Origin of the sequence: Kitasatospora sp. NPDC051702 (assembly GCF_040681575.1) — a bacterium.
In the GTDB taxonomy this organism is placed as follows: domain Bacteria; phylum Actinomycetota; class Actinomycetes; order Streptomycetales; family Streptomycetaceae; genus Kitasatospora.
Window position 1 is genome coordinate 1 of the sequence record NZ_JBFAZB010000010.1, and the last position, 57,671, is coordinate 57,671.

At 72.0% G+C, this 57,671-nt stretch carries 47 protein-coding genes and 4 tRNA genes (1 of these 51 running past the window's edge); 43 read left to right on the plus strand and 8 right to left on the minus strand.

What is annotated here, in order from left to right; translation table 11 throughout:
• Together AB0N04_RS11325 and AB0N04_RS11330 are read left to right on the plus strand one after the other, a co-directional pair.
• Positions 1 to 1,743, plus strand: a 1,743-nt coding sequence (locus tag AB0N04_RS11325) for an ATP-binding protein (protein ID WP_363364037.1), incomplete at its 5' end; no start/stop codon positions are given.
• Complete coding sequence (locus AB0N04_RS11330) at positions 1,736 to 2,410, plus strand: response regulator (protein ID WP_360209214.1); 675 nt, start codon at positions 1,736 to 1,738, stop codon at positions 2,408 to 2,410. The genes AB0N04_RS11325 and AB0N04_RS11330, both read left to right, overlap by 8 nt.
• A gap of 376 nt (positions 2,411 to 2,786) precedes the next feature.
• Here AB0N04_RS11330 and AB0N04_RS11335 read toward each other — a convergent pair whose 3' ends face one another.
• The gene (locus AB0N04_RS11335) at positions 2,787 to 4,058 is read right to left on the minus strand and encodes a hydrolase (protein ID WP_360209211.1); all 1,272 of its coding nucleotides are present in this window, start codon (positions 4,056 to 4,058) and stop codon (positions 2,787 to 2,789) included.
• Positions 4,059 to 4,326: 268 nt separating this feature from the next.
• On the opposite strand from AB0N04_RS11335, the gene AB0N04_RS11340 reads away from it, so the two are divergent.
• The 8 genes from AB0N04_RS11340 to AB0N04_RS11375 all read left to right on the plus strand — a co-directional run bounded on the left by AB0N04_RS11340 (position 4,327) and on the right by AB0N04_RS11375 (position 9,407).
• A tRNA-Thr gene (locus tag AB0N04_RS11340) sits at positions 4,327 to 4,399 on the plus strand.
• 43 nt (positions 4,400 to 4,442) lie between these two features.
• Positions 4,443 to 4,515, plus strand: a tRNA-Met gene (locus tag AB0N04_RS11345).
• A gap of 83 nt (positions 4,516 to 4,598) precedes the next feature.
• Positions 4,599 to 4,763 carry a 50S ribosomal protein L33 gene (gene rpmG / locus AB0N04_RS11350; RefSeq protein WP_006604855.1) on the plus strand — a complete coding sequence of 55 codons (165 nt, stop codon included), beginning with the start codon at positions 4,599 to 4,601 and terminating at the stop codon, positions 4,761 to 4,763.
• Positions 4,764 to 4,882: 119 nt separating this feature from the next.
• Positions 4,883 to 5,341, plus strand: coding sequence for a MaoC family dehydratase N-terminal domain-containing protein (locus tag AB0N04_RS11355; protein WP_360209208.1), 459 nt, complete (start codon positions 4,883 to 4,885; stop codon positions 5,339 to 5,341).
• 5 nt (positions 5,342 to 5,346) lie between these two features.
• Positions 5,347 to 5,769: a MaoC family dehydratase gene (locus AB0N04_RS11360; RefSeq protein ID WP_360209206.1), complete on the plus strand. Its 423-nt coding sequence runs from the start codon at positions 5,347 to 5,349 to the stop codon at positions 5,767 to 5,769.
• Positions 5,770 to 5,886: 117 nt separating this feature from the next.
• Positions 5,887 to 6,561: a TetR/AcrR family transcriptional regulator gene (locus tag AB0N04_RS11365; RefSeq protein WP_360209203.1), complete on the plus strand. Its 675-nt coding sequence runs from the start codon at positions 5,887 to 5,889 to the stop codon at positions 6,559 to 6,561.
• 97 nt (positions 6,562 to 6,658) lie between these two features.
• Positions 6,659 to 8,299, plus strand: a complete 1,641-nt coding sequence (locus tag AB0N04_RS11370; protein WP_360209200.1) for an MFS transporter — start codon at positions 6,659 to 6,661, stop codon at positions 8,297 to 8,299.
• Between the two features lie 64 nt (positions 8,300 to 8,363).
• Complete coding sequence (locus AB0N04_RS11375; protein ID WP_360209197.1) at positions 8,364 to 9,407, plus strand: UDP-N-acetylmuramate dehydrogenase; 1,044 nt, start codon at positions 8,364 to 8,366, stop codon at positions 9,405 to 9,407.
• On the opposite strand, the gene AB0N04_RS11380 is transcribed toward AB0N04_RS11375, so the two are convergent.
• Together AB0N04_RS11380 and AB0N04_RS11385 are read right to left on the minus strand one after the other, a co-directional pair.
• Positions 9,397 to 10,452 carry an adenosine deaminase gene (locus tag AB0N04_RS11380; protein WP_360209195.1) on the minus strand — a complete coding sequence of 352 codons (1,056 nt, stop codon included), beginning with the start codon at positions 10,450 to 10,452 and terminating at the stop codon, positions 9,397 to 9,399. The two genes, AB0N04_RS11375 and AB0N04_RS11380, sit on opposite strands and share 11 nt — an antisense overlap.
• Positions 10,453 to 10,558: 106 nt before the next feature.
• Entirely contained in the window at positions 10,559 to 11,806 is a 1,248-nt protein-coding gene (locus AB0N04_RS11385; RefSeq protein WP_360209192.1) for a pyridoxal phosphate-dependent aminotransferase, read from the minus strand.
• Between the two features lie 283 nt (positions 11,807 to 12,089).
• Between AB0N04_RS11385 and AB0N04_RS11390 the strand changes: the two genes are divergently transcribed.
• The 21 genes from AB0N04_RS11390 to AB0N04_RS11490 all read left to right on the plus strand — a co-directional run bounded on the left by AB0N04_RS11390 (position 12,090) and on the right by AB0N04_RS11490 (position 36,319).
• Positions 12,090 to 12,162: transfer RNA gene (locus AB0N04_RS11390), tRNA-Trp, on the plus strand.
• A gap of 144 nt (positions 12,163 to 12,306) precedes the next feature.
• Positions 12,307 to 12,645: a preprotein translocase subunit SecE gene (secE, locus tag AB0N04_RS11395; RefSeq protein WP_360209190.1), complete on the plus strand. Its 339-nt coding sequence runs from the start codon at positions 12,307 to 12,309 to the stop codon at positions 12,643 to 12,645.
• A gap of 274 nt (positions 12,646 to 12,919) precedes the next feature.
• Complete coding sequence (nusG, locus tag AB0N04_RS11400) at positions 12,920 to 13,753, plus strand: transcription termination/antitermination protein NusG (RefSeq protein WP_360209235.1); 834 nt, start codon at positions 12,920 to 12,922, stop codon at positions 13,751 to 13,753.
• Positions 13,754 to 13,919: 166 nt separating this feature from the next.
• On the plus strand, positions 13,920 to 14,354 hold the full coding sequence (gene rplK / locus AB0N04_RS11405; protein WP_360209188.1) for a 50S ribosomal protein L11: 435 nt from the start codon (positions 13,920 to 13,922) through the stop codon (positions 14,352 to 14,354).
• 77 nt (positions 14,355 to 14,431) lie between these two features.
• Positions 14,432 to 15,154 carry a 50S ribosomal protein L1 gene (gene rplA / locus AB0N04_RS11410; RefSeq protein WP_360209186.1) on the plus strand — a complete coding sequence of 241 codons (723 nt, stop codon included), beginning with the start codon at positions 14,432 to 14,434 and terminating at the stop codon, positions 15,152 to 15,154.
• Between the two features lie 170 nt (positions 15,155 to 15,324).
• On the plus strand, positions 15,325 to 16,113 hold the full coding sequence (locus tag AB0N04_RS11415) for a hypothetical protein (RefSeq protein WP_360209184.1): 789 nt from the start codon (positions 15,325 to 15,327) through the stop codon (positions 16,111 to 16,113).
• 113 nt (positions 16,114 to 16,226) lie between these two features.
• Complete coding sequence (locus tag AB0N04_RS11420; protein ID WP_360209182.1) at positions 16,227 to 17,177, plus strand: hypothetical protein; 951 nt, start codon at positions 16,227 to 16,229, stop codon at positions 17,175 to 17,177.
• A gap of 73 nt (positions 17,178 to 17,250) precedes the next feature.
• Positions 17,251 to 18,117, plus strand: a complete 867-nt coding sequence (locus AB0N04_RS11425) for a hypothetical protein (protein WP_360209179.1) — start codon at positions 17,251 to 17,253, stop codon at positions 18,115 to 18,117.
• A gap of 370 nt (positions 18,118 to 18,487) precedes the next feature.
• The gene (gene rplJ, locus AB0N04_RS11430) at positions 18,488 to 19,051 is read left to right on the plus strand and encodes a 50S ribosomal protein L10 (protein WP_188308276.1); all 564 of its coding nucleotides are present in this window, start codon (positions 18,488 to 18,490) and stop codon (positions 19,049 to 19,051) included.
• An 88-nt stretch (positions 19,052 to 19,139) separates the two neighbouring features.
• Positions 19,140 to 19,523, plus strand: a complete 384-nt coding sequence (gene rplL, locus AB0N04_RS11435; RefSeq protein ID WP_360209176.1) for a 50S ribosomal protein L7/L12 — start codon at positions 19,140 to 19,142, stop codon at positions 19,521 to 19,523.
• Between the two features lie 739 nt (positions 19,524 to 20,262).
• The gene (rpoB, locus tag AB0N04_RS11440; protein WP_360209173.1) at positions 20,263 to 23,739 is read left to right on the plus strand and encodes a DNA-directed RNA polymerase subunit beta; all 3,477 of its coding nucleotides are present in this window, start codon (positions 20,263 to 20,265) and stop codon (positions 23,737 to 23,739) included.
• A gap of 98 nt (positions 23,740 to 23,837) precedes the next feature.
• On the plus strand, positions 23,838 to 27,731 hold the full coding sequence (locus AB0N04_RS11445) for a DNA-directed RNA polymerase subunit beta' (protein ID WP_360209170.1): 3,894 nt from the start codon (positions 23,838 to 23,840) through the stop codon (positions 27,729 to 27,731).
• A 247-nt stretch (positions 27,732 to 27,978) separates the two neighbouring features.
• A tRNA-Met gene (locus tag AB0N04_RS11450) sits at positions 27,979 to 28,052 on the plus strand.
• A gap of 181 nt (positions 28,053 to 28,233) precedes the next feature.
• Positions 28,234 to 28,905 carry a hypothetical protein gene (locus tag AB0N04_RS11455; protein WP_360209167.1) on the plus strand — a complete coding sequence of 224 codons (672 nt, stop codon included), beginning with the start codon at positions 28,234 to 28,236 and terminating at the stop codon, positions 28,903 to 28,905.
• Between the two features lie 127 nt (positions 28,906 to 29,032).
• Positions 29,033 to 30,223, plus strand: a complete 1,191-nt coding sequence (locus AB0N04_RS11460) for a sensor histidine kinase (protein WP_360209165.1) — start codon at positions 29,033 to 29,035, stop codon at positions 30,221 to 30,223.
• Positions 30,220 to 30,900 carry a response regulator transcription factor gene (locus tag AB0N04_RS11465; RefSeq protein ID WP_360209162.1) on the plus strand — a complete coding sequence of 227 codons (681 nt, stop codon included), beginning with the start codon at positions 30,220 to 30,222 and terminating at the stop codon, positions 30,898 to 30,900. The genes AB0N04_RS11460 and AB0N04_RS11465 overlap by 4 nt, the downstream gene beginning before the upstream one ends.
• Before the next feature lie 144 nt (positions 30,901 to 31,044).
• A complete protein-coding gene (locus tag AB0N04_RS11470) occupies positions 31,045 to 31,653 on the plus strand; it encodes a hypothetical protein (RefSeq protein ID WP_360209159.1) in 609 nt (202 codons plus the stop codon).
• 149 nt (positions 31,654 to 31,802) lie between these two features.
• Positions 31,803 to 32,546 (plus strand): Sir2 family NAD-dependent protein deacetylase, encoded by a 744-nt coding sequence (locus AB0N04_RS11475; protein WP_360209157.1) that lies wholly within the window; start codon positions 31,803 to 31,805, stop codon positions 32,544 to 32,546.
• A gap of 171 nt (positions 32,547 to 32,717) precedes the next feature.
• Positions 32,718 to 33,932: a cytochrome P450 gene (locus tag AB0N04_RS11480; RefSeq protein ID WP_360209154.1), complete on the plus strand. Its 1,215-nt coding sequence runs from the start codon at positions 32,718 to 32,720 to the stop codon at positions 33,930 to 33,932.
• 18 nt (positions 33,933 to 33,950) lie between these two features.
• Positions 33,951 to 34,949 carry an ADP-ribosylglycohydrolase family protein gene (locus AB0N04_RS11485; protein WP_363364049.1) on the plus strand — a complete coding sequence of 333 codons (999 nt, stop codon included), beginning with the start codon at positions 33,951 to 33,953 and terminating at the stop codon, positions 34,947 to 34,949.
• 50 nt (positions 34,950 to 34,999) lie between these two features.
• Positions 35,000 to 36,319 carry a serpin family protein gene (locus tag AB0N04_RS11490; RefSeq protein WP_360209138.1) on the plus strand — a complete coding sequence of 440 codons (1,320 nt, stop codon included), beginning with the start codon at positions 35,000 to 35,002 and terminating at the stop codon, positions 36,317 to 36,319.
• A 95-nt stretch (positions 36,320 to 36,414) separates the two neighbouring features.
• On the opposite strand, the gene AB0N04_RS11495 is transcribed toward AB0N04_RS11490, so the two are convergent.
• From AB0N04_RS11495 to AB0N04_RS11510, 4 genes are all read right to left on the minus strand, one after another.
• Complete coding sequence (locus tag AB0N04_RS11495; RefSeq protein ID WP_360209135.1) at positions 36,415 to 37,527, minus strand: ADP-ribosylglycohydrolase family protein; 1,113 nt, start codon at positions 37,525 to 37,527, stop codon at positions 36,415 to 36,417.
• A gap of 77 nt (positions 37,528 to 37,604) precedes the next feature.
• Positions 37,605 to 38,891: a DUF2786 domain-containing protein gene (locus tag AB0N04_RS11500; protein WP_360209132.1), complete on the minus strand. Its 1,287-nt coding sequence runs from the start codon at positions 38,889 to 38,891 to the stop codon at positions 37,605 to 37,607.
• Between the two features lie 106 nt (positions 38,892 to 38,997).
• Positions 38,998 to 40,635 carry a transporter gene (locus AB0N04_RS11505; protein ID WP_360209129.1) on the minus strand — a complete coding sequence of 546 codons (1,638 nt, stop codon included), beginning with the start codon at positions 40,633 to 40,635 and terminating at the stop codon, positions 38,998 to 39,000.
• Entirely contained in the window at positions 40,632 to 41,495 is an 864-nt protein-coding gene (locus AB0N04_RS11510; RefSeq protein ID WP_360209126.1) for an ABC transporter ATP-binding protein, read from the minus strand. Before AB0N04_RS11510 ends, AB0N04_RS11505 begins: the two co-directional genes overlap by 4 nt.
• A 597-nt stretch (positions 41,496 to 42,092) precedes the next feature.
• Between AB0N04_RS11510 and rpsL the strand changes: the two genes are divergently transcribed.
• The 10 genes from rpsL (at position 42,093) to AB0N04_RS11560 (ending at position 52,954) form a co-directional block, all read left to right on the plus strand.
• Positions 42,093 to 42,464, plus strand: a complete 372-nt coding sequence (gene rpsL / locus AB0N04_RS11515; protein ID WP_360209123.1) for a 30S ribosomal protein S12 — start codon at positions 42,093 to 42,095, stop codon at positions 42,462 to 42,464.
• Between the two features lie 2 nt (positions 42,465 to 42,466).
• Positions 42,467 to 42,937, plus strand: coding sequence for a 30S ribosomal protein S7 (gene rpsG, locus AB0N04_RS11520; protein ID WP_030055803.1), 471 nt, complete (start codon positions 42,467 to 42,469; stop codon positions 42,935 to 42,937).
• A gap of 39 nt (positions 42,938 to 42,976) precedes the next feature.
• Entirely contained in the window at positions 42,977 to 45,082 is a 2,106-nt protein-coding gene (gene fusA, locus AB0N04_RS11525) for an elongation factor G (RefSeq protein WP_360209121.1), read from the plus strand.
• Positions 45,083 to 45,316: 234 nt separating this feature from the next.
• Entirely contained in the window at positions 45,317 to 46,510 is a 1,194-nt protein-coding gene (gene tuf / locus AB0N04_RS11530; RefSeq protein WP_326846505.1) for an elongation factor Tu, read from the plus strand.
• A 186-nt stretch (positions 46,511 to 46,696) separates the two neighbouring features.
• Positions 46,697 to 47,656 carry a glycosyltransferase family 2 protein gene (locus tag AB0N04_RS11535; protein ID WP_360209118.1) on the plus strand — a complete coding sequence of 320 codons (960 nt, stop codon included), beginning with the start codon at positions 46,697 to 46,699 and terminating at the stop codon, positions 47,654 to 47,656.
• Positions 47,653 to 48,078: a GtrA family protein gene (locus tag AB0N04_RS11540; protein ID WP_360209115.1), complete on the plus strand. Its 426-nt coding sequence runs from the start codon at positions 47,653 to 47,655 to the stop codon at positions 48,076 to 48,078. The genes AB0N04_RS11535 and AB0N04_RS11540 overlap by 4 nt, the downstream gene beginning before the upstream one ends.
• Before the next feature lie 173 nt (positions 48,079 to 48,251).
• Entirely contained in the window at positions 48,252 to 50,327 is a 2,076-nt protein-coding gene (locus AB0N04_RS11545; RefSeq protein WP_360209113.1) for a hypothetical protein, read from the plus strand.
• A gap of 124 nt (positions 50,328 to 50,451) precedes the next feature.
• A complete protein-coding gene (locus AB0N04_RS11550) occupies positions 50,452 to 51,783 on the plus strand; it encodes a hypothetical protein (protein WP_360209111.1) in 1,332 nt (443 codons plus the stop codon).
• 107 nt (positions 51,784 to 51,890) lie between these two features.
• Positions 51,891 to 52,580 (plus strand): glycosyltransferase family 2 protein, encoded by a 690-nt coding sequence (locus AB0N04_RS11555; RefSeq protein ID WP_360209108.1) that lies wholly within the window; start codon positions 51,891 to 51,893, stop codon positions 52,578 to 52,580.
• The gene (locus AB0N04_RS11560) at positions 52,577 to 52,954 is read left to right on the plus strand and encodes a DUF2304 domain-containing protein (RefSeq protein ID WP_360209106.1); all 378 of its coding nucleotides are present in this window, start codon (positions 52,577 to 52,579) and stop codon (positions 52,952 to 52,954) included. The genes AB0N04_RS11555 and AB0N04_RS11560 overlap by 4 nt, the downstream gene beginning before the upstream one ends.
• A 102-nt stretch (positions 52,955 to 53,056) precedes the next feature.
• On the opposite strand, the gene AB0N04_RS11565 is transcribed toward AB0N04_RS11560, so the two are convergent.
• Positions 53,057 to 54,811, minus strand: coding sequence for a hypothetical protein (locus AB0N04_RS11565; protein WP_360209104.1), 1,755 nt, complete (start codon positions 54,809 to 54,811; stop codon positions 53,057 to 53,059).
• Positions 54,812 to 55,233: 422 nt separating this feature from the next.
• Here AB0N04_RS11565 and AB0N04_RS11570 point away from each other — a divergent pair, with 422 nt between their 5' ends.
• Both AB0N04_RS11570 and AB0N04_RS11575 read left to right on the plus strand, forming a co-directional pair.
• On the plus strand, positions 55,234 to 56,127 hold the full coding sequence (locus AB0N04_RS11570) for a glycosyltransferase (RefSeq protein WP_360209101.1): 894 nt from the start codon (positions 55,234 to 55,236) through the stop codon (positions 56,125 to 56,127).
• Between the two features lie 146 nt (positions 56,128 to 56,273).
• Positions 56,274 to 57,671: the 5' portion of a hypothetical protein gene (locus AB0N04_RS11575; protein ID WP_360209098.1), read on the plus strand. The gene runs 423 nt beyond the window's last position; only the first 1,398 of its 1,821 coding nucleotides appear in the window; the start codon lies at positions 56,274 to 56,276; the stop codon falls past the right edge of the window.

Below are 57,671 nucleotides of genomic sequence, written 5' to 3' on the forward strand. Positions count from 1 at the left end.
ACCGCCGGCGGCGAGCTGCTCGCCGTCCACGTGACCAGGAGCGACGGCCTGGCCGGCGCCTCCTCCGGTGCGCTCGCCCAGCAGCGGCAACTGGTGGAGACCCTCGGCGGCAGCTATCACATGGTCGTCGGCGACGACATCCCCACCGCGCTGCTGGCCTTCGCCCGCGCCCACGACGCCACCCAGCTGGTGCTCGGCACCAGCCGCCGCGGCCGGGTCAACCGCTTCCTGACCGGCCCCGGTATCGGGGAGACCACCGTGGACGCCTCCGAGGACATCGACGTCCACATGGTCACCCACGCGTTCACCGGCCGCGGCCGGCTGCCCTCGCTCGGCCGCCGCCACTCCCGCCGCCGCACCGTCGCCGGCTACGCCGCCGGGTTCGCGCTGCCCTGGCTGCTGACCGCCGTGCTCTCCCAGGCGCACGAGAGCATCAACCTCACCACCGACGCGCTGATCTTCCAGCTCGGCGTGGTCATCGTCGCGCTGCTGGGCGGTGCCACCTCCGCCCTGCTGGCCGCGGTCACCGCCTCGCTGCTGCTCAACTACTACTTCATCCCGCCCATCCACACCCTGACCATCGGCGAGACCAACAACATCGTCGCCCTGGTGGTCTTCGCGGCCGTCGCACTCGCCGTCTCCACCGTCGTCGACCACGCCGGCCGGCTCACCAGCAGGGCCGCCCGCGCCACCGCCGAGGCCGAGACCCTCTCCACCCTGGCCGGCAGCGTGCTGCGCGGCGCCGACGCGCTGCCCGCCCTGCTGGAGAAGTCCCGGACGGCCTTCGGCATGCGGACGGTCGCCCTGCTCTCCCGGGCCGACGGCGAGGTGATCGCGCACTCCGGGGCCGGGCAGCCGGACGAGGACGGCGCCCCCGTCGAGACCACCGAGGTCCCGGTGGCCACGGACGCCCTGCTGGTCCTCACCGGCCGCCGGCTGCCCGCCGCCGACCAGCGGGTGCTGACCGCCTTCGCCGCCCACGCCGCCGCCGCCCTGGAACGCGAGCGGCTCGCCGTGGTCGCCGCCGAGGTCGAGCCGATCAAGGCCGCCGACCGGATGCGCACCGCCCTGCTCGCCGCCGTCAGCCACGACCTGCGCACCCCGCTCGCCGCCGCCCTCGCCTCGGTCGGCTCGCTGCGCAGCCCCGACGTCGAGTTCTCGCCCGAGGACCAGGCCGAACTCCTCGCCACCGCCGACGAATCACTGGTCAAACTCACCCGTCTGGTGGACAACCTGCTCGACATGAGCCGCCTCCAGGCCGGCGCCCTCACCCTGCACCTCACCGGGACCCACGTCGACGAGGTCCTGCCCCGGGCGCTCGACAGCCTCGCCGACCCGTACGCGCCGGTCCAGCCGCTCGACCTGGAGACCGCCCCGCCGGTGCTCGCCGACCCACCCCTGCTGGAGCGCGTCCTCGCCAACGTCATCACCAACGCGCTGCGCCACAACGCCCCCGGCGCACCCGTCCTGGTGACCGCCAGCCACCACGCCGACCAGGTGGAGATCCGGGTGATCGACCGCGGCCCCGGCATCGCGCCCGAGGACCGCGACCGGGTCTTCCTGCCCTTCCAACGCCTCGGCGACACCGACAACACCACCGGCGTCGGCCTCGGCCTGGCCCTCTCCCGCGGCCTCGCCGAGGCCATGGGCGGCAGCCTGGAGGTCGAGGACACCCCCGGCGGCGGCACCACCATGCTGCTCACCCTGCCCGTCGCGACCGCGGAGGAGCCCGTCCATGAGTGAGATCCTGGTCGTCGACGATGAGCCGGCGCTGCTGCGCACCCTGCGGATCAACCTCAGCGCCCGGCGGTACGCCGTCCGCACCGCGGCCAGCGGGGGCGAGGCGCTGGACCGCGCCGCGCACCGCGCCCCGGACGCCGTGCTGCTCGACCTCGGCCTGCCGGACCTCGACGGCATGGACGTGCTGCGCGGCCTGCGCACCCGCAGTGCGGCGCCGATCATCGTGCTCTCCGGCCGGTCCGGCGCCGCCGACAAGGTGGGCGCCCTGGACGCGGGCGCCGACGACTACCTGACCAAGCCGTTCCTGATGGACGAGCTGCTGGCCCGGCTGCGGGCGGTGCTGCGCCGGCCGCCGGTCGGCGCCCCGCCGGGCCGGCCGGTGATCGGAGACCACACCGTCGACCTCACCGCCACCACGGTGACCGGCCCGCGCGGCCCGGTGCGGCTCACCCCGACCGAGTGGCGGATCCTCGCCCTGCTGGTGACCAACCCCGGCCGGCTGGTGCCCGGGCGGCAGATCCTGCGCGAGGTGTGGGGGCCGGCCCAGGAGGGGCGCGGCAACTACCTGCGGGTCTACCTGGCCGGGCTGCGCCGCAAGCTGGAGCGCGATCCGGCCCGGCCGCGGCACCTGATCACCGAGCCGGGGATCGGCTACCGGTACGAGCCCTGAGCCGGGAGCCCTGAGCCGGGAGCTCTGAGCCCTGAGCCGGGCCGGGGCTGAGCCGGGAGCCCCGGGCCGGTCCGGTCCCGTCGCGTCAACGGCCCGTCAAGAGCGGTCCCGCGGGCGACAGGGGGGCGTCAAGGCCGGTCGGGGGCGGTGCTCCGTGGGCGTAGTGTCGGTGTCGACCGAGCGGGACCGGCTCCTATGTGGGGGAGGCCCGGGACCGCTCCAGCCGCCCGTCGAACGGCGGCCAGTAGTGGGGGAGGGGCGCGCAGCCAAGGCTGCGCGCCCCTTGGGCTTCCCCGGCTTCGCAGGCTTCCCCGGCTGCCCGGCCCCGGGGCCGCCGCCGGGCGGGATCCGCCCGACGGGATCCGCGGGACGGGCGCTAACCCCCTCCGGTGCTCCCCGACTGCCGGGGCAGCGCCAGCGCCACGGTGTCCGCGAACTCCCGTACCGCGCTGGTCCGGCTGACCACCCGTCCGCTGTGCACCACCAGCCGGCTGTGGCCGCCCGCGAGCGCCCCCGTCAGACTGTCCCCGCGCACCGCCAGCAGCTCCGCCGGGAACCCGGCGTCCACCCGGACCAGCGGCAGCCCGAGCGCGCTGCGGGCCTGGTTGGCCACCGCGTCGTACGCCGCGTCGGCGTCCAGCTCCCCGCTCGCCGCCAGCAGGTAGGCCGCCTCCAGCGGATCCGCCCGGCCGACCGGGTTGGACGGGTCCCGCAGCGCGCCGCTGCCCGCCGCCAGCGGCACCCGGGCCTCCACCAACTCCCGCAGCAGTCCTGGGCGCAGACCCGACGAGCGGCCCTCCAGTCCGGTGCAGCCGCCGTTCTGCGGCAGGCACACCACCCGCACCCCGCTGGTGGCCAGTGCCGCGGCGGCGCCCCGGGCCAGCGCCCCGCACGGGCCGAGCGTCACCCGGGGCCGCAGCGGGGCCAGCGCACCCGCCAGCCTGGCGAGTCGTGCGTGGTCCGCGGCCGTGGTGTGCAGGTCCACCGGGCAGTCCGCCTCCCGGGCGGCGTCCAGCAGCACCTGGACGTACCCGGCCGGGTCCGGATCCAGTTCGGGGCAGCCGCCGGCCGCGGTGGCGCCGAGTTTGAGCGCGTCGCGCAGCTGCGCCCGGCCGTCCGCGCCGGCCCGCCCGGTGAGCAGCCGGGGCATCGCCACCGCCTGGAGCTCGGCCAGGCCGCGCAGGGCCTGCCGCGCGGTGAGCACCGCCTCCAGCCGGCGCAGCCCGTGCACGTCGCCGATCCGGACGTGGGTGCGCTGGGCGGTGGCGCCGTAGCCGAGCGAGGTGAGCGCGGCCTCGGTGACCCGGCGGGTGAGGTCGGCGGGGGTGTCCGGAGGCGGGGCGGGCAGGGCGGCGGAGAAGGCGGTGTCGTAGTGGGCGTGCGCCTCGGCGGGGGCCGGCAGCAGCAGGTAGCCGGTGAGGTCGATCCGGGCGCCGGTGGTCACGGTGGGGGCGCCTGGCAGCGCGGGCAGCGGGCCGAGGCTACCGACCGTGCCGACGGCCTGGATCCGGTCCCCGCTGATCCGGACGTCCACCACCCGGCCGTCCGCGAGCCGGGCGCCCGTGAGCAGGAGGACGGGGCCGTGCCCGAGCGGGTTGGCCGCCGGGCCGGGGCCGGAGTGCGGCCCGTCGGCGGCTGAGCTGTCCATCGCCGGCTCCTTCCCGCCCTGGCCCGTCCGGTCGGCCGGACCGTGCTGGTCCCGGGCCGTCCCGGTCAATGAGGGTCGAGCCTATGGCGCGAGGGCGCGGGGTGCCGGGAGGCGGGCAATAGTCGTATCGGGTCGGGCCGTGCGGCTCCGGGGCCGATCGAACGCGGGGCCTTGGATCGTTCGTCCGTGCACCTCGCCGACCTGCGGACTTCGCGTCGGGATACGGATTTCACCTCTGGGCGCGAAACGTGTAATCTCTTCCTCGTTCGCCCCTATAGCTCAGTCGGTAGAGCGTCTCCATGGTAAGGAGAAGGTCTGCGGTTCGATTCCGCATGGGGGCTCTGGTGAGAAGCAGTCAGCCTCGGCTGTGCTGCGGATCACCGTGGCGGTGTAGCTCAGTTGGTAGAGCAAGCGGCTCATAATCGCTGTGTCACCGGTTCAAGTCCGGTCACCGCTACCCCGCGTAGTCGGTCGGGAGATCGCACTCCCGGTCGGCTACTCTTGTTGTGTTCTTATTCGTTGTCCAAGGAAGGCACTCCCGTGGCTGCCACCGACGTCCGCCCGAAGATCACGCTGGCCTGCGTGGAGTGCAAGGAGCGGAACTACATCACCAAGAAGAACCGGCGTAACGACCCGGACCGTCTTGAGATGAAGAAGCACTGCCCCCGCTGCAACTCGCACACCGCGCACCGCGAGACCCGCTGACCCTCACGCAGGGCATCATCGGGCCTGTGTGAATTCAGGTCTTGAACTCCGGGCCGCATCCCTCCAGGGGGGTGCGGCCCGGAGCTTTTTCGTATCCACCCGCTTTTCGAGGAGCTGCCATGGCGCTCGACCCCTCCTTCATCGGGCGGACCTACCCGCCCACCGAGCCGTACGAGGTGGGCCGGGAGAAGATCCGCGAGTTCGCGATCGCGATCGGTGACGCCAACCCGGCGTTCACCGATCCGGCGGCGGCGAAGGCGCTGGGCCACTCGGACGTGATCGCCCCGCCGACCTTCCCGTTCGTGATCACCTACCGGGCGGCCTCCCAGGTGGTCGAGGACCCGGAGCTGGGCCTGGACTACAGCCGGGTGGTGCACGGGGACCAGAAGTTCGCCTACACCCGCCCGATCCTGGCGGGCGACCGGCTGACGGTCGCGGTGACCATCGACAACATCAAGTCGCTGGCGGGCAACGACGTGCTCACCGTGCGTGGCGAGGTGTCGGACGCGATCGGCGAGCACGTGGTGACGTCGGTCATGACGCTGGTGGCCCGGGCCGCCGACGAGGCGGGGGAGTGAGCACGATGGCGATCAGCTACGACGAGGTCGAGGTCGGCACCCAGCTGCCGGCGCAGTCCTTCCCGGTGACCCGCGACACCCTGGTGCGCTACGCGGGCGCCTCCGGGGACTTCAACCCGATCCACTGGAACGAGAGGTTCGCGCTGGAGGTCGGCCTGCCGGACGTCATCGCGCACGGCATGTTCACCATGGCCGAGGCGATCCGGGTGGTCACCGACTGGGTCGGCGACCCGGCCGCGGTGGTCGAGTACGGCGTCCGCTTCGTCCGTCCGGTCCCGGTGCCGAACGACGGGGTCGGCGCGGTGGTCGAGGTGTCGGCCAAGGTCGCCAAGCTGCTGGAGGGCCGCCGGGTGCAGGTCGACCTGCTGGCCACCACGGGCGGGCAGAAGGTCCTCGGGATGTCGAAGGCCGTCGTCCAGCTCGGCTGAGGCCGGGGCGCGGCACGGCCGCCCCCGTCCCGTCCGCCGCGACGGGGCCCGCCCGACGGGTTCCCGCCGCGGCCGCGGCCCTTGCCTGGATAGTGATTGGCCACTAACTTGGATCCCATGGCGAGGGCGAGCATGCGGATGAGTGCGGAGGAGCGGCGCGAGAGCGTCGTCCGTGCCGCGATGATCGAGTTCGCCAGGAGCGGCTACCGGGGGACGTCCACCGAGACGATCGCCCGCCGGGTGGGCGTCTCGCAGCCGTACCTGTTCCGGCTGTTCCCGGGCAAGCAGGCGATCTTCAAGGCCGCCGCCGACCGCTGCATCGAGGAGACCTGGCAGGTCTTCGACGAGGCGTCGGCCGGGTTGACCGGCGAGGCGGCCGGCGAGGCGATGTCCCGCGCGTACCTGGGGCTGGTCGAGGACCGCGAGCAGCTCATGATGCAGATGCAGCTCTACGTCTCGGTGTTCGCCGGTGACACCGCGGACGAGGACGAGATCGGCGAGGCCGCCCGGAAGGGCTGGCTGGACCTGTTCGACCGGATCAGGATCCGGCTGGGCGGCGACACCGACGAGGCGACCGCCTTCATGGCCTACGGCATGCTGATCAACACCCTGGTGGCGCTGGGGTTCCCGCGGGAGCACCGGATCTGGGACGGCTTCGGGCGGGGTGACGAGGGACACGCCGAAGGGTCGGGCGAGGAACACGCCGAGGGGTCGGGCGAGGAACACGCCGAGGGGTCGGACGAGGGGCCCGAGGGGCTGGTCGAGGGACCGGCCGGGGAGCAGACCGAGTAGGACGCCGGGTGTCGGCCGTGCGGCGGAGTCCGTACGGCCCTCTTTCGGCCCGCAGAAGTTATTGATCAATAACTATCCAGAGTGAACTGGGGGAGTCATGTCGGAGAAAACGGAGGCGCCGGGCCTGGGCAGGCTCGGTGTCTGGACCCTGGTGATCACCAGCGTGGCGGGCTTCATGGCCAGCCTGGACAACCTGGTCGTCACCACCGCACTGCCCTCCATCCGGGAGGACCTCGGCGGCGGCCTGTCCGACCTGGAGTGGACGGTCAGCGCCTACACCCTGGCCTTCGCGGTCCTGCTGATGTTCGGCGCCGCGCTCGGCGACCGGTTCGGCCGGCGCCGGATCTTCCTGATCGGGCTCACGCTCTTCACGGTCGGCTCCGCCGCGGCGGCGCTGTCGCCGGGCATCGGCGCGCTCATCGCCGCCCGCGCCGTCCAGGGTGCCGGGGCCGCCGTCTCGATGCCGCTCACCCTCACGCTGCTCACCAACGCGGTGCCCGCGGCCAAGCGGGGCCTGGCCTTCGGCATCTGGGCGGGCGTCAACGGCCTCGCCATCGCCACCGGGCCGCTGGTCGGCGGCATGCTCACCGAGCACTTCTCCTGGCAGTGGATCTTCTGGGTGAACGTCCCGGTCGGCCTCGTCCTGGTGCCGCTCTCCGCCGTCAAGCTCCGGGAGAGCCGCGGCGCCAGCCCGGCGCTGGACGTGGCCGGCACCGTCCTGGTCAGCCTCGGCCTGTTCGGCGTCGTCCTCGGCCTGATCCGCGGCAACCCGGACGGCTGGACCAGCCCGCTGGTGCTGCTCTCGCTGGTCGCCGGCGTCCTGTCGCTGGCCGCCTTCGTGCTGTACGAGCAGCGCTGGGCGAAGCACCCGATGCTGCCGATGCGGCTGTTCCGCAGCCGGGCCTTCTCCGCGGTCAACGCCTCGGGCCTGCTGATGTTCCTCGGGATGTTCGGCTCGATCTTCCTGATCAGCCAGCACCTGCAGACCGTGGGCGGCTACAGCCCGCAGGAGGCCGGCATCCGGATGCTCCCGTGGACCGGCATGCCGCTGATCGTCGCCCCGATCGCGGGCATCCTCGCCGACCGCTTCGGCGGCCGCCCGATCGTGGTGACCGGGCTGCTCCTGCAGGGCCTCGGCCTGGCGCTGTACGCGGCGATCAACGGCGCGGCCACCGGCTACGACTACGCCTCCGAGGTCCCCGCCGTGGTGATCTGCGGCATCGGCATGTCGCTGTACTTCGCACCGACCGCCGCCCTGGTGATGGACAGCGTCGCCCCGGAGGAGCAGGGCATCGCCTCCGGCGCCAACAACGCGCTGCGCGAGGTCGGCGGCGCGCTCGGGGTGGCCGTCCTCTCGGCGGTGTTCTCGGCGCAGGGCGGCTACACCTCGGAGCAGTCCTTCGTCGACGGCCTGGTGCCCGCGCTGTACGTCGGCGCGGGGGTGGTCGTGGTGGCGGCGCTGTGCGCGATGCTCCTCCCGCGCCGGGTGAAGCCCGTCGCCTCCGCGGCGCCCGCCGGGGAGAACACCGCGGACACGAAGGCCGAGGCGGACGCGAAGCCCGAGCAGGCCGAGCGGGCCGAGCAGGCCGGGCAGACCGAGCAGGCCGAGGCGGACGCGAAGCCCGAGCGGGCCGAGCAGACCGAGACCGCGAAGACCGCGAAGACCGCGAAGGCCGGCGAGCCCGCGGACGCCGGGGCCGCCGACCGGCCCGTCCCGGCCGAGGCCGCCCGCGGCTGAGCACCGGGTCCACCGGGGGGAAGGGGTGCCGGACGGCGCCCTCTCCCCCCGTACGCTGGTGGGCGTGCTGGTAGAAAACGACGCCCCCCTCGCCCCGCTGACCACGCTCCGGCTCGGCGGCCCGGCCCGCCGCCTGGTGACCGCCCACACCGACGACGAGGTGATCGCCGCCGTCCGTGCGGCCGACGCGGCCGGCGAGCCGCTGCTCGTCCTCGGTGGCGGGTCCAACCTGGTGATCGGCGACGCGGGCTTCCCCGGCACCGTGCTGCGGATCGCGACCACCGGCTTCGCCCTGGACGGCACGGTGCTGGAGCTGGCCGCCGGCGAGGTGTGGTCGGAGGCGGTCACCCGCGCGGTGCGCGAGCACGGTCTGGCGGGCATCGAGTTCCTGGCCGGCATCCCCGGCTCGGCCGGCGCGACCCCGGTGCAGAACGTCGGCGCGTACGGCCAGGAGGTCGCCCAGTCGATCACCGAGGTGGTCGCCTACGACCGGGCCGCCGACCGGGTGGTCACGCTCACCGGCGCCGAGTGCGGCTTCTCCTACCGGCACAGCCGCTTCAAGGCCGAGCCGGACCGCTACGTGGTGCTGCGGGTGCGCTTCGCCCTCGCCGACCACGGCGGCCTCTCCACCCCGGTCAAGTACGCCGAGGTGGCCGGGCACTTCGGCGTCGAGCAGGGCGAGCGGGTGCCGCTGGAGAAGGCCTACGAGGCGGTGCTGGGCCTGCGCGCCGGAAAGGGCATGGTGCTGGACCCGGCGGACCACGACACCTGGTCGGCCGGCTCCTTCTTCACCAACCCGGTGCTCACCGCGGCGCAGTACGAGTCGTTCCGGACCCGCCCGGGCACTGAGAACGCCCCCGCCTACCCGGCGCCGGAGGGCCGCACCAAGACCTCGGCCGCGTGGCTGATCGACCGGGCCGGCTTCGGCAAGGGCTACGGCGGCGGCCCCGCCACGCTCTCCACCAAGCACACCCTGGCCCTCACCAACCGGGGCTCGGCCACCGCCGAGGACCTCCTGGCGCTGGCCCGGGAGATCCGGGACGGGGTGCGGGAGGCCTTCGGGGTCGAGCTGGTGAACGAGCCGGTGATGGTCGGGGTCAGCCTGTAGCGCCGTGCGGGCCGGAGCCGTCCGCCAGCCAGGCGTCCACGTCCGCCAGCAGCTCCTTGCGGACGGCCTCCGGTGCGCACGAACCGCGCACCGACTGGCGGGCCAGCTCGGCCAGTTCGGCGTCGTCGAAGCCCAGGACCTCGCGGGCCAGGAGGTACTGGTCGGCCAGCCGGCTGCCGAACAGCAGCGGGTCGTCGGCGCCCAGGGCCAGTGGCACGCCGGCGTCGAAGAGCCTGCGCAGCGGGACGTCCTCGGGGCGCTCGTAGACGCCGAGCGAGACGTTCGAGGACGGGCAGACCTCGCAGGTGATCTGGCGGTCGGCGAGCCGGGCCATCAGCCGCGGGTCCTCGGCGGCGCGGACGCCGTGGCCGATCCGGCCGGCGCCCAGGTCGTCCAGGCAGTCCCGGACGGACTCCGGCCCGGCCAGCTCGCCGCCGTGCGGCGCGGCCAGCAGCCCGCCCTTGCGGGCGATCTCGAAGGCCCGGTCGAAGTCCCGGGCGAGTCCGCGGCGCTCGTCGTTGGAGAGGCCGAAGCCGACCACGCCGCGGTCGGCGTAGCGGACGGCGAGCCGGGCCAGGGTCCGGGCGTCCATCGGGGACTTCATCCGGTTCGCCGCGACCAGGACGCGGATGCCGGTGCCGGTGGCCGCGGCGGCCTGCTCCACGGCGTCCAGGATCAGTTCCAGTGCGGGGATCAGCCCGCCCAGCCGGGGCGCGTAGGAGGTCGGGTCGACCTGGATCTCCAGCCAGCGGGAGCCGTCGCGGCGCTCGTCCTCCGCGGTCTCCAGGACCAGCCGGCGGATGTCCTCCTCGTCCCGCAGCACCGAGCGGGCGGTGTCGTAGAGGCGCTGGAAGCGGAACCAGCCGCGTTCGTCGGTGGCCCGCAGTTTGGGCGGCTCGCCGGAGCTGAGCGCCTCCGGCAGCCGGACGCCGTGCTTGTCGGCCAGCTCCAGCAGGGTGGCGGGCCGCATCGAGCCGGTGAAGTGCAGGTGCAGGTGGGCCTTCGGGAGGCCCCTGACGTCTCGCGGGTTCAACAGGCGTTCCATTCGCCGATACTGCCGCATCGGGCCCCCCGACGGGAACCGCCCTCCTTCCGTCCCCCGAAGGGGTGAAGGAGGGCGGTCGCGGGTTGATCCCGTACCCGGGGCGACGTCAGTCGCGGGCCTCGCCGAGCAGCTTCTGCAGCCGGCCGATGCCCTCGGCCAGGTCGGCGTCGCCGAGCGCGTAGGAGAACCGCAGGTAGCCGGGGGTGCCGAAGGCCTCGCCCGGGACGGCCGCGACCTCGGCCTCGTCCAGGATCAGCGAGGCCAGCTCGCTGGAGCTCGCCGGGCGCCTGCCGCGGATCTCCTTGCCGAGCAGGCCCTTGACGGACGGGTAGACGTAGAACGCGCCCTCGGGCTCGGGGCAGTAGACGCCCTCGATCTCGTTGAGCATCCGCACGATGGTGCGGCGGCGGCGGTCGAAGGCGGTGCGCATCTCGTGCACGGCGGACAGGTCGCCGCTGACGGCGGCGATCGCGGCGCGCTGGGCGACGTTGGAGACGTTGGAGGTGGCGTGCGACTGCAGGTTGGTCGCGGCCTTGATGACGTCCTTGGGGCCGATCACCCAGCCCACCCGCCAGCCGGTCATCGCGTAGGTCTTGGCGACGCCGTTGACCACGATGCACTTGTCGGCCAGCTCGGGCAGCAGGGCCGGCAGCGAGGTGAAGGTCGCGTCGCCGTAGACCAGGTGCTCGTAGATCTCGTCGGTGAGCACCCAGAGGCCGTGCTCCAGCGCCCAGCGGCCGATCGCCTCGGCCTCGTCGCGGGTGTACACCGCGCCGGTCGGGTTGGACGGCGAGACGAAGAGCACGACCTTGGTGTTCTCGGTGCGGGCGGCCTCCAGCTGCTCGACCGAGACCTTGTAACCGGTGGTCTCGTCCGTCACGACCTCCACCGGGACACCGCCGGCCAGCTGGACCGACTCCGGGTAGGTGGTCCAGTACGGGGCCGGGACGATGACCTCGTCGCCCGGGTCCAGGATCGCCGCGAACGCCTCGTAGATCGCCTGCTTGCCGCCGTTGGTGACCAGGATCTGGGCGGCGTCCACCTCGTAGCCGGAGTCGCGCAGGGTCTTGGCGGCGATCGCGGACTTCAGCTCGGGCAGGCCGCCCGCCGGGGTGTAGCGGTGGTTCTTCGGGTCGCGGCAGGCCTCGACGGCCGCCTCGACGATGTAGTCCGGGGTCGGGAAGTCGGGCTCGCCGGCGCCGAAGCCGATCACCGGACGGCCGGCCGCCTTGAGGGCCTTGGCCTTGGCGTCCACGGCGAGGGTCGCGGACTCGGCGATCGCGCCGATCCGGGCGGAGACCCGGCGGTCGGCGGGGCGGATGGAACGGTCGGGCTGCGGGGTGGAAGCGCTCATGCCTGCATGGTCGCAGAACCGGCACGGGCCGGGGGGCGCGGTTTCACCATCCGTACCCGTCCGTCCACATGGCGGCGGACGCCGATCCGCCGGTGATCATGCGGGCATGCCGGACATATGCCGGGCAACCAGCGCACCCGGAAGAAGAGGTTCGACCAAACACCCCTCGACCACGTACACTCACTGCTCGACGGCCCGCCGAAAAGACCGGAGCTTCCACCACCTGTGCAGACAGTGGGGGGAGATGCGGTAGGTTGGTCGCTACGGAGCCACGAGGCACCGTAGGGCAATAGCTCAATTGGTAGAGCACCGGTCTCCAAAACCGGCGGTTGGGGGTTCAAGTCCCTCTTGCCCTGCTGCTTGATCCGCTTTCAGCCCGTTCGCTCCACAGAGCGAGCGGGCTTGATGCGGAGAGGGCACCGATCAGCACCGCTTAGCCGGACGCTCGTGCCCCATCGGGTACGTCTCGCTCGGCAGGACCCGGATTCAGGTGAGGACGAGTGACGGAGACCACGGGCTCCACCGCAACGCCTGAGAGCGGCAACCCCGAGGGTGCCGACGGCGCTGCCGAGACCACCTCTGGCGAGGGCGGCGACTCGCGTCGCGACCGCAAGCGCGCCGACAAGAAGTCGGGCAAGCGCGGCAAGAAGGGCCTGTTCGCCCGGATCGGGCTGTTCTACCGCCAGATCATCGCCGAACTGCGCAAGGTCGTCTGGCCGACGCGCAACGAGCTCACCAGCTACACGGCCGTCGTGGTCACGTTCGTCGTGGTCATGATGGCGATCGTGGCCGGACTGGACTACGGCTTCTCCAAGCTGAGCCTCTGGATCTTCGGCTGACCTGGCCGCCGCACCTTCGAAACAGCTTCCCGACCCGGGCCGATCCTCGGCCCGGGTCGTGCTGTCTGCGCCGGACGTACGCGGCCGCTACCGTTGACTCGGTACTGTTGAAGTCTCCGAGTCCTCGCCTGGCGCCCGTGTGAGCGGCAGCACGCCGGCGGCGGCCCCGGAGCGCGCCACCTTCACCATCTCCAGGAAAGAAGCAGCCACCGTGTCTGAGTCCCCCCTGTACGACGCCGACGAGACCGTCCGCGAGGCGGATGTCGCCGCCGAGCTGGACGCGGCCGAGCTGGCTGTCGACGCCGAGGCCGCCGAGCAGATCGTGGACGCCGCGGACGGCGACGAGGACGAGGTCGAGGCGTACGACGAGGCCGAGGCCGGCGAGCCCGCCGAGGAGGTCGCGCTGCACGTGGAGGGCGACGAGGAGCCCGCCGCCGACGAGGCCGACGAGGCCGTCGAGGTCGTCGAGGAGGAGGCCGAGGAGGCCGAGGAGGCCGAGGAGGTCGACCCGGTCGCCAAGTTCCGCGAGGACCTGCGCTTCATGCCGGGCGAGTGGTACGTGATCCACACCTACGCCGGCTACGAGAACCGGGTGAAGCAGAACCTGGAGCAGCGCGCCGTCTCGCTGAACGTCGAGGAGTACATCTTCCAGGCCGAGGTGCCGCAGGAGGAGGTCGTCCAGATCAAGAACGGCGACCGCAAGACCATCCGCCAGAACAAGCTCCCCGGCTACGTCCTGGTGCGCATGGACCTCACCCCGGAGTCCTGGGGCGTCGTGCGCAACACCCCCGGTGTCACCGGCTTCGTCGGCAACGCCTACGACCCGTACCCGCTGACCCTGGACGAGGTCGTCAAGATGCTCGCCCCGGACGTCGAGCGCCAGGCGGCCAAGGAGGCCGGCAAGCCCTCGCCGGTCAAGCCGAGCGAGATCCAGGTGCTGGACTTCGAGGTCGGCGACTCGGTCACCGTCACCGACGGGCCGTTCGCGACCCTGCAGGCGACCATCAACGAGATCAACCCCGACTCGAAGAAGGTCAAGGGCCTCGTCGAGATCTTCGGCCGGGAGACCCCGGTCGAGCTCTCCTTCGACCAGATCCAGAAGAACTAGTCCCCACGCTCTTCGGATCCGGGGCGGGGCCGAGCGCCCCGCCCCGGATCCGTTTTGGTCCAGCGGCGCATCCGCGTTAGCCTGGTCCGATGTGTGTGCTGGCGGCCGGGTGTCGCCCCGGTTCCGCACGCACCAGCAATCACCTCTCGGAAGGACCCGGAGAGACATGCCTCCCAAGAAGAAGAAGGTCACGGGGCTTATCAAGCTCCAGATCAACGCCGGTGCGGCCAACCCGGCGCCGCCGGTCGGCCCCGCGTTGGGCCAGCACGGCGTCAACATCATGGAGTTCTGCAAGGCCTACAACGCTGCGACCGAGTCGCAGCGCGGCATGATCGTGCCGGTGGAGATCACGGTCTACGACGACCGTTCCTTCACCTTCATCACGAAGACGCCGCCGGCCGCGCGCCTCATCCTGAAGGCCGCCGGTATCGACAAGGGCTCGGCCGAGCCGCACAAGACCAAGGTCGCGAAGCTCACCAGCGCCCAGGTCCGCGAGATCGCCACGACCAAGATGCCCGACCTGAACGCCAACGACCTGGACGCGGCGGAGAAGATCATCGCCGGCACCGCCCGGTCGATGGGCATCACCGTCGAGGGCTGATCAGCCCTTCTCGTCCCTGTGGTAGGGCCTGCGCAGGCCCGTGACACCACGACTCCCATCACCATTCAGGAGCAGCAGTGAAGCGCAGCAAGGCTCTGAAGGCCGCGGACGCCCAGGTGGACCGCGAGCGCCTTTACGCCCCCCTCGAGGCCATCCGCCTCGCCAAGGCGACCAGCACCACCAAGTTCGACGGCACCGTCGAGGTCGCCATGCGTCTGGGCGTCGACCCGCGCAAGGCCGACCAGATGGTCCGCAGCACCGTGATCCTCCCGCACGGCACCGGTAAGACCGCCCGGGTCCTGGTCTTCGCGACCGGCGACCGTGCCGAGGCCGCGCGTGCTGCCGGCGCCGACATCGTCGGCTCCGACGAGCTCATCGACGAGGTCGCCAAGGGCCGCCTCGACTTCGACGCCGTCGTCGCCACCCCGGACCTCATGGGCAAGGTCGGCCGCCTGGGTCGCGTGCTCGGTCCCCGTGGTCTGATGCCGAACCCGAAGACCGGCACCGTGACCCCGGACGTCGCCAAGGCTGTCAACGACATCAAGGGCGGCAAGATCGAGTTCCGCGTCGACAAGCACTCGAACCTGCACTTCATCATCGGTAAGGTCTCCTTCACCGACGAGCAGCTGGTCGAGAACTACGCCGCCGCGCTGGACGAGGTGCTCCGCGCCAAGCCGTCCGCCGCCAAGGGCCGCTACATCAAGAAGACCGCGGTCAGCACCACCATCGGCCCGGGTGTCCCGGTCGACCCGAACCGCACCCGCAACCTCCTCGTCGAGGAGGACCCGGCCGCGGTCTGAGCCTCCCGGCTCTGAAGCAGTCCGTCACGGCGGGCCCGCACCCCTTCACGGGGGTGCGGGCCCGCCGTCGTTTCCGGATGGTGACCTCACAGGATGGGAACGTGTGACCGAGTCGTCGTACGCTCTGCCGGTCAGCTCATGTGCAGAACGTGTGACCGTCGGAGCGTGCCGTGCCGCCCACCCCCCGCCCCGCCCTCCTGGCGGCGGCCCTCCTGCTGCTCGGCGCCACCACGGGCTGCAGCCTGCTCGCCGTCCAGGACACCCGGACCCCCGGCGGCGCGGCCGCGCCCGTGCCGCCCCGGCAGGTGGTGCTCACCGCGGCCCAGGCGCTGGACGACGTCGGCGGCGCCCGGATCGACGTGGTCGAGGAGGGCCCCGACGGCCGGCGCACCGCCACCGGCACGCTCTCCTGGGGCGCCAGGGACGAGGCCGCGCTGACCGTCACCGACGAGCGGGGCGCCGGGCAGCTGACCGTCCGCGACGGTGCGCTCGACCTCGCCTACCAGGGCGCCCCGCCCCGGCACGCCGACCGGGACACCGCGGAGTCGCTGGACCCGCGGGCGGCGGACGCGGCGCCGGGCGGCTACGCGGGCGGCTGGATGACCGGGCTGATCACCAACCCGGGCAGCCGCGCCTACACGATGGCGCAGACCGGCAAGCTCGGCTCGCTCGGCGGCGAGCAGCTGGCCGGGGTCACCGTCGCGCACTACCGGGGCTCCGCGACGGTGGCCGAGTACTTCACCGCGGACGGGGAGCTGGCCCCCGGCCGGCTGGCCGCGGTGGTCGACTGGTACCACCGGCGGGGTGTCCAGGCGATCGGCTACGACGTCTGGGTCGGCCCCGGCGAGCAGTTGCTGAAGCTCCGTGAGACGGTCCGCGGCAGCGCGGGAACCACGGTGACCACGACGGATGTCTCAGCTCTCGCGGCGGGGGACGCGACCCCTCCCGCGGGTACCTAGGGGAGGGGGACAAACCGGTGCATGGGGGCTCTGGCGATCCGTTAGAGTCCCGGATGAGAAGAAGCTGAAAATCTGCTCTTCTCTGGATCGTTGGGATCCTCAAGGGGGGAACCATGCCTGGAACCCGCAAGGCCGCAGTCGCCGTCGTCCTCGCCGCTCTGGCGCTGACCGCGACCGCCTGCAACAACAACGACGACAAGACCGCCGCGCCCGCGCCGACCACCGCGGCCGCGCAGCCGACCACCGCCGCCGCGGCGACGCCGTCGGCCGCCGCGCCGAGCACCCCGAGCGCACCGCCCGCGAAGGTCACCCCGGTGGTCTTCCTGGAGCAGGTGACCCAGAAGACCAGCGCCGCCAAGTCGGCCAAGATCGACGAGTCGATCGTGTTCGGCGAGGTCACCATGAAGGGCAAGGGCGCCGTCTCCTGGGCCGACGGCCTCCGGGGCGACATCACGATGGACATGTCCGGCTCACCGCTGGGCAAGGCCATCACGCCGCTGACCGGCAGCCAGTCCGCGCCGTACCGCTTCACCAAGGACGCGATGTACCTGCGCCTCGGCGGCAACGTGGTCGACGCCCTCGGCGGCCGGCACTGGCTGCGGTACAGCATGGCCGACCAGGCCAAGACCACCGGCGGCGCGAGCGACCAGCTCAAGAGCGCCGACCCGGTCCAGGGCGTCCGCACGCTGATCGCCTCCGGCAAGGTGACCGAGGTCGGCCAGGAGTCGGTGAACGGCAAGCCCGCCACCCACTACACCGGCGAGCTCAGCGCCACCGACATCGCCGCCGCCACCGGCAAGGGGCTGACCCAGGAGCAGGCGGACCAGATCAAGCAGAACCTGGACACCGCCGGCATCACCAGCGAGCAGGTCGACGTCTGGGTCGACGCCGACCAGCTGGTGGTCAAGCGCACCGAGCAGGCCGACACCAAGGCCGGCCCGTTCAAGGCCACCGTCACCTACTCGGACTACGGCACCCCGGTCACCACGACCGCACCGGACCCGTCCGACACGGTGGACCAGGCCGAACTCGCCAAGCTCGGCAAGGGGGGCGCCACCAGCTGACCCCGGCCCGGGTGGCAAGGTGGCCGGAGACGAAGGTCGCCGACACGGCGCCCGGGCGAGGAGGGATCGGACGATGGCGGGACGACAGCGGCTGGCGGCACTCGCCGCCGTCGTCCTGTTGGCGACCGGGCTGACCGGATGCGGCGGCGGTGAGGACGCACCGCCCACGCCCTCCGGCAGCCCGAGTCCGACCACCACCGCCTCGCCGACCGGGCCGGCCAAGCCCACCGACCGGTCGCCGCACGGGGTGCTGCTCTCCGCACAACTGGCCGTGCAGACCGCCCGCCGGGCCAAGGTCAGCTACCGGCTGGGCGCGGACGCCGGGGCCGGGCCGCTCTTCTGGCAGCCCAAGACGGCGCTCCAGATCAAGCGCTCCACCCCCTCGGGGGCCGAGCAGCTGATCGTCGTGGACACCGTCGCGTACCAGGGCGGCGACGCCGCCACCGCGGCCCGCCAGGGCGGCCGGCACTGGGAGCGGTTCGCCGTCCCGGCGGACCAGAACGGCCACAAGGAGGTCCCCTACGCGGGCCTGATCGACCTGCTGAACCCGGTCGAGGCGCTGGCCGCCGCCACCGCCGACGGCGCGGACGCCCAGTTCGTCGCGGAGGAGAAGTACGAGGACTCGACGGTCGAGCACTACCGGGTCGTCACCACCGCCGAGCGCTACGCGGCCGCCCAGACCCAGCTGACCCAGGCCCGCCGCGACGGCCTGCGGGCCGCGCTGGCCCCCGGCGGCTCGCTCTCGCTCACCCTGGACCTCTGGCTCAACGACAAGGACCAGCTGGTCAAGCTCCAGCGCACCGGCAGCGGGGACAGCGGCCGGGCGGACGACTCGGTGGTCTACTCCGACTTCGCCGGCCCGCTGCTCTCGGTGCAGGCCCCGGCCGAGACGGACACCGTGGACACCGGGACCCGGACGGTCTCCCCGCTGGCCCGCTGAGCCCGGAGGGCCCTGCGGGCACCGCCCCGGGCCGGTCGGTCGGGGGCGATTTGCCCCGGACGGGCGCGTCCGGTTAATGTTGCCGAAGCCAAAGACCGCTGGTTGTCACCATGCGCCCCCAGGGGAGCGGGTGGCCGAAGGATCTGCGCCTCGTGCGCAGGCAGCCCGCGCAGGTGTGTCTGGAGCTTCGACTTCCGGGTCCGCGTTCGCGCGATCGCCCGTCGAGGTCGTCACGAGCCCCGTGCGCCTGCGCACCGGGGCTCATCTGCTTTTCCGCAGGAGCTTTCCTTCCGTCCGGCCGGTTCGAGGTGTGAATGGTCGACTTTCGCGGTCGGCCGGACTTCGACATCACGGAAGGAGGCGTAAGCCTATGGCAAGGCCCGACAAGGCTGCTGCCGTCGCCGAGATCACGGACAAGTTCCGTGGCTCCTCCGCGGCGCTGCTGACCGAGTACCGCGGTCTCTCGGTGAAGCAGGTCAAGACCCTGCGTCGCTCGCTCGGCGAGAACGCCGAGTACGCCGTGGTGAAGAACACGCTGACCAAGATCGCGGCCAATGAGGCCGGGATCTCCGAGCTCGACGACCTGTTCAACGGTCCGACGGCTGTCGCCTTCGTCACCGGTGACCCGGTGGAGTCGGCGAAGGCTCTGCGTGACTTCGCCAAGGAGAACCCCGCTCTCATCATCAAGGGCGGTGTCCTTGACGGTAAGGCGCTGTCCGCCGATGAGATCAAGAAGCTCGCGGACCTCGAGTCCCGCGAGGTGCTGCTCGCCAAGCTGGCGGGTGCCCTGAAGGCCAAGCAGTCCCAGGCTGCCGCGCTCTTCCAGGCCCTGCCGTCGAAGCTCGTCCGCACTGTGGACGCGCTGCGCGACAAGGTCGAGCAGGGCGGTGCCGGTACGCCGGCTCCCGCCGCCGAGGACGAGGCCGCCGAGTAGTTCGGCAGGCTCACGCCTCGCTGCGGGCCCGTGCCCGCCCAACCCGTACATACGGCACCACCTGCCGATTTAGTGGAAGGACGCCATCATGGCGAAGCTGACCCAGGACGAGCTGCTCGCGCAGTTCGAGGAGCTCACCCTCATCGAGCTCGCCGCCTTCGTGAAGGCCTTCGAGGACAAGTTCGACGTCACCGCCGCTGCCCCGGTCGCCGTGGCCGGCGTTGCCGCCGCCGGTGCCCCGGCCGAGGCCGTCGAGGAGCAGGACGAGTTCGACGTCATCCTCGAGGGCGCTGGCGACAAGAAGATCCAGGTCATCAAGGAGGTGCGCACCCTGACCTCCCTCGGCCTGAAGGAGGCCAAGGACCTCGTTGACACCGCTGGTGCCAAGGTCCTGGAGAAGGTTGCCAAGGACGTTGCCGAGAAGGCCAAGGCCGCCCTCGAGGGTGCCGGCGCCAAGGTCACCGTCAAGTGACTCCTCGCCAGCCGTAGTCGGCTGGTGGGTACCCCCTGAGCCCCTTGTGGGCTGAGGGCGCCCGAGGCCGGGCCGATCACCCTTGCGGGTGGTCGGCCCGGCCTTTTCGCGTTCCCGGCCCCACCGGGCCCCGCGGCGCCGGGCCACCGGTCCGGCCGAGAGTCCACTCGGCACCGTCGGTGCCGGGGGGTATGGTGATCACCGTCATCGGCGGTGGCCCCCACCACGGCTTCTGTAACGCCGGGGGGCGTCCGACCGATGAAGGGGTCGAGGCCCGCCCCGCCGGCGGGCCCTTGACGAACCCGGCGCGGCGCGCGATTCTCAAGGCGCGAGTCCGCCCGGTTGGTTCGCCGCTGGATGCATAACCAGTGGCTCCGGCGGGAAATGACTCCACGTGAGTTATGGGGCCCGGGCAGTGCCCGGGCCGGTGCAGTACCCGGTGGTCGTTCGCGGCCGCCGGCTACCGGGAGGAGTCTCCGATTCGGTTTCCGAATCAGAGCTGGACAGCAGTGTGCCCTTTGGCTACACTGTCCCTTTGCGCTGCCTGTTAGCTGCTCCGTGACTCGTCGCCCGGAGTTTGCGTTGCCCTGAAGGGGTCTGGCATCGCCTCCGCAAAGCGGCTCTGACCTGGGGTTTCGATCCCCGGCGGAGGCCAGTGGCGAGGGAGGCGGGACCAAGCCCAAGCAGGCCCGGCTGGTACGCGCGTAGTGAGCTCCGAGCCCTCGGAAGGACCCCCCTCTTGGCCGCGCCGCGCAACGCCTCGAACAATTCCGCCGCATCCACCGCCCCGCTCCGCGTCTCGTTCGCGAAGATCAAGGAGCCCCTCGAGGTCCCCAACCTCCTCGCCCTGCAGACCGAGAGCTTTGACTGGCTGCTCGGCAACGCGGCCTGGAAGTCCCGGGTCGAGGAGGCGCTGGAGAACGGTCTGGACGTCCCCACCAAGTCCGGTCTGGAGGAGATCTTCGAGGAGATCTCCCCGATCGAGGACTTCAGTGGGTCGATGTCGCTGACCTTCCGCGACCACCGTTTCGAGCCGCCGAAGAACTCCATTGACGAGTGCAAGGACCGCGACTTCACGTTCGCGGCCCCGCTCTTCGTCACGGCCGAGTTCACCAACAACGAGACCGGTGAGATCAAGTCTCAGACGGTCTTCATGGGCGACTTCCCGCTCATGACCCACAAGGGCACGTTCGTGATCAACGGCACCGAGCGTGTCGTCGTGTCGCAGCTGGTCCGCTCCCCGGGTGTGTACTTCGACTCCACCCTGGACAAGGTGTCCGACAAGGACATCTACTCCTGCAAGGTCATCCCCTCGCGTGGTGCCTGGCTGGAGATGGAGATCGACAAGCGCGACATGGTCGGCGTCCGCATCGACCGCAAGCGCAAGCAGTCCGTCACCGTGCTGCTCAAGGCGCTCGGCTGGACCAACGAGATGATTCTCGAGGAGTTCGGCGAGTACGAGTCCATGCGCAACACCCTGGAGAAGGACCACACCCAGGGCCAGGACGACGCGCTGCTGGACATCTACCGCAAGCTGCGCCCCGGCGAGCCGCCGACGCGCGAGGCCGCGCAGACGCTTCTGGAGAACCTGTACTTCAACCCGAAGCGCTACGACCTCGCGAAGGTCGGCCGCTACAAGGTGAACCGGAAGCTGGGCAACGCCGAGTCGCTGGACTCCGGCGTGCTCACCGAGCCCGACATCATCGGTGCGATCAAGTACCTGGTGAAGCTGCACGCCGGTGAGACCGAGTGGAACGACGAGACCGGCCGCGACATCGTGGTCGAGGTCGACGACATCGACCACTTCGGCAACCGCCGCCTGCGCAACGTCGGCGAGCTCATCCAGAACCAGGTCCGTACGGGTCTCGCCCGCATGGAGCGCGTCGTGCGCGAGCGCATGACCACCCAGGACGTCGAGGCGATCACGCCGCAGACCCTGATCAACATCCGGCCGGTCGTCGCCTCCATCAAGGAGTTCTTCGGCACCAGCCAGCTGTCGCAGTTCATGGACCAGACGAACCCGCTGTCGGGCCTGACCCACAAGCGCCGTCTGTCCGCCCTCGGTCCCGGTGGTCTCTCCCGTGAGCGCGCCGGCTTCGAGGTCCGTGACGTGCACCCCTCGCACTACGGCCGCATGTGTCCGATCGAGACCCCGGAAGGCCCGAACATCGGTCTGATCGGGTCGCTGGCCTCGTACGGCCGGGTCAACGCCTTCGGCTTCATCGAGACCCCGTACCGCAAGGTCGTCGACGGTGTCGTCACCGAGAAGGTGGACTACCTCACCGCCGACGAGGAGGACCGCTACGTCATCGCCCAGGCGAACGCGCCGCTGACCGCGGACCTGCACTTCGCCGAGCCGCGCGTCCTGGTCCGCCGCCGTGGCGGCGAGATCGACTACATCCCCGGCACCGAGATCGACTACATGGACGTCTCGCCGCGCCAGATGGTGTCGGTCGCGACCGCCATGATCCCGTTCCTCGAGCACGACGACGCCAACCGCGCGCTCATGGGCTCGAACATGATGCGCCAGGCGGTGCCGCTGCTGAAGAGCGAGGCTCCGCTGGTCGGCACCGGCATGGAGTACCGCTGCGCCGTCGACGCCGCGGACGTCATCACCGCCGAGAAGGCCGGTGTCGTCCAGGAGGTCTCGGCCGACTACGTCACCGTGGCCAACGACGACGGCACGTACACCACGTACCGCGCCGCCAAGTTCACCCGCTCGAACCAGGGCACCGCCTTCAACCAGAAGGTGCTCGTGGACGAGGGCGCCCGGGTCGAGTCCGGCCAGGTCCTGGCCGACGGCCCGTGCACCGACGAGGGCGAGATGGCCCTCGGCAAGAACCTGCTCGTGGCGTTCATGTCGTGGGAGGGTCACAACTACGAGGACGCGATCATCCTGTCGCAGCGCCTCGTGCAGGACGACGTCCTCTCCTCGATCCACATCGAGGAGCACGAGGTCGACGCCCGTGACACCAAGCTCGGCCCCGAGGAGATCACCCGGGACATCCCGAACGTCTCCGAGGAGGTCCTCGCCGACCTCGACGAGCGCGGCATCATCCGCATCGGCGCCGACGTCGTCACCGGCGACATCCTGGTCGGCAAGGTCACCCCGAAGGGTGAGACCGAGCTGACCCCGGAGGAGCGCCTGCTCCGCGCGATCTTCGGTGAGAAGGCCCGTGAGGTCCGCGACACCTCGCTGAAGGTGCCGCACGGTGAGTCCGGCAAGGTCATCGGCGTCCGCGTCTTCGACCGCGAGGAGGGCGACGAGCTGCCCCCCGGCGTGAACCAGCTGGTCCGCGTCTACGTGGCCCAGAAGCGCAAGATCACCAACGGTGACAAGCTCGCCGGCCGCCACGGCAACAAGGGTGTCATCTCCAAGATCCTCCCGGTCGAGGACATGCCGTTCCTCGAGGACGGCACCCCGGTCGACATCATCCTCAACCCGCTGGGTGTCCCGTCCCGAATGAACCCGGGACAGGTCCTGGAGATCCACCTCGGGTGGCTCGCCAAGCAGGGTTGGGACGTCTCCGGCCTCGCCGACGAGTGGGCCCAGCGCCTGCAGGCGATCGGCGCCGACACCGTCCAGGGCGGCACCAACCTCGCCACCCCGGTCTTCGACGGCGCCCGCGAGGACGAGATCACCGGTCTGCTGGACAACACCACCCTCACCCGTGACGGTGAGCGCCTGGTGAACTCCACCGGCAAGGCCCGCCTGTTCGACGGCCGCTCCGGCGAGCCGTTCCCGATGCCGGTCTCGGTCGGCTACATGTACATCCTCAAGCTGCACCACCTGGTCGACGACAAGCTGCACGCCCGCTCGACCGGCCCGTACTCGATGATCACCCAGCAGCCGCTCGGTGGTAAGGCGCAGTTCGGTGGTCAGCGCTTCGGTGAGATGGAGGTGTGGGCCCTCGAGGCGTACGGCGCGGCCTACGCGCTGCAGGAGCTGCTCACCATCAAGTCCGACGACGTGCTCGGCCGCGTGAAGGTCTACGAGGCCATCGTCAAGGGCGAGAACATCCCCGAGCCCGGCATTCCCGAGTCCTTCAAGGTCCTCATCAAGGAAATGCAGTCGCTCTGCCTCAACGTGGAGGTGCTGTCCTCGGACGGCCAGTCCATCGAGATGCGGGACTCCGACGAGGACGTGTTCCGCGCCGCCGAGGAGCTCGGCATCGACCTGTCCCGGCGCGAGCCGAGCAGCGTCGAAGAGGTCTGACGGAGGTGGGGCCGGCTGCCCGCGCAGCCGGCCCACCCCCAGGCCCCCCTCAGACCACATGAACGACTCTCGACTTACGAAAGAGGGCTTGACGACCAGTGCTTGACGTCAACTTCTTCGACGAGCTCCGCATCGGCCTGGCCACCGCCGACGACATCCGCCAGTGGTCGCACGGCGAGGTCAAGAAGCCGGAGACCATCAACTACCGCACCCTGAAGCCCGAAAAGGACGGACTCTTCTGCGAGAAGATCTTCGGCCCCACCCGGGACTGGGAGTGCTACTGCGGTAAGTACAAGCGCGTCCGCTTCAAGGGCATCATCTGCGAGCGCTGCGGCGTCGAGGTGACCCGCGCCAAGGTGCGCCGCGAGCGGATGGGCCACATCGAGCTGGCCGCCCCGGTCACCCACATCTGGTACTTCAAGGGTGTCCCGTCCCGCCTGGGCTACCTGCTGGACCTGGCGCCGAAGGACCTCGAGAAGGTCATCTACTTCGCCGCCTACATGATCACCTGGGTCGACGACGAGCGCCGCCAGCGCGACCTGCCGTCCCTGGAGGCGCACGTCTCGGTCGAGCGCCAGCAGATCGAGAACCGCCGCGACTCCGACCTCGAGGCCCGCGCCAAGAAGGCCGAGACCGACCTCGCCGAGCTGGAGGCCGAGGGCGCCAAGGCCGACGTGCGCCGCAAGGTGCGCGAGGGCGCCGAGCGCGAGATGAAGCAGCTGCGCGACCGCGCGCAGCGCGAGCTGGACCGCCTCGACGAGGTGTGGGCCCGCTTCAAGAACCTCAAGGTCCAGGACCTCGAGGGCGACGAGCTGCTCTACCGCGAGCTGCGCGACCGCTTCGGCACCTACTTCTCCGGCTCGATGGGCGCGGCGGCCCTCAAGGACCGCCTCGAGACCTTCGACCTGGCCGAGGAGTCCGAGCGCCTGCGCGAGATCATCCGCACCGGCAAGGGCCAGAAGAAGACCCGTGCGCTCAAGCGCCTCAAGGTCGTCTCGGCGTTCCTGCAGACCACCAACAAGCCCAACGGCATGGTGCTGGACTGCGTCCCGGTCATCCCGCCGGACCTGCGTCCGATGGTGCAGCTGGACGGTGGCCGCTTCGCGACCTCCGACCTGAACGACCTGTACCGCCGCGTCATCAACCGCAACAACCGCCTGAAGCGGCTTCTCGACCTCGGCGCGCCCGAGATCATCGTGAACAACGAGAAGCGCATGCTCCAGGAGGCCGTCGACGCGCTGTTCGACAACGGCCGCCGCGGCCGTCCGGTCACCGGCCCGGGCAACCGCCCGCTGAAGTCCCTCAGCGACATGCTGAAGGGCAAGCAGGGTCGTTTCCGCCAGAACCTGCTCGGCAAGCGAGTCGACTACTCGGCCCGTTCGGTCATCGTCGTCGGCCCGCAGCTCAAGCTGCACCAGTGCGGTCTGCCCAAGGCCATGGCGCTGGAGCTCTTCAAGCCGTTCGTGATGAAGCGCCTGGTCGACCTGAACCACGCGCAGAACATCAAGTCGGCGAAGCGCATGGTCGAGCGCGCCCGTCCGGTCGTGTGGGACGTCCTCGAAGAGGTCATCGCCGAACACCCGGTCCTGCTGAACCGTGCGCCCACCCTGCACCGCCTCGGCATCCAGGCCTTCGAGCCGCAGCTGGTCGAGGGCAAGGCCATCCAGATCCACCCGCTCGTCTGCACCGCGTTCAACGCGGACTTCGACGGTGACCAGATGGCCGTCCACCTGCCGCTCTCCGCGGAGGCGCAGGCCGAGGCCCGCATCCTGATGCTGTCCTCGAACAACATCCTGAAGCCGGCCGACGGTCGCCCCGTCACCATGCCGACCCAGGACATGGTGCTCGGTCTGTTCTTCCTCACCTCGGACCGCGACAACGTGAAGGGCGCCGGCCGCACCTTCTCGTCGACCGCCGAGGCGATCATGGCCTTCGACGCCCGCGACCTGGACGTCCAGGCCCCGATCGAGCTGCGCCTGCAGGCCGGCACCGTCCCGCCGCGCGGCTGGACCCCGCCGGTGGACGAGGAGGGCCAGTCCACCTGGTTCGACGGCGAGCCGTTCCGCCTGACCACCACCCTGGGCCGCGCGCTCTTCAACGAGCTGCTGCCCGAGGACTACCCGTTCGTCGACTACGAGGTGGGCAAGAAGCAGCTCTCCGCGATCGTCAACGACCTGGCGGAGCGCTACCCCAAGGTCGTCGTCGCGGCGACCCTGGACAACCTGAAGGCGGCCGGCTTCCACTGGTCGACCCGTTCGGGTGTCACCGTCTCCATCTCGGACGTCATCGTCCCGCCGAGCAAGCCCGCCATCCTGGAGGGCTACGAGGCCAAGGCCGAGAAGGTCCAGAAGCAGTACGAGCGCGGTCTGATCACCGACAACGAGCGCAAGCAGGAGCTCGTCGGCATCTGGACCCAGGCGACCAACGAGGTCGCGGACGCCATGGCCGCGAACTTCCCGAAGACGAACCCCATCTTCATGATGGTCGACTCGGGCGCCCGTGGAAACATGATGCAGATGCGCCAGATCGCCGGTATGCGTGGTCTGGTGTCGAACGCCAAGAACGAGACCATCGCGCGACCCATCAAGGCGTCGTTCCGTGAGGGTCTGTCCGTGCTGGAGTACTTCATCTCCACCCACGGTGCCCGTAAGGGTCTGGCCGACACCGCCCTCCGTACCGCCGACTCCGGTTACCTCACCCGTCGTCTGGTCGACGTCTCCCAGGACGTCATCATCCGCGAGGAGGACTGCGGCACCGAGCGCGGCCTGAAGCTGGCGATCGGCTCCGTGGGTGCGGACGGCGTGCTGCGCAAGGCCGACGACGTCGAGACCAGCGTGTACGCCCGCATGCTCGCCGAAGACATCACCATCGACGGCAAGCTGCTGGCCACCGCCAACACCGACCTCGGTGACGTGCTGATCGACGAGCTGATCCGGCACAACATCGCCGAGGTCAAGACCCGCTCGATCCTGACCTGCGAGTCGGCCGTCGGCACCTGTGCCATGTGCTACGGGCGCTCGCTGGCCACCGGCAAGCTGGTCGACATCGGTGAGGCGGTCGGCATCATCGCCGCCCAGTCCATCGGTGAGCCCGGCACCCAGCTGACGATGCGTACCTTCCACACCGGTGGTGTGGCCGGTGACGACATCACCCAGGGTCTGCCGCGTGTCGTCGAGCTCTTCGAGGCCCGTACCCCCAAGGGTGTGGCCCCGATCTCGGAGGCGCAGGGCCGGGTCCGCATCGAGGACACCGAGAAGACCCGCAAGCTGGTCGTCACGCCGGACGACGGCACCGACGAGATCGCCTACCCGGTCTCGAAGCGCGTCAAGCTGCTGGTCAGCGAGGGCGAGGCGGTCGAGGTCGGCCAGAAGCTGACCATGGGTGCCACCAACCCGCACGACGTCCTGCGCATCATGGGCCAGCGCGCCGTCCAGATCCACCTGGTCGCCGAGGTCCAGAAGGTCTACAACTCGCAGGGTGTGTCGATCCACGACAAGCACATCGAGATCATCATCCGGCAGATGCTCCGCCGCGTGACGATCATCGAGTCGGGCGACGCCGAGCTGCTCCCGGGCGAGCTCGTCGAGCGCGGCCGCTTCGAGCAGGAGAACCGTCGCGTGGTCTCCGAGGGCGGTCACCCCGCCTCCGGCCGTCCGCAGCTGATGGGTATCACCAAGGCCTCGCTGGCCACCGAGTCCTGGCTGTCGGCCGCCTCCTTCCAGGAGACGACCCGGGTCCTCACCGACGCGGCGATCCACGCCAAGTCGGACCCGCTGCTGGGCCTCAAGGAGAACGTCATCCTCGGTAAGCTCATCCCGGCCGGTACGGGTCTGCCCCGCTACCGCAACATCCGGGTCGAGCCGACCGAGGAGGCCAAGGCCGCCATGTACTCGGCCGTCGGCTACGACGACTACGACCTGTCGCCCTTCGGCGCCGGCTCCGGCCAGGCTGTCCCGCTGGACGACTACGACTACGGCCCGTACACCGGCTGAGTCCCCCTCTCCGCCCGGTGACGGGCGGGAGGCCGGTCCAGGTGTCACCGACCGCAGGGCGGTCACCCCTCAGGGGGTGGCCGCCCTGCGGCGTTCCCCGGCTCCGCGGGGCGCCTCCGCAGGGTCGTGAGGGGCCGGCGCGAGGCCGGGGAGGGGCCGGGGCGGGGCCGGTGAGGGGCCGGTGAGGGGGCCCGGGAACAACCGGTTAGGTGATTCGGCCGCAGTGGCGTAAGGTCGTGTTCACCGACGCGGGGTGGAGCAGCTCGGTAGCTCGCTGGGCTCATAACCCAGAGGTCGCAGGTTCAAATCCTGTCCCCGCTACTCGTTCGAAGGGCCCGGAGGCATCACGCCTCCGGGCCCTTCGGCGTTCCCGGGGGAGGGACGGGGGCGCTCCCCCGTGCGGGGGAGGCGCGGGAACCGCTCCGCCGGGGGAGGTGGCGGAGCGGGCCGCCGCGGGAGGCTTCCGGAGCCGGGACGACGGGGCTTTCGAAGGGGGCCGGAGATGAAGCGGATGCTGGGCGCGGTGGCGATCACGGGGGCGGTGCTGGCGGGGATGTCGGCCTGCCTGCCGGGGGACGACCAGGAGCACCGGACGGTGCGCTACCGGGTCTCCGAGCCGGTGCGGGAGCTGGTGGTCGACGCGCACACCGGGGGGATCGTGGTGACCGGCGGTGGCGACGCGGTGCAGGTGGTCGAGGAGCAGAACTACCGGGGCGACGCGCCCGCCACCACCCACGAGGTCAGGGACGGCGTGCTGCGGCTGACCTACGACTGCAGCGGCTGCGGCGTCGGGTACACGGTGCGGGTGCCGGCCGGGACGAAGGTGCGGATCGAGCAGGAGACCGGCGGGGTGCGGCTGGTCGGGCTGGCCGGCGAGGTGCAGGCGCAGGTGCGCACCGGCGGGGTCGAGGCCACCGGGCTGACCTCGAAGAACGTCCGGCTGAGCACCGGGACGGGCGGCGTGCGGGCCGACTTCGCGGCCGCGCCGGACACGGTGGAGGCGACGGCCTCGACCGGTGGGGTGCGGGTCCGGGTGCCGAACGGGGCGGAGTACGCGGTGGACGCCCGGGCGGGCGCCGGCGGGGTGGAGGTCGGGATCCCGTCCCGGCCGGGGGCCGCGCACAGCATCACCGCGCGGACCGGGGCCGGCGGTGTGACGGTCGACGGTGCCTGAGCCGGCGCGGGCCCGGCCGGTGCGGTCCGCTGCGGCCCGGCCCGTCCGGGCCGTTCCGGAGGTGCTGCCGGTAGGGCATGATCTTCTCCGCGGGGGCGGCGCCCCCGGCTACGGGGGAGGGCCGAGGGTGGTGGGAGCGGCGCGCTGGCGGAAGTGGTCCGCGGGGCTGAGTCCGTACGTGCTGGACTCCGCGCTGGCGGCGGCCTCGGCCGCGATCTCGGTCTGGGCGGTCTACAACGACGACACGGCCTGGCCGGGGTGGGTCTACCTGGTGGCCGTGTCGACCGCGCTGCCACTGCCCTGGCGGCGCCGGGCGCCGCTCGGGGCGCTCGCGGCGAGCAGCGTGGCCTTCGTGACGCTGTCCGTGGTGGCGCACTCGGCGAACCCGCAGGTGCCGCTGGCCGGCGTGATCGGCCTCTACACCGTCGCCGAGCGCTGCTCGGAGCGGGCCCGCTGGGCGGTGCTGGCGGCGGTGGTGGTCGGCAACGTGGTCGGCACCCACTCGCCGAACGGCATGCTGTTCAGCCTGCTCACCTCGGTCGGCTCGTTCGTCTTCGGCTCGCTGGTGCGGGCCCAGCGGCGGCTGGCCCGGCTGGAGGCCGAGCGGGCCCGGGAGGCGGGGGAGCGGGTGGCCAGCGAGGCCGGGCGCGCGGTGGCGGAGGAGCGTGCCAGGATCGCCCGCGAGATGCACGACATCCTGGCGCACGCCGTCTCGCTGATGGTGATCCAGGCCGAGGCGGGGCCGCTGGTGGTGCACGGGGATCCGGAGCGGGCGATCCGCGCCTTCGACACCATCGCCGACGCGGGCCGGGACGCGATGGTCCAGCTGCGGCGCGTGCTCGGGGTGCTGAAGGAGCAGGGGGCCGGCCCGGAGCTGGCCCCGCAGCCCCGGCTGGCCGAGCTCGCCGCGGTGGCCGAGCGGGTGCGCCGGGCCGGGCTGACGGTGGAGCTCGAACTGGCCGAAGGGCTGGCCGCGGTGCCCGCCGACGTCCAGGCCGCGGCGTACCGGATCGTGCAGGAGGCGCTCACCAACACGGTCAAGCACTCCGGTGCGGACCGGGTGGCCGTGCGGGTGCGGCGGGCCGGCGAGGTGATGGAGCTGGTGGTGTCCGACAACGGCCGGGGGCTGCCGGTGGCCGCCGCCGGCACCGTGGCGGGCTGGTCCGGCGGCCGGGGCCTGGTCGGCATCCGGGAACGGGCGGCGGCCTGCGGCGGGCGGGCCGAGGCCGGGCCCGGGCCGGGTGGCGGCGGTTTCCTGGTGAGTGCCCGGCTGCCGTTGGGGGCGGCGGGCCTGGTGGTGGAGGAGGCGGGCGGATGAAGCCGATCAGGGTGGTCGTCGCGGACGACCAGGAGCTGGTGCGGGCCGGGTTCGGGATGATCCTGGACGCGCAGCCCGACATCGAGGTGGTGGCCGAGGCCCGGGACGGCGCCGAGGCCGTCGAGGCGGTCCGCACCCACGGCCCGGACGTCCTGCTGCTGGACGTCCGGATGCCGGTGATGGACGGCCTGGAGGCGGCCCGCCGGGTCTGCGCCGAGTTCCCGGCCACCAAGGTGATCATGCTGACCACCTTCGACGCGGACGACTACGTCTTCGACGCGCTGTACGCCGGCGCGAGCGGCTTCCTGCTCAAGGACGTCCGGCGGGACGACCTGGCCCACGGGGTGCGGATGGTGGCCTCCGGCGAGGCGCTGCTCGCCCCCTCGGTGACGCGGCGGCTGATCGGCGAGTTCGCCGCCCGCCGCCCGGGCGCGCCCGAACGGGCGGTGCGGCCGCCGTCCCGGCTGCTGGAGCAGCTGACCCTGCGCGAGCAGGAGACCCTGCGGCTGCTGGCGCGCGGACTGTCCAACGCGGAGATCGCGGCCGAGCTGGTGGTCAGCGAGCACACCGTGAAGACCCACGTCAGCAACGTGCTCGGCAAGCTGGGGCTGCGGGACCGGGTGCACGCGGTGGTGTTCGCGTACGAGGCCGGCGCGGTGGTGGCCGGGGAGTCCTGAGGCGCCGGCCGGGCGGGCCGCGGCCGGTGCTCCCCCGTGCGGGGGAGGCGGCGGGTTCACCGGTGCGGGCGATCCGTGACGAGGGGGTCGGCGGACAGCATCGGTGGGGTCGGAACGGACCACGGATCACCGCAGGAGCCCAGGATGAACCGCCTTCGCACGCACCGCCTCACCCCGTACGCAGCCGTCGCCGCCCCGGCGCTGATGGCGCTGTACGGCGGCATCCGGCTGGTCCCCGGCTCCCGGGCCCCCGGGCTCGGCTGGACGGCCGGCCACACCGCGATGTTCGCCGGCCTGCTGCTGTTCGCCCCGGTGCTGGTGGCCCTGCGCGGGCTGCTCGCCCCGCGCTCCGCCGCCGGGCGGGCCGCGGCCGGGGCGGCGCTGGGGACGGCGTTCGCGGGCCTGGCGTGCTCGCTGGTGCAGATCGGGATCGACCTGTACGTGGGTGTGGTGGCGGCCGACAAGGCCGATCAGTCGCGGCTGTTCGACCGGGTGCAGGGCGTGCCGGGGGTGCTGCCGCTCGTCTACCAGGTCGGTCCGCTGCTGTTCTACGTCGGCCTGCTGGCGCTGCTGGTCGCCGCGGCGGCCGGCCCGGCCCGGGCGCTGCGCTGGTGGAGCCCGGTGCTGATGCTGGTGGGCACCGCCGCCTCGGGGGTCGACCTGGCGCTGATCCCGGTGGCGGCCGTCTGCTACCTGGCGGCCCTGGCCCCGCTGGTCCGGCCCGGCACGGTGCGCCGCGCGGCCCTGGCCTGACCGCGGTGGGCCGGTCCGGACGGGTGCCCGCTCCCGCAGGGGAGGAGCGGGCACCCGTCCGTCCGTTCCCCGGCCGGTCCGCGGTGGAGCCGGCGCCGCGTGCGGATACTCGGTGGCGGTGCCGGCGGCCCCGGCCGTACCGTCCGGGCATGACCACGAAGCGCCCCCTGATCGCCGTCCTCACCGGCGCGGGCATCTCGACCGACTCCGGCATCCCCGACTACCGCGGCCCGCAGGGGCTCTGGCAGCGTGACCCGTCGGCCCAACGGATGGTCACCATCGGCCCCTACCTGGGGGACCCGGAGGTGCGCCGCCGGGCGTGGGTGATGCGAGCCGAGGCGGGCGCGCTCGGGGCCGAGCCGAACGCCGGGCACCGGGCGCTGGTCGAGCTGGAGCGTTCCGGCCTGCCGCTGCGGGTGCTCACCCAGAACGTGGACGGGCTGCACCAGCGCTCCGGACTGCCGGCCCGCAAGGTGCTCGAACTGCACGGCACCGCGCGGGAGGTGCAGTGCGTGGGCTGCCGGGCGGTCGGCGCGATGGAACAGGCGCTGGAGCGGGTCGCGGCGGGGGAGCCGGACCCGGCCTGCCGGGAGTGCGGGGGAGTGCTCCGGCCGCGGACGGTGATGTTCGGGGAGTCGCTGGACCCGGTGGTGCTGCAGCAGGCCGACGCCGTCGCCAGGGCCTGCGACCTGTTCATCGCGGTGGGCACCAGTCTGCAGGTCTACCCGGTGGCGGCACTGCCGCAGATCGCGCGGGAGTCCGGTGCCCGGCTGGTGGTGGTGAACGGCGAACCGACGCCGTTCGACGAGGTCGCCGACGAGGTGGTCCGGGAGCCGATCTCCACGGCGCTCCCCGCGCTGGTGGCGAAGCTGCTGGCGGAACGCCCCCGGTGACGTCCTGACGCCGGGGGCCTGACGTCTGACGTGCTGGCATGCCGGCGTCCTGACGCCCCGGCGTCCTCGGCGGTGCCCCCGGTGACGCCCTCCGGATCACCCCTGGACGCGACGGACCGCGTGCGTACGATGATCCTTCCGGTTCCCCTCACGGCCTGGAGCGACCGAGCGATGACGACGACGGCGAAGTTCGACCCCTGGTCGGCGGCGTTCGTGGCCCACCCCTACGACGCGTACGCCGAACTGCGCGAGCACGCACCGGTGACGTTCTTCGAACCCACCGGGCAGTGGCTCGTCTCCCGCCACGCGGACGTCAGCGCGCTGCTGCGGGACCGCAGGCTCGGCCGCACCTACACGCACCGCTTCAGCCACCAGGAGTTCGGCCGCCCCGAGCCCGACCCGGCGCACGAGCCCTTCCACACGCTCAACGACCACGGGCTGCTCGACCTGGAGGCCCCCGACCACACCCGGATCCGCCGGCTGGTCTCCAAGGCCTTCACCCCGCGCATGGTCGAGGGCCTGCGGCCGACCGTCCGGCGGCTCGCCGGAGAACTCGTCGACGACCTGCTCGCGGCCGGCGGCGGCGACCTGATCTCCGCCGTCGCCGAGCCGCTGCCGGTCGCCGTGATCGCCGAGATGCTCGGCGTGCCGGAGGCCGACCGGCACCTGCTGCGGCCCTGGTCCGCCGACATCACCGGCATGTTCGAGCTCAACCCGACCGAGGAGGCGGCCCGCCGGGCCGTCACCGCGAGCACCGAGTTCTCCGACTACCTGCGCGCCCTCATCCGCGAGCGCCGCACCGCCCCCGGCACCGACCTGATCAGCGCGCTCATCCAGGCCCAGGAGGGCTCGGACGCGCTCAGCGAGCAGGAGATGGTCTCCACCTGCGTGCTGCTGCTCAACGCCGGCCACGAGGCGACCGTCAACACCACCGGCAACGGCTGGTGGGCGCTGTTCCGCAACCCCGGCGAACTCGCCCGGCTGCGCGGAGCCGTGGACGAGCTGCTGCCCACCGCCGTCGAGGAGCTGATGCGCTGGGACACCCCGCTGCAGATGTTCGAGCGATGGGTCCTGGAGGACGTCGAGCTGCACGGCGTCACCGTCCCGCGCGGCTCCGAGATCGCCCTCCTCTTCGGCTCCGCCAACCGCGACCCGGCCCGCTTCACCGACCCCGACCGCCTCGACCTCGCCCGCGCCGACAACCCCCACGTCACCTTCGGCGCCGGAATCCACTTCTGTCTCGGCGCCCCGCTCGCCAGACTGGAGCTCACCGAGTCCTACGGCACGCTGCTGCGCCGGGCCCCGGGCCTGCGGCTGAGCCGCGAGCCCGAGTGGAACCCGGGCTACGTGATCCGGGGGCTCGGCGAACTGCTGGTCGAGCTGTAGGGAAGCGGGGAGAGGGCCGTGGGCAAGGCGACGGGGGCGCTGCTGGGGCTGGCGATCGGGGACGCGATCGGCCGGGTGACGGAGTTCCGGACGGTCGAGATGATCGCGAACGACTGGCCCGACTGGCGCCGGCTCCCGCTGCCCGCCAGGGCGCTGGTCACCGACGACACCCAGATGACGCTGGCCCTCGGCCGCGGCCTGCGCACCGCCCTGGCCCGCGGGCCGCTGACGCCCTTGCGGCTGGCCCGGCCGGTGCGCGAGGAGTTCGTCGACTGGTGGCGGTCGCCGGAGAACAACCGCGCCCCCGGGATGACCTGCCTGCGCTCCTGCGAGCGGCTCAGCCGCGAGGAGTACCGCTGGCAGCAGGCGAGCGACGTCGGCTCCAAGGGCTGCGGCGCCAACATGCGGGTCGCTCCGGTCGGGCTGGTCCCCGGACTCGACGCCCGCACGCTCTCGGGCGCCGCACAGCTGCAGTCCGCCCTCACCCACGGTCACCCGACCGCGCTCGCCGCCAGCGACCTCACCGCCCTCGCCGTCCGCCGGCTCGCCGAAGGGGTCCGGCCCGCCGACCTGCCGGCGGTGCTGCGGGCGCACGCGCTCGCGAGCCGCGAGCGGTACGACGGCTTCTGGCTCGGCGACCTCGCCGAGCGCTGGCACGGCGGTTCGCCGCAGGACGTGATCGCCCGCGGCTGGGACGACTGCCTCCGCGTGCTCGACCGGCTGGACGCCGCGCTCGCCGCACCCGACGTCGAGGCGGACCCGTGCCTGGCCACCGGCGAGGGCTGGATCGCCGAGGAGGCCCTGGCGACCGGGCTGCTCTGCTTCCTGCTGCTGCCGGACGACCCGGTCGCCGCCGTCCGGCGGGCCGCCTACTCCAGTGGGGACTCCGACTCCCTCGCCTGCCTCACCGGCGCCTTCGCCGGCGCCCACCACGGCGGGTCGGTCTGGCCGGCCGACTGGGTGGGGCGGATCGAGCACCGGGACGAGCTGCTCGCCCTCGGGGCGCTCTGGGACTGAGGCCCCCGGAGCGGGCGGAACCGGCTGCCGGGGCGGTGCGTCGAAGGGCCATGACGAACCGCAGCAGCGCAGGGCACCACCGCTCCCGCCGTCCGGCCGGGCTGCTCCTCGCCGCCGTGCTGGCCGCCGGGCCGGCGCTGGCCGGGTGCGGCAGCACGGCGGCGGACACCCCCACCGTCCGGGTCACGGCGTCGTCCGTCCGGCCGACCGCGGACCCGGCCCGGTCGGCCGAGGTGACGGCCGGGACCAGCGCCTTCGGGGTGGACCTCCTGCACGCGCTCACGGCGCCACCGGACGGCGCGGGGCGCAACCTGGTGCTCTCCCCGTCGGGGCTGGCGACCGTGCTCGCCATGCTGCTCCCGGGCGCCCGCGGCGCGACCGCCGACGAACTCGGCAAGGCCCTGCACAGCGGGCTCGACGCGCGCCAGTACGCACTGGTGACCGGGGCGCTGGCCCGCCCGGTCCCGGCCACCGACAAGCTCACCCTGCGGCAGACGGACGACCTGTGGACGCAGCAGGGCCTGACCGTCGACCCGGCGTACCTGGACACCCTCGCCACCGCCTTCGACGCCGGAGTGCACCCCGTCGACTTCGCCAAGGACCCGGCGGGCAGCCGCCGGCTCGTCAACACGGCGGTGGAGAAGGCCACCGAAGGGCGGATCAAGGACCTGTTCGGCGAACGGCAGATCACCTCCGACACCCGGCTGGTCCTCACCGACGCGCTCTACCTGAAGGCGAAGTGGGCCACCGCCTTCACCCCCGCGAAGACCTCCGACCGGCCCTTCCGCAAGCTCGACGGCTCCGCGCCGGCGGTCGCCACGATGGCCCGAACCGGCACCCTGCGGTACGCCGAGGGCTCCGGAGGCATCGTCGGCGAACCCTGGCAGGCCGTCGAACTCACCTACGCGGAGGGCGGGTTGGCGATGGATCTGATCGTCCCGGCGCAGGGCGGCTTCACGGCCTTCACCAAGGGCCTGGACCAGCCCCAGCTCGACCGGATCCTCGGCGCGCTGGAGGAGCGGTCCGTCGACCTGACCCTGCCGCGCTTCCACTTCGACACGAGCTCGGACCTCACCTCCGCGCTGCGCGCGCTCGGCGTCCGGGCGGCCTTCGACGCCCCGGACTTCAGCGGGCTGGCCAAGGAACAGCTCGGCCTGAGCACGGTGGTGCAGAAGGCCACCGTCGAGGTCACCGAGGACGGCACGGTCGCGGCCGCCGGCAGCGGCGCCGGGGCGGGCGTGATGGCCGCGCCGGCCGCGCCGGAGGCCGTCGAGCTGCACGTCGACCGGCCGTTCCTGTTCCTGGTCCGGGACACCGCCGACGGGCGGCCGCTCTTCCTCGGCCAGGTCACCGACCCGCAGGCGGGGTAGCGCTCATCCGCGGCCGCGGCGGGGCTCACCGGGCAGTGCCCTCCCGCCAGTGCCGTCCCGCCAGTGCCCTCCCGGCAGGGCTCACCCGGCAGGGCTCACCCGGCGGGGTAGCGGCCGCCGAGCGCCGGGTGGGCCGGGTCCCGGCTGCCGAACAGCACCAGCAGGTCGTCGGCCACCCGCAGCAGTTCCGCCCGGCCCTCGATCGTCCCGGTCCACTCGGCGGGCAGCGCCGACGCGCCGTACGCGGCGCCGACCAGGTTGCCGCAGACCGCGCCCACGGAGTCGCTGTCCCCGGAGTGGTTCACCGACAGCCGCAGCGCGGTGCGCACCGGGTCGGCGTCCAGGGTGGCCGCGAGCAGCGCGTACACGGCCATCCCCAGGCACTCCTCGGCGATCCAGCCGAGCCCCACCCGCTCCACCGCCTCCGCCGAGGGCTGCGACTCCTGGGCCACCCGGACGGCCCGGGCCAGCGCCTGCACCGTCTCCTTCGAGGCCGGCAGCTCCCGGATCTGCTCCACGGTCTCGCCGACCGCGGCCCACGGCTCCGTCCCGGTCGCCAGCCGCTCCACGAGCGCCGCGAAGGCGCCCGCCGCGAGGTAGCCGGTCGGGTGCCCGTGGGTGAGCTGGGCGCACTGCACGGCCAGTCCGAAGGCTTGCTCGACTCCCAGCCGGGCCAGCCCGAACGGCGCCGAGCGCATCACCGTGCCGCAGCCCTTGGAGTGCGGGTTGATCGGACCCGGCCGCCCGATCATCGACGGCGCCTCGAACACCGGGTGCTCGGACACCCCGCTCAGGCAGGCGTTGCCCGGTGCCCGCCGCGCGTACAGGAAGGGCTGCCGCAGCAGCCAGCCGTCGTACGGGTGGGGCTGCGGTGCGGCGTCCGGCGCCCCCTGGTACTGCGTCAGCAGCCAGCGCCGGTAGGCGCCGTGGACGGCCTGCGGCACCGATCCGCCGCCGCCGGACCAGCCGCGGACGAAGCCGCGGATCAGCCCCTCGGCGGTGAAGAGGGTCATCTGGGTGTCGTCGGTGACCTCGGCCGGGTGGGGCCCGCCCGGCAGCCCGGTCACCCCGTCCGGGCCGTACCGCTCCTGGATCTGGTGGAGCTGCTGGAACTCCACCGGCCAGCCCAGTGCGTCACCGACGGCCCCGCCGAGCAGCGCCCCGCGCACCCGGTCCCGGTACCCCGACTCGGCCGCCGACTCCGTCACGTCGATCCCCCTTGGTTCGTGGCGGCCTCCGTTCTATCAGTTCCGGCGATCTCCCCGGCCCGGCGCCCGCCGGGCGCTCAGGCCCGGCCGCGGATCTCCCCGGAACGCCCGTGCAGGGCGGCGCGGTCGGCGGCGGCGCGCCCGGCCGCCCAGCCCTCGCCGTCGCTCACCCGGACCCGCTGGGAGACGAGCTTCGGGAACAGCCGGCCGACCTCGTCGTCCACCGCCTCGGAACGGGCGGCGAGCGCGGGCAGCAGCCGGGCGTCCGGCAGCAGCTGCTCCTCGGTGCCGTCCTCGCGCAGGTGCCGACCGGCCGCGGCGGCACTGGTGGTCCGCTCGGTGGCGGCGGTCAGCCGCTCGCGGATCCGCGCCGCGTACGCGACCAGGAAGGACTGCCGGAACGCCTTGCTGCGGGAGTCCCGGCCGGAGCCGGCCTTGTTGAGCGCGTGGGTGGCCTGCACCAGCAGCGAGGTGTAGAGCAGCTCGACGCCGTCCAGGTCGCCGTCGAAGCCGACGACGGTGCAGAAGCCGAACTCCTTGGCCCACACCACCCGGCAGCGGTTGGCCGCTGCGACGGCGTCCAGCAGCATCGTCTTGGGGCCCTCGTACGGGTTGTCCACGCCGATCCGCAGCGCCGCCGGGGTGTCCCGGTCGGAGCCGGCGGCGGCCAGCAGCGCGTCGTCGATGCTGTGCTGGGCCATCAGCTGCTGGGCCTTGGCGGTGAGCGCCTCGGCCTCCTCCGGGTACTCGGTGGACTCGGCCTTCGCCAGCAGCGCCCGGATCCGGGCCAGCATCCGCGGCTCCCCGGGCACCGGCCCGTCGCCGCGCTCGGCCCGCGGCCGCCGGCCGGGCGCCGGGCCGACCGGGGCGATCGGCGGCAGCCGGCCCCAGGTCCGCAGCAGCTCCAGGGCCGCCGTGGCGAGCGCGAAGCGGTCCAGCCGGTGCCGGTGGGCGAAGGCGCCGAGGTACTGCTCGTCGCCCGGCCACCACACCTCGGCCTCCAGCTCGCGCAGCTGCTCCTGCCAGCGCCGGTCGAGGGCCGCCGCGGGGTGCCGGCGGCCCTCCGCGGCGATCAGGTCGACGGCGAGGGCGAGGTGGACGGGCTTCAGCCCGCGCCGGACCACCCGGACCAGGTCGGCCGGGCGCCACCCGGCGGACCAGCAGCGGCCGACGGCGGCGTCCGCGTGGCCGAGCAGGGCCCGGCTGACCTCCGGCCACTGCGCGGCCGAGGCGGCGAGCAGCGAGGCCCCGGTGTCCAGTGCGAGGTCCAGCGCCTCGTCGGGGACGGTCAGGACCGACCGCACGGCCTGCTCCAGCAGCGGCCCGGCGCCCCCGTTCCCGCCCTGCTGCGCGCGCTTGCCCACGGTGTGCCCCTGCTTCCCTCGACGGTCCGGCCCTCCCGCCCATGATGCCGGAGCGCCCGGCCTCCCCGAGGGGGCCGGGCGCTCCGCACGGGCCTGAAGGCGGGTCCTAGCGTTCGACGGCCTTGGCGAGGATCTCCGGCGCACGCTCCAGCAGCCGTCGGGCCGCGAAGCGGACGCCGAGCACGGCGACCAGGGCCCCGTAGAGCGGGCCGAGCGGCAGCAGCGGCCAGGTCGGGCCGTCGGAGAGCAGCGCCCAGGCCAGGTAGCCGCCCACCGGCAGGGCGAGCACCGCCACCCCGACCATCGAGCCGAACTGGTTGACCAGCAGCAGCCCGCCCTGCCCGGGGGCGGCGTTGCGCATCGGGTTGCCGTCGGCCGGCATCGTGTACGGCGCGAGCACGCTGAGCGTCGCGCCGAGTGCGACGCCGCAGCCGAGCAGCGCCAGTGCCAGGCCGACCGCGGACGGCAGGCCGGCCCAGTCGCCGGTGACGGAGGCCAGCAGGAGCCCGAGCACCAGCGTCACCGGGACGGCGTAGGAGAGCACCGCGTAGGCCCGGCCGCGCAGCTCGTCCCGGGCGTCGGCCGGGGTGAGCAGGGTCGCCGCGACCATCCAGAACGCCGAGCCGTCCATGCCGAACAGGTTGAGCATCTGCAGCCCGAGGAACATCCCGGTCATCGCCAGCAGGTAGACGCTCGGCCAGCCCTGGACGACCGACAGCAGGCAGATCACCACCGTCATGCCGATGCTGGTGAACACCGCGGCCTTGGCGCGCGGCTCGCGCCAGGCGTACCGGAGGTGGCGCTGCATCACCGCGCCGACGCGGCCGTCGGGCAGCAGGCGCCAGCCGCCCGTGCCGCGCACCCCGCGGGCCACCTCCAGGGTCGAGGAGTCGGCGGTGACCATCAGCTCCTGGAGGCTGGCGCGCCACCAGCGCAGCAGCAGGGCGAGCAGCGCCCCGGCCGAGGCGAGCTGGAGCAGCGCCAGCCCGTACCGGCCCTCGCCGGCGGTGCGGGCCGCGTCGGCCGCGCCGATCGGCGGGATCCACCGCAGCACCGAGGCGATCGGGGCCAGCGGGCTGAGGTCGAGGTGCTGGCCGGGGCGCCCGAAGACGCTCTGCGAGCCGACGTTGGCGGCCTGGGCGAGCAGGGCGAAGAGCAGGCCGCCGAAGATCGCGAAGTCCTTGCCGCGCCGGCTGGAGAGCATCCGGGCGTTGCCCGCGGCCACCGCGCGGGAGAGCGTGACCAGGCAGAGCACGGCGAGCGGCACGCCGACCACGGCGGCCGCCGCCGAGGCGGCGCCGTCGGCGCCGGACAGCGCCGCGCCGGTCACCAGCACCAGGCTGACCACCGGGCCGGGCCCGATCAGTGCGGCCAGCAGCGACCCGCGCAGCAGCGGGCCGGGCCGCAGCGGCAGCATGGTGAGCCGGGTCGGGTCGGCGCTCTCGTCGCTGGAGAACAGGAACAGCGGCAGTGCGGCCCAGCCGAGGGTGAGGACGCCGAGCAGCATCACCCCGGCGTCCCCGGAGCCGGCGAACCGCCCGTTCAGCAGGGCGAGGGCGAGGGCGATGCCGGCCGCGAAGGCCAGGCCGACGACGCCGCCGATGACGTACACGGCCGTCCGGCCGGGGCTGCGGCGCAGGCCGTTGCGCAGCAGCCGCAGCTTGAGCGCGACCAGGGCGCGGACGACGGTGCCGCCGTCGGGCACGCCGGCGGTGCGGGCGGATGTGGTGGCGGTGGTGGTCACCGGTCTCCCCCGGTCTGGTCGCCGCCGGTCCGGCCGCCGCCGTGGTGGTCGCCGCCGGTCCGGCCGCCGCCGAGCCAGCCGAGCGCCTGGCCGTCGTCCTCGCGCACGCCGATCAGGTCGAGGAAGGCCTCGTGCAGGCTGCGCCCGTCGCGGACGGCGTCCAGCGGGCCCTGGGCGATCACCCGGCCGGCGTTGACCACGGCGACCCAGTCGCAGAGCTGCTCGACGAGCTCCATCACGTGGCTGGAGAAGACCACCGTGGAGCCGGCCGCGGCGTACCGCTTGAGCACGCCTCGGATGGTCTGCGCGGAGACCGGGTCGACGCCCTCGAAGGGCTCGTCGAGGAAGAGCACGTCGGGGTTGTGCAGCAGGGCGGCGGCCAGGCCGATCTTCTTGCGCATGCCGGTGGAGTAGTCGGCGACCAGCTTGTCGGCGTCCCGGGCGAGGTCCAGGACGGCCAGCAGCTCCTCGGCCCGGCGGTCCACCTCGGGGCCGGGCAGGCCGCGCAGCCGCCCGTTGTACTGGAGCAGTTCGCGGCCGCTGAGCCGCTCGAACATCCGCAGGCCCTCGGGGAGGATGCCGATCCGGGCCTTCACCGCGACGGGGTCGGCCCAGACGTCGCCGCCGTGGACGAGGACGGTGCCCTGGTCGGGCCGGAGCAGGCCGGTGACCATGGACAGGGTGGTGGTCTTGCCGGCGCCGTTCGGGCCGACCAGGCCGATGAACGCACCGGCGGGCAGCTCCAGGCTGAGTCCGGCGACGGCGGCCTGCCCGCCGAAGTGCTTCCACAACCCCTGGATGCTGACGGCGGGCGGAGGGACGGATCCGGGTCGGTCGGACGGCGGCGCTGACGCCTGCATGGCGGCCTTCTCTGTTCGTGGTCGGTCGTCTTCTGGCCCAGCCTGGCACCGGCCGAACGGGCTGTCGCCCGCTTTGAGCATCCCCTGAGCGACTGGGCCGAACGAGGGGGCGCGCCGTGTCCGCGGCGGGTTCCGGCGGGTGCGCCGCGGCGCCCCGGCACCCGGCGCGCCGCCGCCCGGGAGGGGCCGCGGGCGGAGCGGCCCGGGTGGCGGCGGCCGTCCGGCTGTGGTAGAGCGGTTGGAGGGCGGCCGGACACCGGGTGGTCGTGCGCGGGACACTCCCGCGACATCCGGCCGATGGCCGCGACCTGCGGCGTTGCATTTGTTTTGACCGCGCCCGATGCGCTAGGTACGCTCTGACCTTGTGCCTGGGGTGTCCCCGGGTCCTTGTGCGTGCATGCACACCGGTCGCCGCGCCGAGCCGGAGCGCCTTCCAGCGCCCCGCGCGTTGAGCGCCGTCGCTGTACATCAGCCATGGGATTCCGTGTCGGAATAAGCCCAACACACCCGACCGCGTGGGTCGACCACGGGGCCGTGTGTGAGGGATCACCGCAGGTTAGTTCCACCAAGCCTTGGCACACAGAAAACGGAGAAACGGTGCCTACGATCCAGCAGCTGGTCCGAAAGGGCCGGCAGGACAAGGTCGAGAAGAACAAGACTCCCGCGCTGAACGGCTCCCCGCAGCGCCGTGGGGTCTGCACGCGTGTGTACACGACCACCCCGAAGAAGCCGAACTCGGCTCTCCGCAAGGTCGCCCGTGTGCGCCTCACCAGCGGGATCGAGGTCACCGCTTACATCCCGGGCGAGGGCCACAACCTGCAGGAGCACTCCATCGTGCTGGTGCGCGGTGGTCGTGTGAAGGACCTTCCTGGTGTCCGCTACAAGATCATCCGCGGTTCGCTTGACACCCAGGGTGTCAAGAACCGCAAGCAGGCTCGCAGCCGCTACGGCGCCAAGAAGGAGAAGTAAGAATGCCTCGTAAGGGCCCCGCCCCGAAGCGCCCGGTCATCATCGACCCGGTTTACGGCTCCCCGGTCGTCACCCAGCTGGTCAACAAGATCCTGCTGCACGGCAAGCGCTCCACCGCCGAGCGGATCGTCTACGGCGCCCTCGAGGGCGTCCGTGAGAAGACCGGCTCGGACCCGGTCGTGACGCTGAAGCGCGCGCTGGAGAACGTCAAGCCGGCCCTCGAGGTCAAGTCCCGCCGTGTCGGTGGCGCGACCTACCAGGTTCCGGTCGAGGTCCGTCCGGGCCGCGCCAGCACCCTGGCGCTGCGCTGGATGGTCGGTTACTCCCGCGCCCGTCGCGAGAAGACCATGACCGAGCGCCTGATGAACGAGATCCTCGACGCCAGCAACGGCCTGGGCGCTTCCGTGAAGCGTCGCGAGGACACCCACAAGATGGCCGAGTCCAACAAGGCCTTCGCGCACTACCGCTGGTAGTCCGTACCCCGTCACTAGACAGAGAGAGAACGAGCCACCATGGCTGCAACCTCCCTTGACCTCGCCAGGGTCCGCAACATCGGGATCATGGCGCACATCGACGCGGGCAAGACCACCACCACCGAGCGGATCCTGTTCTACACCGGTGTCTCGTACAAGATCGGTGAGGTCCACGATGGCGCTGCCACCATGGACTGGATGGAGCAGGAGCAGGAGCGCGGCATCACGATCACGTCGGCCGCGACGACCTGTCACTGGACGGTCGACGGCGTCGACAACACCATCAACATCATCGACACCCCGGGTCACGTCGACTTCACCGTCGAGGTGGAGCGTTCGCTGCGCGTCCTCGACGGTGCCGTGACGGTGTTCGACGGTGTCGCCGGTGTCGAGCCCCAGTCCGAGACCGTGTGGCGGCAGGCTGACCGCTACAGCGTCCCGCGCATCTGCTTCATCAACAAGCTGGACCGCACGGGCGCGAACTTCTTCTTCTGCGTCGACACCATCGTGGAGCGCCTCGGCGCGACCCCGCTGGTGATGCAGCTCCCGATCGGTGCCGAGGCGGACTTCAAGGGCGTCGTCGACCTGGTCCGCATGAAGGCCCTGGTCTGGTCCGCCGAGGCCGCCAAGGGCGAGATGTACGACATCGTCGACATCCCGGCCGAGCTGCAGGAGCAGGCGAACGAGTACCGCGAGCGTCTCCTGGACGAGGTGTCGAACGTCAGCGATGACGTGATGATGCTCGCCATGGAGGGCGAAGAGGTCCCCGAGGAGCTGCTCTACACGGCGATCCGCAAGGGCACCCTGGAGTCGGCCTTCACGCCGATCTTCTGCGGCACCGCGTTCAAGAACAAGGGCGTGCAGCCCCTGCTCGACGCGGTCGTCAAGTACCTGCCGTCGCCGCTGGACATCGAGTCGATCGAGGGCACCAAGCCCAACGACCCGGAGACCACGATCTCCCGCAAGGCCTCGGACGACGAGCCGCTGGCCGCGCTGGCGTTCAAGATCATGTCCGACCCGCACCTGGGCAAGCTCACCTTCGTCCGGATCTACTCCGGCCGCCTGGAGTCCGGCACCTCGGTGCTGAACGCCGTGAAGGGCAAGAAGGAGCGCATCGGCAAGATCTACCGCATGCACGCGAACAAGCGTGAGGAGATCGAGTCGGTGGGCGCCGGCGACATCGTCGCCGTCATGGGCCTGAAGCAGACCACCACCGGTGAGACGCTGGCCGACGAGAAGAACCCGGTCATCCTGGAGTCCATGGACTTCCCGGCCCCGGTCATCCGCGTCGCCATCGAGCCCAAGTCCAAGGGTGACCAGGAGCGTCTGGGTATCGCCATCCAGCGCCTCGCCGAGGAGGACCCGTCCTTCCAGGTCAACACGGACGAGGAGACCGGCCAGACCATCATCGCGGGTATGGGCGAGCTGCACCTCGAGGTGCTGGTCGACCGTATGAAGCGTGAGTTCAAGGTCGAGGCCAACGTCGGCAAGCCGCAGGTCGCGTACCGCGAGACGATCCGTCAGGCCGTCGAGCGCATCGACTACACCCACAAGAAGCAGACCGGTGGTTCCGGTCAGTTCGCCAAGGTGCAGATCGCGATCGAGCCGATCGAGTCCGGCGAGGGCTACGAGTTCCAGAACCTGGTCACCGGTGGCCGCGTTCCGCGCGAGTACATCCCGTCGGTCGACGCCGGTGCGCAGGAGGCCATGGAGTTCGGTGTGCTCGCCGGCTACCCGCTCCAGGGTGTCCGCGTGAAGCTGCTCGACGGCCAGGCCCACGACGTGGACTCCTCCGAGCTCGCGTTCAAGATCGCCGGTTCCATGGCGTTCAAGGAAGGCGCGCGGAAGGCCAAGCCGGTCCTCCTCGAGCCGATGATGGCCGTCGAGGTCACCACGCCCGAGGACTACATGGGCGACGTGATCGGCGACATCAACTCTCGCCGTGGCCAGATCCGGTCCATGGACGAGCGTCACGGTGCCCGCGTCGTCACGGCGCTGGTGCCGCTCTCCGAGATGTTCGGCTACGTCGGTGATCTGCGCAGCAAGACCTCTGGTCGCGCGAGCTACTCGATGCAGTTCGACTCGTACGCCGAGGTGCCGAAGGCCGTGGCGGAGGAGATCATCGCCAAGGCCAAGGGCGAGTAAGGACCGGCACCAGCCGGTTCCCTACCCGAGGCCGCGAACGTCCCGACATTCGGGACGATTGCGAACCCTTAGGCTATTAGGAGGCGTCCCGGGAGGATCCGGTCGGATTCTCCCGGGTGCCTCCGGCCCCCACCCGCGGGACGGTGCGGAGTGCTCAGGCACCCCGGGCCCAATCCCGATCAAAGACCAACTGACGTCAGCACGGCGTACAGAACTGTCCTCAGGAGGACTGCAGTGGCGAAGGCGAAGTTCGAGCGGACGAAGCCCCACGTCAACATCGGCACCATCGGTCACATTGACCACGGTAAGACGACCCTTACCGCGGCCATCACCAAGGTGCTGCACGACGCGTACCCGGAGATCAACCCCTTCACGCCGTTCGACCAGATCGACAAGGCGCCGGAGGAGCGGCAGCGCGGTATCACCATCTCGATCGCGCACGTCGAGTACCAGACCGAGGCGCGTCACTACGCCCACGTCGACTGCCCGGGTCACGCGGACTACATCAAGAACATGATCACCGGTGCGGCCCAGATGGACGGTGCGATCCTCGTCGTCGCCGCCACCGACGGCCCGATGCCGCAGACCAAGGAGCACGTCCTCCTGGCCCGCCAGGTCGGCGTCCCCTACATCGTCGTCGCCCTGAACAAGGCCGACATGGTGGACGACGAGGAGATCCTGGAGCTCGTCGAGCTCGAGGTCCGTGAGCTCCTCTCCGAGTACGAGTTCCCGGGCGACGACCTGCCGGTCGTCCGCGTCTCCGCGCTGAAGGCGCTGGAGGGCGACAAGGAGTGGGGCGAGAAGCTCCTCGGCCTGATGCACGCCGTCGACGAGGCCATCCCGACCCCGGCCCGCGCCGTGGACCAGCCGTTCCTGATGCCGATCGAGGACGTCTTCACGATCACCGGTCGTGGCACCGTCGTCACCGGCCGCATCGAGCGTGGCATCCTCAAGGTCAACGAGACTGTCGACATCATCGGCATCAAGGAGACCAAGACCACCACCACGGTCACCGGCATCGAGATGTTCCGCAAGCTGCTCGACGAGGGCCAGGCCGGTGAGAACGTCGGTCTGCTGCTCCGTGGCATCAAGCGCGAGGACGTCGAGCGCGGCCAGGTCATCATCAAGCCGGGTTCGGTTACCCCGCACACCGACTTCGAGGCCCAGGCCTACATCCTGTCGAAGGACGAGGGTGGCCGCCACACCCCGTTCTTCAACAACTACCGCCCGCAGTTCTACTTCCGTACCACGGACGTGACCGGCGTCGTGACCCTCCCCGAGGGCACCGAGATGGTCATGCCGGGCGACAACACCGGCATGACGGTCGCGCTGATCCAGCCGATCGCCATGGAGGAGGGCCTGAAGTTCGCCATCCGTGAGGGTGGCCGCACCGTCGGCGCCGGCCAGGTCACCAAGATCATCAAGTAATCGGTGTTCTGACCTGCCTGCACCGCTCAGGCGAACCGAAGGGCTCCGCACACGCGAGTGTGCGGAGCCCTTCGGCCTTCATCCGGCCCTCACCCGCCCCCGGTCGCTCTCACGGGTCGCTCATGGCCGGCTGTTATTGTCGGGCCACCGTCCAGCCCCGCCGTCGCGGAAAGTGGGATCCAACGCATGCCTACGGCACCACTGTTGTCGGTCGTGATGCCGATCTACAACGAGCAGGAGGCGCTCCCCTTCACCGTCGAGCGGCTGCGGCCGATCCTGGACGGGCTCGGGACCGACTACGAGGTCGTGGGCGTCGACGACGGCAGCACGGACGCCACGCCTGTCCTGATGCAGAAGATCCGGCAGGACTGGCCGGAGTTCCGCATCGTCCGCTTCGCCCGCAACTCCGGGCACCAGGCCGCGCTCACCGCCGGCATCCACCGGGCCCTCGGCGACTACGTGGTGAGCATCGACGCCGACCTGCAGGACCCGCCGGAGAAGATCCCGGAGATGCTCGACCTGGCCCGCGAGCAGGGCCTCGACGTGGTCTACGGCGTCCGCGGGGACCGCGGCACCGACACCGCCTTCAAGCGCCGGACGGCCGGCGCCTACTACTGGCTGATGCGCCGGCTGGTCGGCAAGCGGATGCCCAACCAGGCCGGCGACTTCCGGCTGCTCAGCCGCGCGGCCGTGGAGGCCCTCAAGCAGCTGCCCGAGCACCAGCCGGTCTACCGGCTGCTGGTGCCGTGGCTCGGCTTCCCCAGCGGCGAGGTGGTGTACGTCCGCGAGGAGCGGGTGGCCGGCGGCACCCACTACCCGCTGTCCAAGATGCTCCGGCTGGCGCTGGACAGCGTCACCAACTTCTCCGCCGCCCCGCTGCGGCTCGCCACCTGGCTGGGCCTGGTGAGCTTCGTGGTCTGCATCGGCCTCGGGGTCTACACCACCGTCTCCTACGTGCTCGGCGCGACCGTACCGGGCTGGGCGTCGCTGTTCATCGGCATGCTGTTCATCGGCGCCGTGCAGCTGATCTGCGTCGGACTGCTGGGGGAGTACGTCGGCAGGATCTACTCGGCGGTGCAGGCCCGGCCGACCTACTTCGTCGGCTACGACTCGGCCGAGGACGACGAGCGGGGCCGGGGCCGGTGACCGTCGTCGAGGAGGAGGCGTCCGAGCCCGCTCCGCCGACCCGCCGTCAACTGCCGTCCTTCCTGGTCATCGGCGTCCTCAGCACCCTCTTCTACCTGGGGCTCTTCGTCGCCGCGCGGTGGTTCACCGACCCGCAGGCGGCCAACCTGATCGCGCTGGCCGTCAGCGCGGTGGCCAACACCGCGGCCAACCGGCGGTTCACCTTCGGGGTGACCGGCGCGCAGGGGATGGTCCGGCACCAACTGCAGGGCGCGGTGGCCTTCCTGATCGGACTCGGTCTCAGCGCGGGCGTACTCGCCCTGCTCGACCAGGTCGCGCCGGACGCCTCCCGACCGGTCGAGGTGGCCGGACTGGTCGTCGCCAACGGCCTCGCCACGGTGGCCCGCTTCGTCCTGCTGAAGGTCTGGGTGTTCCGCGGCTGAACGGCGTTGCTCCGGACGGTTCGCAGACCGTGCACCCGGGGCCCTGAGCCGCTGTCGGCAAGGGCCTACTCGGTATGCTGGGCGCTCGTAGCCTGCCCGCTCACGGTAGAGGAAGTCCGCACCCGGCTGGGGGAGACGGGCGGCAGGGACTCCGACCGAAGGGGCACGGCACCGTGTCGACCGTACATTCCACGCCCGAGCGCGAGCGCGAGGCCTCGCGACCGACCTCGCCGCCGGGGCCGCCACCCGCCCCGACCGGCGGGGGGCGGCCCGGCCGCCGCAGCCCGCTCGTGCTGGCCGGGGGGCTCGCACTGTCCTGGCTGGTGCCGGCCGGGCTGGTCACGCTGCACCTGGGCGTGGTGCTGCTGCCGCTGCTGCTGCTCGCGATAGCCGCCGTGATCAGGGTCGGCGGCGTGCTGCTGGACCGGCTGTTCGTGGCCGGGCTGCTGCTGGCCGGCTCGGTGCTGACCTTCGGCCTGCTCTTCTCGCTCTGGCCGTGGGGCCTGTCGCCGATCCCCACCACCGGTCTGATGTTCAGCGTGGTGACGGTGGCGGCCTGGGCCGCCCGCCGCGCGCCGCGGCTGCCGGTGCGCTTCCGCTGGTCCGACCTGCTGGTCCTGGGCACCGGCTACGGCATCTGGCACTACCTCTTCCACCCCGTCGCGGGGACGTCGGCGGCCGAGCGGGTCGCGCTGTTCGCCACCTCCGAGGACCGCCTCGCGCACTTCTCCTTCTTCTCCGGCATCCAGGGCGTCGGCGGCTTCAACTTCCTCCACCAGGAGGCCGCCCGGAACTTCCTGATCCCGCCGTCCGAGGTGACGTACCCGCAGGGCTCGCACTTCCTGCTGGCCTGGGTCGACGCGGTGGTCCACTCCGGCGCCGACCCCGGCGACATGCTCTACACGATGAACCGGTACTTCCTGTACCTGCTGCTGGCCTACGCGCTGTTCTGCGCCGCGCTGGTCTGGGCCGCCCGGTGGATCGCCGGGCCGCGGCTGTACGGGTGGCGGTGCGCCGCGGTGTGCGCGAGCGTCGGCGCCCTCATGTTCGCGAGCAACTACACGGACCTGCTGATCCACGGCTTCGACTCGACCTTCATCGGCCTGCTGCTGATCGCGCTCGCGCTCGCCGTGCTGATCCGCCCCGCGATGGGCCCCGTCGAGTTCCTGCTGGCCGCCTCGGCCGGTCTGATCACCGTCACCTACACCTACAACATCTACGGCGCCTTCGTGGGCGTGGCCCTGCTGGGCGCGGTGGTGGTGCACCGGCGCAGGCTCCCGTGGAGCTGGTGGTGGACCGCCGGCGCGCTGGCGTGCGCGCTGGGCGTGGCGGCGCTGCCGAGCGTCCTCTCGCTGATGGGCGACCTGGACGTGGCCGGCGCCTCGAACATGAGCGGCCCGAGCGTCGAGGCCGACCGCGCGGTGCTGATCGGCGGCGGGCTGCTCGGCCTGCTCGCCGCGGCCATGCCGCGCTACCGCAGGACCGCCTCCGGCCAGGCCCACCTCGCGGTGCTGCTCGGCACCGGCGCGCTGCTCAGCGCCTTCGCCGCGTACCAGCTGCACAGCATCGGGCGGTACTCCTACTACATCCACAAGATGACGGCCGTCGGCGTCGTGGTCAGCCTGATCTCGCTCGGCGCCGTCGGGATCGCCCTCCAGCCCGCGTACCGGGGGAGCGCCCGCACGCTGCGGCGGCGGGCCGGCGAGCTGGTGGCCTCCGGGCTGGCCGTGGCCGCCGCGCTCAGCCTCTTCGCCAACGTGCAGTGGGGCTTCCTGACCACCGAGGACAACCCCTCGGCGTGGTCCGGCAACCGGCTGGTGGTCTGGGGGCGCGGCGAGTTCAAGGGGGACATGGGCCCCAAGGGCGCGGCGGCGCTGGACATCCCGAGCGCGGGCCCGGTGATCGTGCTCTTCGCCAACGACGACTACAAGAACCTCAAGGCCACCTGGCTCGCCTCGCTGATGAACCGGCGCGGCGGCGACATGGCGGCGCTCTACGACATCCACTGGGTGTCGATCGGCGGCCCCCAGGTGAAGGAGGAGGACTACCAGAAGTCGATGGGTCGCCTCAAGGGCGCCATCGCCAAGCTCCCGGCCGCGCCGGTGCGGCCGACCATCGTGACCGCGGACCGGTCGGTGGGCGAACGGATCAAGCGGGACCTGGCCGCGGCCGGTGTCACGGTGACGGTGCTGAGCGATCCTCAGAACCTCTGGACGGAGCCGTGGGGCCGTACCTTCCCCGGTGGCTGACGGTGGGACCCACCGTCATCGGATGTTCACGCCCACCCGCTACTATTCACAGCAATCGCACGGCCGGGCCGGCCTCGTGCGGAGACGTGTGGCAAGGTCGGCCGATGAATTCGGTGATCATGTGATGAAGAACCCGATCGCCAAGCTGCTTGGGGTCCTACCCCCGGGGGCGCGGCTCGTGATCGGTGGGACGGTCGTGCTCGGCGCCTCGGCGTACGTCTACATGGCGCTCGTGGGCTACAGCCTCGGGACGGCCGGCGCAGCCAGGGTGACGATGCTCTGGACCATCGTGATGTCGATCGGCTGGGGCCTGTTCCAGCCCGTCGAGCTCGAACTGACGCGCCTGGTCGCCGCCCGCAAGGTGGCCGGGCACGGCGCGCTGCCGGCGGTCCGGCGGATGCTGCTGCTCGCCCTGGCCATCCTCGCGGCGGCCTGCGCCCTGCTGGCCGCCGCCGCGGGCCCGATCGCCGACCAGCTGTTCGGCGGCGACCGCACGCTCGTGGTGGCGCTCGCCGGCGGCATGGCGGGCCTCGCGGTGAGCTCGGTCTCCCGCGGCGCGCTGGCCGGCCTCGGCCTGTTCGGGCCCTACGGCACCCAGCTGGCCGTCGACGGCGCCCTGCGCATCGGCCTGGCCGCGCTGACCGCCGCGATCGGACTGCACTCGGCACTGGCCTTCGGCCTGATCCTGGTGGTCGCCCCCGTCGCCGCCTCGCTGATCGGCCTGCGCGGCATCCTCGCGGACCGCGCGCCCGGGCCCGAGGTCGCCTGGCGCCAGCTCACCGGCGGCCTCGGCCTGCTGATCGCCTCCGTGATGCTCAGCCAGCTGGTGGTCAACGCGACCGTCGTCTGCGTTCGCCTGCTGGCGCCGAAGCACTCCGAGGCCTCCGACGCCCTGGTCTTCGCCCTCGGCCAGGCCGTGGTGATGGCCCGCGTCCCGCTCTTCGCCTACAGCGCCCTGCAGGCCTCGATGGTCTCCGCGCTCTCCGGCGCCGCCGCGGCCGGCGACCACGCCGAGTTCCGCAAGGTGCTGACCCGCACCACCGCGATCGTCGCCGCGATGTGCATCGGCGGCGGCCTGCCGGTGATCGCCCTCGGCGCCTGGCTCAACCCGCTGCTCTTCAACGCCAAGGACCTGCTCGGCCCGCTGGACTTCGCGTGGCTCGTCCTCGGCACCCTCTGCTACGTCCTCGCGACGGTCTTCGGCCAGGCGCTGATGTCGAGCGGGCAGCACCGCCGGCAGCTGGTGGGCTGGTCCGCCGGTTCCGTAGCATTGGTAGCCGTCGCGCTCGCCCCCGGCGCCGTCGGCGTGCGCGCCGAGCTCGCGTACCTCGCCGGAGCGCTGGTCAGCGCCGTCCTGATGCTCTGGTCGCTGTACCGGGCGTTCCCCTCGCGTCCCGCCCCCGGGCACACCGGGCTGGACGACCGCGGTGCGGCCGAGCCGCTGCGGACCTCGTGAGGGCGGGGGACGTGACCGTGATTGGCCGACGACGCCCGTGATCACCACCGACGACAGACAGACCCAGGCACGCGCCGCCGTGCCGTTCGCCAAGCATGGAGCCCCCTGTGTCCGAGTATGACAACGTCTGGCTGGTGATCCCGGCCTACAACGAAGGCCAGGTGATCGCCGACGTCGTGGAAGGGGCACGCAAGACCTTCCCCAACATCGTGGTGATCGACGACGGCTGCACCGACGACACGGCCAAGCACGTCATGACGACCGGCGCGCACCTGGTGCGCCACCCGGTCAACCTGGGCCAGGGCGCCGCCCTGCAGACCGGCCTGCGGTACGCCCTGGAGCAGGAGGGCGCGGAGTACTTCGCCACCTTCGACGCGGACGGCCAGCACCAGACGGCCGACGTCGAGAAGATGGTCGCGCTGCTGCGCGGGGGCGAGGCCGACATCGTGCTCGGCTCCCGCTTCATCGAGCAGACCGGCCAGGTGCCGTGGATCAAGCGGGTCGTGCTCCGCACCGCCGCGGCCGTCAGCCCGACCGCCCGCAAGCTCAAGCTGACCGACGCGCACAACGGTCTGCGGGTGATGAACCGCGAGGCCGCCAGCCGGATCCGGATCACCATGAACGGCATGGCGCACGCCTCGGAGATCGTTTCCTTCCTCGCCGGCTCGGACCTCCGGGTCGCCGAGGTCCCGGTGGACATCCTCTACACCGACTACTCGCGCGCCAAGGGCCAGTCCCTGATCAACGGCGTGAACATCCTCTTCGACATCTCGCTGCGGGAGCGTAACCGCCGATGAATCACCTCTGGATTCAGCTGATCCTCGTCCTGGCCGCGGTGGCCATGGCCCTCCTGTTCGTCCGGCGCTGGGACGCCGCGAACACCCGGGCGTGGAAGCGCATCGCCTTCGCGCTGTTCGTGATCGCCAACGTGATCGCGATCCTGTGGCCGGCCGGCGTCACCAAGCTGGCCACCGCGCTGGGCGTGGGCCGCGGCACCGACCTGGTGCTCTACCTGATGGTGATCGCCATGGGCTTCCTGACGCTCAACACCTACCTGCGCTTCCGCTCGCTGGAGAAGAAGCTCACGGACCTGGCCCGTACGGTCGCCATCACCGAGGGCGTCCGCCACAACAACGACCGCCTCGACGCCCCGGTCGGCTCCGACCGCTGACCCGCCTCCCGCGGCGAGGGCCGAGGGCCGCGCGCCCGGCACCGACGGCCGAGGGCCGGCACCCCGAACGGGGTGCCGGCCCTCAGCCGTGTCCGGGGGCGCTCAGCCCCGGACCAGGGCCTCCACCAGGGTCTCCAGCCGACCGGCCCCCTTGGTGGTGGTGGGGGTGGGCTTGGGGGCGTGCGGGTACGGGCTGCCGCCCTCCTGGCAGCTCAGCACCCGGTACTCGGGCTTCTGCTGGTTCTCCTGGTCCTTCCTGATCTTCGCGGCCTGGTCGAAGACCGCCGGCGGCACCGGGTCGACGCACTGCGCGGCGTCCGCGTAGGGCGAGCAGACGCCGTTCAGCCCGCGCAGGACCTGGGCGGTGTGGGCGAGGTTGCCGGTGCTGTCGATCCGGGCGGCGGGCTCGGGCATGTACCGGCTGCCGGTGGACGAGCCGGCCATGCCGATCAGCAGGCCGAGCGCGCACAGCGAGGCCAGCGCGTAGCGGCGGGGCGTGCGCCCGGGCCGCTCGGGGTGCTCCCGGGGAACGGTCCGGTGCCGCCGTTCCAGGAGGCGCTCGACGCCGAGGAACAGGGCCAGGCCGGTGAGCACGACGAAGCAGTAGAGCAGCTGCTGGTTGGTGCGCGGGTAGAGCATCACCGCCTGGTCCTTCCACATGTGGGAGGCGTACCAGTAGCGCATCAGGAAGGCGCTCGCCGCGGCGGCCGCGGTGGCCAGCACCACGGAGTTGCGCGGGCCGACCACGAGCGCGGCGGCGGCCCCGACCAGCAGCACGACGGCGAACAGGCCGACGCCGCCGATCTCGCCGGGCTGCGGCCAGGCGCCGAGCCCGAGGCCGCCGGGCATGTCGCCGCCCCACATCGTGAAGTAGCTGGGCTCCGTGTAGACGTCGAAGTAGCAGTAGCGGTCGACGGCGCCGCCCGCGGAGGAGAGGAACCGGGTGAGGTAGAAGCCGGACACCGCGACGAAGACCGCGCCGGCCGAGCCGACCAGCAGCAGGGCCGTCACCAGGGCGGGGGTGCCGTGGGTGCGCCACTGGCGGACCAGCAGGACGAAGCCCATCAGCACCAGGCCGGCCGCGGACCAGACGAACCAGCCCGAGTACAGCAGGAACAGCAGCCCGAGCACCGCCCCGACGACGGCGCCCAGGACGGCCGCGCGGCGGCGGCCGAGGAGCTGGGAGCGCTGGATCAGCTGCAGCAGCTTGGCCAGCACCGGCAGCAGCCCGACCAGCACGATCGTGGTGTACGGCTTGTACGGGTCGGCCAGCGGGAGCGAGGCGGTGACGCCGATGCCGAGGGCCCACAGCGGGGGGAGGATGAGCCGCCAGGCCACGTAGGCCGTCGGTCCGAGCAGCGCGATGAACACCAGGCTGACGATCTTCAGCGCGTGGCCCGGGTCGCCGTCGGTGAAGTGCCGGGTGTACCAGCCGAGCAGGTGGGGGAAGAGCGGCGGGTAGGTGTCGTCGATCGGCTGGCCGTGGATGATGTTGAAGGCCCAGCCCTGGAGGACTCCGGCGTCGCCGCCCTGACCGCCGAGCGGCCAGGGGGTGCCGCGGAGTGCGAGCGAGACGGCCGCGGCGAGGACGCCGCTGGAGAGGCCGGCGAATATCGCGGCGCCGAATTGCAGCGGGAGCACCGGCCACCGGCGCATCACGAGCAGCAGAAGTCCGACGGTGCCGCCCATCGCGAGCAGCAGGACGAGTTGCAGACCGGCGAGTCCGCTGACCTGACCGACCCGCACCATGGGATCGACGTGGACGAACCGGGCCGCCCAGGTCATGAGCAGGGCGGCGGACACCCCGACGAAGCCCTCGACCGGGAGCCACCAGGCTGAACTCTGACGCCCGTTCATCCGTTGAACGGGAGGGGGAGTCACCGGTATCGCATGCGACCGCCGAGGCCTATTGGCGTGCTGCGGAACGCTGATGGTCATCGAGTGGAGCCCTTCAGAACCCGGATCGCCGGGGGCCGACATGTCGCTCCGAAGGTATCCTATTGGTCCAGACCACATTTGCGAAGGTGTGGATGTTTTGAAAACGGGGGAAATCCGGACATCGCCGGGACGATTCATTTCCGGGTCGCCCGCCGGACGCATTTCCGTGCGCCGGAATTTCCCTTTCGGGCCCCTTGCGCCGCGGTTCGCCCGGGCTCCGGGCCCGGGTGGGCGGACCGGCCGACGCACCGGCCGGGCAAAGCTGGTTGACTTGGCTCGCCCTGCGGCCGCGGCCGGGCGGCACCGAAGCGTGATCCAGGACCAGGAGGTGCGGCGCCGTTATGAGCGTCGATTTCGTCATCCCGTACTACGGCGACCCGGAGTACCTGTTCGCCACCATCGACAGCATCCGGGCCCAGCACCAGCAGGACTGGCGGCTGACCATCGTGGATGACCAGTACCCGGGCACCCGGGCGCTCGAGTACATCGAGAGCCTGGACGACGAACGGATCCGGTACGTCCGCAACGAGGAGCGGCTCGGCCCGAACGGCAACACCTACAAGGCCTCCACCCTGGCCGAGCGCGAGTTCGTCTCGATGATGGGCGCCGACGACCTGCTGGAGCCCGACTACCTGGACGTCGTCCTGGAGCGCCTGCGGGCCGACCCGACCGCGATCGCCGTCCAGCCCGGCGTGCGGGTGATGGACAGCGACGGGAACCTGGTGCCCGCGCTCGGCATCGGCGACAAGGTCAAGCGCCGGATCAGCGCCCCGGCCCGCAAGGCCGGCGTGATCGGCGGCGAGGCCGCGGTGAAGAGCCTGCTCTCCGGCAACTGGCTCTACACGCCGTCGCTCACCTACCGCCAGTCCGCGCTGTCGAAGATCCCGTACCGCCCGGACATCGACGCCATCCACGACCTCGCCTTCATGGTCGACATGCTGATGGAGGGCGGCAACCTGCTGGTCGACGAGCGCGAGGTGTTCCGCTACCGCCGCCACCAGGCCAGCGACTCCTCGAACCGGGTCAAGGACGGCAAGCGCTTCGACGAGGAGCTGCGCTACTACACGCTGATCTCCAAGGAGCTGCGCGCCAAGGGCTGGACGGCCGCGGCCCGCTCGGCGGACCTGCACCTCTCCTCCCGCCTGCACGCCCTGATGGTCGCCGCCGGGCGCCTCGGCGCGGGTGACTTCGCCCACGCCGGCGCCATGGTCGGCCGTGCCGTCCGCAGCAGCTGACCAGGCACTGGGCGGCCGTCGCGGGCCGACGCCCGGAGCCCGGGCTCCGGGCGGCGGTTTTATGATGTCCGCTGTTCTCCGATCGCCGACCACCACGCCACTCCATGCCACTCACCGGACGTGGCCACCGCACGGAAGTGACTGACATGACTGATCTGGCCACCAGCCCGGTCGGCGGCTCCCAGGCGGAGTCCCGACAAGCGGAGGGCGCGATCGCCGCCCGCCTCGGGCGCATGGACGGCCTGCTGGCACGGCCCTGGGCGGTGCGCTCGGCCGAGGCCCTGGTCTCGATCGTGGCGGCCTTCGTCTTCACGCTGCTCTGCACCCGCATCAACGTCAACCCGCTCAACCGGGTCGGTCAGGTCAGCGGCCTGGCCATGGTGCAGAAGTACGCGGCCGTCGTGGGCCTGCCCGTCCTCGCGGTGCTGCTCTACGCCGCCTACCGGGGCAGGCTGGCCCGCTACCAGGTGCTCCAGCGGCTGGTCTGCGCGGCCGTCGCGGGCCTGGCCACCGGCGTGGTCGCCGGCGGCATCGCGGTGGCGCTGAACGGCACCGACTGGGGCCTCGGCGGCCAGGAGGGCGACCCGGGCAACCTCATGGGCATGGCCAACGACATGCTGCGCGGCCAGGGCCTGCCCGGCGTCTACCCGCCCGGCTTCCCGGCCGTGCTGGCGGTCTGGTCGAAGCTGTTCTACGGCGGCGTCGGCGGCGTCGGCTACGCCATGAAGGACGTCCAGCTGATCTGCAGCGCGCTGGTCGGCCCGATGGCCTACCTGTCCTGGCGCCTGCTGCTGCGCCCGGTCTGGGCGCTGCTGATCGCCGTCCCGGCGGCGATCCTCTTCCTGGACCCGATCCGGCCGTACAGCCACGTCACCATGCTGGTCATGGTGCCGATGCTGGCCGGGGCCCTGCGCGAGCTGCGCCGGGCGCACGAGCTGAGCACGCGCTCCACCGTGCTGCGCGGGGTCGGCTTCGGCGCCTCCTTCGGCGTGATGTTCCTCTGGTACTCGGGCTGGTTCGTCTGGGCCGCGCCGGGCGTCTTCGTCCTGACGCTGTTCCTGGTGCCGTGGCGCCGGGGTGCCGCCCGGGTCAAGCGCGCGCTGCTGTTCCTGGCCGCGACCCTGGTCAGCGCCGGCGTGGTGGGCTCGCCGCTGCTGTACGAGCTGGTCAAGGGCGGCGCCCAGGCCACGGACCGGTACGCCTACCTCTCGGTGTACATCGACCCGGCGTACATCATGAGCTGGGCCTCGGACCGCAACGGCGACCTGACGTACCACAACTTCCCCTGGCACGGTGAGCTCGCCGGGCAGAGCGCCTACACGCTGCTGCTGCTGGCCGGCGTCGCGCTGGCGCTCGGCCTCGGGCTGCGCAGCATCACCGTCCGGACCACCGCGGCGACCCTGATCAGCGCCTGGCTGCTGCGCTTCTACTTCGCCTCGCACCTGGCCAAGGACAAGGCCGTCATGCTGTACCCGCGCACCACCTGGATCATCCTCTACGCGCTGATGATCCTCGCGGTGCTCGGCCTGATGTTCGTCGTCCAG

Excerpts from the sequence above, each read along its gene's own strand:
- AB0N04_RS11330 (WP_360209214.1), top strand. The coding sequence starts at position 1,736 with ATGAGTGAGATCCTGGTCGTCGACGATGAGCCGGCGCTGCTGCGCACC.
- AB0N04_RS11335 (WP_360209211.1), bottom strand. The coding sequence starts at position 4,058 with ATGGACAGCTCAGCCGCCGACGGGCCGCACTCCGGCCCCGGCCCGGCG.
- AB0N04_RS11355 (WP_360209208.1), top strand. The coding sequence starts at position 4,883 with ATGGCGCTCGACCCCTCCTTCATCGGGCGGACCTACCCGCCCACCGAG.
- AB0N04_RS11360 (WP_360209206.1), top strand. The coding sequence starts at position 5,347 with ATGGCGATCAGCTACGACGAGGTCGAGGTCGGCACCCAGCTGCCGGCG.
- AB0N04_RS11365 (WP_360209203.1), top strand. The coding sequence starts at position 5,887 with ATGGCGAGGGCGAGCATGCGGATGAGTGCGGAGGAGCGGCGCGAGAGC.
- AB0N04_RS11370 (WP_360209200.1), top strand. The coding sequence starts at position 6,659 with ATGTCGGAGAAAACGGAGGCGCCGGGCCTGGGCAGGCTCGGTGTCTGG.
- AB0N04_RS11380 (WP_360209195.1), bottom strand. The coding sequence starts at position 10,452 with ATGGAACGCCTGTTGAACCCGCGAGACGTCAGGGGCCTCCCGAAGGCC.
- AB0N04_RS11385 (WP_360209192.1), bottom strand. The coding sequence starts at position 11,806 with ATGAGCGCTTCCACCCCGCAGCCCGACCGTTCCATCCGCCCCGCCGAC.
- rplK (WP_360209188.1), top strand. The coding sequence starts at position 13,920 with ATGCCTCCCAAGAAGAAGAAGGTCACGGGGCTTATCAAGCTCCAGATC.
- AB0N04_RS11420 (WP_360209182.1), top strand. The coding sequence starts at position 16,227 with ATGCCTGGAACCCGCAAGGCCGCAGTCGCCGTCGTCCTCGCCGCTCTG.
- AB0N04_RS11425 (WP_360209179.1), top strand. The coding sequence starts at position 17,251 with ATGGCGGGACGACAGCGGCTGGCGGCACTCGCCGCCGTCGTCCTGTTG.
- rplJ (WP_188308276.1), top strand. The coding sequence starts at position 18,488 with ATGGCAAGGCCCGACAAGGCTGCTGCCGTCGCCGAGATCACGGACAAG.
- rplL (WP_360209176.1), top strand. The coding sequence starts at position 19,140 with ATGGCGAAGCTGACCCAGGACGAGCTGCTCGCGCAGTTCGAGGAGCTC.
- AB0N04_RS11455 (WP_360209167.1), top strand. The coding sequence starts at position 28,234 with ATGAAGCGGATGCTGGGCGCGGTGGCGATCACGGGGGCGGTGCTGGCG.
- AB0N04_RS11465 (WP_360209162.1), top strand. The coding sequence starts at position 30,220 with ATGAAGCCGATCAGGGTGGTCGTCGCGGACGACCAGGAGCTGGTGCGG.
- AB0N04_RS11470 (WP_360209159.1), top strand. The coding sequence starts at position 31,045 with ATGAACCGCCTTCGCACGCACCGCCTCACCCCGTACGCAGCCGTCGCC.
- AB0N04_RS11475 (WP_360209157.1), top strand. The coding sequence starts at position 31,803 with ATGACCACGAAGCGCCCCCTGATCGCCGTCCTCACCGGCGCGGGCATC.
- AB0N04_RS11480 (WP_360209154.1), top strand. The coding sequence starts at position 32,718 with ATGACGACGACGGCGAAGTTCGACCCCTGGTCGGCGGCGTTCGTGGCC.
- AB0N04_RS11490 (WP_360209138.1), top strand. The coding sequence starts at position 35,000 with ATGACGAACCGCAGCAGCGCAGGGCACCACCGCTCCCGCCGTCCGGCC.
- AB0N04_RS11510 (WP_360209126.1), bottom strand. The coding sequence starts at position 41,495 with ATGCAGGCGTCAGCGCCGCCGTCCGACCGACCCGGATCCGTCCCTCCG.
- rpsG (WP_030055803.1), top strand. The coding sequence starts at position 42,467 with ATGCCTCGTAAGGGCCCCGCCCCGAAGCGCCCGGTCATCATCGACCCG.
- fusA (WP_360209121.1), top strand. The coding sequence starts at position 42,977 with ATGGCTGCAACCTCCCTTGACCTCGCCAGGGTCCGCAACATCGGGATC.
- AB0N04_RS11535 (WP_360209118.1), top strand. The coding sequence starts at position 46,697 with ATGCCTACGGCACCACTGTTGTCGGTCGTGATGCCGATCTACAACGAG.
- AB0N04_RS11550 (WP_360209111.1), top strand. The coding sequence starts at position 50,452 with ATGAAGAACCCGATCGCCAAGCTGCTTGGGGTCCTACCCCCGGGGGCG.
- AB0N04_RS11560 (WP_360209106.1), top strand. The coding sequence starts at position 52,577 with ATGAATCACCTCTGGATTCAGCTGATCCTCGTCCTGGCCGCGGTGGCC.
- AB0N04_RS11565 (WP_360209104.1), bottom strand. The coding sequence starts at position 54,811 with ATGAACGGGCGTCAGAGTTCAGCCTGGTGGCTCCCGGTCGAGGGCTTC.
- AB0N04_RS11570 (WP_360209101.1), top strand. The coding sequence starts at position 55,234 with ATGAGCGTCGATTTCGTCATCCCGTACTACGGCGACCCGGAGTACCTG.